This is a genomic window from Streptomyces sp. G-G2 (assembly GCF_030063135.1).
GTDB lineage: Bacteria > Actinomycetota > Actinomycetes > Streptomycetales > Streptomycetaceae > Streptomyces.
In genome coordinates, this window is sequence record NZ_JASISO010000025.1 from 1 (window position 1) to 55,589 (window position 55,589).

62 protein-coding genes and 1 pseudogene are annotated in these 55,589 nt (G+C 68.8%); 14 read left to right on the forward strand and 49 right to left on the reverse strand.

Annotation, left to right across the window (positions count from 1 at the left end):
- Positions 1–183 precede the first annotated feature (183 nt).
- Complete coding sequence (locus QMF80_RS20365; RefSeq protein WP_283455338.1) at positions 184–525, reverse strand: hypothetical protein; 342 nt, start codon at positions 523–525, stop codon at positions 184–186.
- Positions 526–757: 232 nt separating this feature from the next.
- On the opposite strand from QMF80_RS20365, the gene QMF80_RS20370 reads away from it, so the two are divergent.
- Complete coding sequence (locus tag QMF80_RS20370) at positions 758–952, forward strand: antitoxin (protein ID WP_283455339.1); 195 nt, start codon at positions 758–760, stop codon at positions 950–952.
- 73 nt (positions 953–1,025) lie between these two features.
- On the opposite strand, the gene QMF80_RS20375 is transcribed toward QMF80_RS20370, so the two are convergent.
- The 18 genes from QMF80_RS20375 to QMF80_RS20460 all read right to left on the reverse strand — a co-directional run bounded on the left by QMF80_RS20375 (position 1,026) and on the right by QMF80_RS20460 (position 14,157).
- A complete protein-coding gene (locus tag QMF80_RS20375; protein WP_283455340.1) occupies positions 1,026–1,619 on the reverse strand; it encodes a hypothetical protein in 594 nt (197 codons plus the stop codon).
- 256 nt (positions 1,620–1,875) lie between these two features.
- Positions 1,876–2,370 carry an NUDIX domain-containing protein gene (locus QMF80_RS20380; protein WP_283455341.1) on the reverse strand — a complete coding sequence of 165 codons (495 nt, stop codon included), beginning with the start codon at positions 2,368–2,370 and terminating at the stop codon, positions 1,876–1,878.
- The gene (locus tag QMF80_RS20385) at positions 2,367–3,086 is read right to left on the reverse strand and encodes an NUDIX domain-containing protein (protein ID WP_283455342.1); all 720 of its coding nucleotides are present in this window, start codon (positions 3,084–3,086) and stop codon (positions 2,367–2,369) included. The genes QMF80_RS20380 and QMF80_RS20385 overlap by 4 nt, the downstream gene beginning before the upstream one ends.
- Positions 3,087–3,233: 147 nt before the next feature.
- The gene (locus QMF80_RS20390) at positions 3,234–3,596 is read right to left on the reverse strand and encodes a MazG-like family protein (RefSeq protein WP_283455343.1); all 363 of its coding nucleotides are present in this window, start codon (positions 3,594–3,596) and stop codon (positions 3,234–3,236) included.
- A gap of 31 nt (positions 3,597–3,627) precedes the next feature.
- A complete protein-coding gene (locus QMF80_RS20395; RefSeq protein WP_283455344.1) occupies positions 3,628–3,948 on the reverse strand; it encodes a DUF6087 family protein in 321 nt (106 codons plus the stop codon).
- An 11-nt stretch (positions 3,949–3,959) separates the two neighbouring features.
- Positions 3,960–5,441, reverse strand: a complete 1,482-nt coding sequence (locus QMF80_RS20400) for an ABC transporter ATP-binding protein (protein WP_283455345.1) — start codon at positions 5,439–5,441, stop codon at positions 3,960–3,962.
- Between the two features lie 519 nt (positions 5,442–5,960).
- Positions 5,961–7,139, reverse strand: coding sequence for a methyltransferase domain-containing protein (locus QMF80_RS20405; protein ID WP_283455346.1), 1,179 nt, complete (start codon positions 7,137–7,139; stop codon positions 5,961–5,963).
- 8 nt (positions 7,140–7,147) lie between these two features.
- Complete coding sequence (locus tag QMF80_RS20410; protein WP_267797844.1) at positions 7,148–7,279, reverse strand: hypothetical protein; 132 nt, start codon at positions 7,277–7,279, stop codon at positions 7,148–7,150.
- Positions 7,280–7,338: 59 nt separating this feature from the next.
- Positions 7,339–7,551, reverse strand: coding sequence for a hypothetical protein (locus tag QMF80_RS20415; protein WP_283455350.1), 213 nt, complete (start codon positions 7,549–7,551; stop codon positions 7,339–7,341).
- 99 nt (positions 7,552–7,650) lie between these two features.
- Positions 7,651–8,505: a helix-turn-helix domain-containing protein gene (locus QMF80_RS20420; RefSeq protein WP_283455352.1), complete on the reverse strand. Its 855-nt coding sequence runs from the start codon at positions 8,503–8,505 to the stop codon at positions 7,651–7,653.
- A gap of 11 nt (positions 8,506–8,516) precedes the next feature.
- Entirely contained in the window at positions 8,517–9,038 is a 522-nt protein-coding gene (locus QMF80_RS20425) for a DUF6879 family protein (protein ID WP_283455354.1), read from the reverse strand.
- Entirely contained in the window at positions 9,016–9,243 is a 228-nt protein-coding gene (locus QMF80_RS20430) for a hypothetical protein (RefSeq protein ID WP_283455356.1), read from the reverse strand. Before QMF80_RS20430 ends, QMF80_RS20425 begins: the two co-directional genes overlap by 23 nt.
- 181 nt (positions 9,244–9,424) lie before the next feature.
- Positions 9,425–10,813, reverse strand: coding sequence for a UDP-N-acetylmuramoyl-tripeptide--D-alanyl-D-alanine ligase (locus QMF80_RS20435; protein WP_283455358.1), 1,389 nt, complete (start codon positions 10,811–10,813; stop codon positions 9,425–9,427).
- A 7-nt stretch (positions 10,814–10,820) separates the two neighbouring features.
- Complete coding sequence (locus tag QMF80_RS20440; protein WP_283455360.1) at positions 10,821–11,444, reverse strand: cysteine peptidase family C39 domain-containing protein; 624 nt, start codon at positions 11,442–11,444, stop codon at positions 10,821–10,823.
- 18 nt (positions 11,445–11,462) lie between these two features.
- Positions 11,463–12,428, reverse strand: coding sequence for a D-alanine--D-alanine ligase family protein (locus QMF80_RS20445; RefSeq protein WP_283455362.1), 966 nt, complete (start codon positions 12,426–12,428; stop codon positions 11,463–11,465).
- 138 nt (positions 12,429–12,566) lie between these two features.
- Positions 12,567–13,025, reverse strand: a complete 459-nt coding sequence (locus tag QMF80_RS20450; RefSeq protein ID WP_283455364.1) for a helix-turn-helix transcriptional regulator — start codon at positions 13,023–13,025, stop codon at positions 12,567–12,569.
- Positions 13,022–13,243 carry a DUF5999 family protein gene (locus QMF80_RS20455; RefSeq protein ID WP_283455366.1) on the reverse strand — a complete coding sequence of 74 codons (222 nt, stop codon included), beginning with the start codon at positions 13,241–13,243 and terminating at the stop codon, positions 13,022–13,024. The genes QMF80_RS20450 and QMF80_RS20455 overlap by 4 nt, the downstream gene beginning before the upstream one ends.
- Positions 13,244–13,776: 533 nt before the next feature.
- Complete coding sequence (locus QMF80_RS20460; protein WP_283455368.1) at positions 13,777–14,157, reverse strand: ATP-binding protein; 381 nt, start codon at positions 14,155–14,157, stop codon at positions 13,777–13,779.
- Positions 14,158–14,584: 427 nt separating this feature from the next.
- Here QMF80_RS20460 and QMF80_RS20465 point away from each other — a divergent pair, with 427 nt between their 5' ends.
- From QMF80_RS20465 to QMF80_RS20475, 3 genes are all read left to right on the forward strand, one after another.
- Positions 14,585–15,502, forward strand: a complete 918-nt coding sequence (locus QMF80_RS20465; protein WP_283455370.1) for a helix-turn-helix domain-containing protein — start codon at positions 14,585–14,587, stop codon at positions 15,500–15,502.
- Positions 15,502–15,705 (forward strand): DUF397 domain-containing protein, encoded by a 204-nt coding sequence (locus QMF80_RS20470; RefSeq protein ID WP_283455372.1) that lies wholly within the window; start codon positions 15,502–15,504, stop codon positions 15,703–15,705. Before QMF80_RS20465 ends, QMF80_RS20470 begins: the two co-directional genes overlap by 1 nt.
- 147 nt (positions 15,706–15,852) lie before the next feature.
- Positions 15,853–16,623: a glutamate racemase gene (locus QMF80_RS20475; protein WP_283455374.1), complete on the forward strand. Its 771-nt coding sequence runs from the start codon at positions 15,853–15,855 to the stop codon at positions 16,621–16,623.
- A gap of 39 nt (positions 16,624–16,662) precedes the next feature.
- Here QMF80_RS20475 and QMF80_RS20480 read toward each other — a convergent pair whose 3' ends face one another.
- From QMF80_RS20480 to QMF80_RS20495, 4 genes are all read right to left on the reverse strand, one after another.
- The gene (locus tag QMF80_RS20480; protein WP_502962889.1) at positions 16,663–16,893 is read right to left on the reverse strand and encodes a hypothetical protein; all 231 of its coding nucleotides are present in this window, start codon (positions 16,891–16,893) and stop codon (positions 16,663–16,665) included.
- A gap of 47 nt (positions 16,894–16,940) precedes the next feature.
- Positions 16,941–17,693, reverse strand: a complete 753-nt coding sequence (locus QMF80_RS20485; protein WP_283455378.1) for an N-acetylmuramoyl-L-alanine amidase — start codon at positions 17,691–17,693, stop codon at positions 16,941–16,943.
- Positions 17,694–17,746: 53 nt separating this feature from the next.
- Entirely contained in the window at positions 17,747–18,103 is a 357-nt protein-coding gene (locus QMF80_RS20490) for a hypothetical protein (RefSeq protein WP_283455380.1), read from the reverse strand.
- 609 nt (positions 18,104–18,712) lie between these two features.
- Entirely contained in the window at positions 18,713–19,114 is a 402-nt protein-coding gene (locus QMF80_RS20495; RefSeq protein WP_283455382.1) for a DUF302 domain-containing protein, read from the reverse strand.
- A gap of 186 nt (positions 19,115–19,300) precedes the next feature.
- Between QMF80_RS20495 and QMF80_RS20500 the strand changes: the two genes are divergently transcribed.
- Genes QMF80_RS20500 through QMF80_RS20510 form a run of 3 tightly spaced genes read left to right on the forward strand, consistent with a single transcriptional unit; the run spans position 19,301 to position 21,788 of the window.
- On the forward strand, positions 19,301–20,668 hold the full coding sequence (locus tag QMF80_RS20500; protein WP_283455384.1) for an MBL fold metallo-hydrolase: 1,368 nt from the start codon (positions 19,301–19,303) through the stop codon (positions 20,666–20,668).
- Positions 20,669–20,697: 29 nt separating this feature from the next.
- On the forward strand, positions 20,698–21,048 hold the full coding sequence (locus QMF80_RS20505) for a rhodanese-like domain-containing protein (protein ID WP_283455385.1): 351 nt from the start codon (positions 20,698–20,700) through the stop codon (positions 21,046–21,048).
- Positions 21,045–21,788: a sulfite exporter TauE/SafE family protein gene (locus QMF80_RS20510; protein ID WP_283455388.1), complete on the forward strand. Its 744-nt coding sequence runs from the start codon at positions 21,045–21,047 to the stop codon at positions 21,786–21,788. The genes QMF80_RS20505 and QMF80_RS20510 overlap by 4 nt, the downstream gene beginning before the upstream one ends.
- A gap of 13 nt (positions 21,789–21,801) precedes the next feature.
- On the opposite strand, the gene QMF80_RS20515 is transcribed toward QMF80_RS20510, so the two are convergent.
- Positions 21,802–22,080: a metal-sensitive transcriptional regulator gene (locus QMF80_RS20515; protein ID WP_283455389.1), complete on the reverse strand. Its 279-nt coding sequence runs from the start codon at positions 22,078–22,080 to the stop codon at positions 21,802–21,804.
- Between the two features lie 82 nt (positions 22,081–22,162).
- Here QMF80_RS20515 and QMF80_RS20520 point away from each other — a divergent pair, with 82 nt between their 5' ends.
- Positions 22,163–22,729, forward strand: coding sequence for a rhodanese-like domain-containing protein (locus QMF80_RS20520; RefSeq protein ID WP_283455391.1), 567 nt, complete (start codon positions 22,163–22,165; stop codon positions 22,727–22,729).
- Positions 22,730–23,027: 298 nt separating this feature from the next.
- Positions 23,028–23,690: a class I SAM-dependent methyltransferase gene (locus QMF80_RS20525; protein ID WP_283455393.1), complete on the forward strand. Its 663-nt coding sequence runs from the start codon at positions 23,028–23,030 to the stop codon at positions 23,688–23,690.
- A 166-nt stretch (positions 23,691–23,856) separates the two neighbouring features.
- On the opposite strand, the gene QMF80_RS20530 is transcribed toward QMF80_RS20525, so the two are convergent.
- On the reverse strand, positions 23,857–24,216 hold the full coding sequence (locus QMF80_RS20530; RefSeq protein WP_283455395.1) for an ArsR/SmtB family transcription factor: 360 nt from the start codon (positions 24,214–24,216) through the stop codon (positions 23,857–23,859).
- Positions 24,217–24,344: 128 nt separating this feature from the next.
- On the opposite strand from QMF80_RS20530, the gene QMF80_RS20535 reads away from it, so the two are divergent.
- Positions 24,345–25,697, forward strand: coding sequence for an MFS transporter (locus tag QMF80_RS20535; RefSeq protein ID WP_283455397.1), 1,353 nt, complete (start codon positions 24,345–24,347; stop codon positions 25,695–25,697).
- A gap of 26 nt (positions 25,698–25,723) precedes the next feature.
- Here the strand turns inward: QMF80_RS20535 and QMF80_RS20540 are convergent, their stop codons facing one another.
- The 6 genes from QMF80_RS20540 to QMF80_RS20565 form a co-directional block, all read right to left on the reverse strand.
- A complete protein-coding gene (locus QMF80_RS20540; protein ID WP_283455399.1) occupies positions 25,724–26,983 on the reverse strand; it encodes an MDR family MFS transporter in 1,260 nt (419 codons plus the stop codon).
- Complete coding sequence (locus tag QMF80_RS20545) at positions 26,980–28,128, reverse strand: PLP-dependent cysteine synthase family protein (protein ID WP_283455401.1); 1,149 nt, start codon at positions 28,126–28,128, stop codon at positions 26,980–26,982. The genes QMF80_RS20540 and QMF80_RS20545 overlap by 4 nt, the downstream gene beginning before the upstream one ends.
- A 132-nt stretch (positions 28,129–28,260) precedes the next feature.
- Positions 28,261–28,689, reverse strand: coding sequence for a hypothetical protein (locus tag QMF80_RS20550; RefSeq protein ID WP_283455403.1), 429 nt, complete (start codon positions 28,687–28,689; stop codon positions 28,261–28,263).
- A gap of 213 nt (positions 28,690–28,902) precedes the next feature.
- Entirely contained in the window at positions 28,903–29,631 is a 729-nt protein-coding gene (locus QMF80_RS20555; protein ID WP_283455405.1) for a hypothetical protein, read from the reverse strand.
- A gap of 106 nt (positions 29,632–29,737) precedes the next feature.
- On the reverse strand, positions 29,738–30,175 hold the full coding sequence (locus QMF80_RS20560) for a hypothetical protein (protein ID WP_283455407.1): 438 nt from the start codon (positions 30,173–30,175) through the stop codon (positions 29,738–29,740).
- A gap of 80 nt (positions 30,176–30,255) precedes the next feature.
- The gene (locus QMF80_RS20565) at positions 30,256–30,825 is read right to left on the reverse strand and encodes a TetR/AcrR family transcriptional regulator (RefSeq protein ID WP_283455408.1); all 570 of its coding nucleotides are present in this window, start codon (positions 30,823–30,825) and stop codon (positions 30,256–30,258) included.
- Positions 30,826–30,905: 80 nt separating this feature from the next.
- On the opposite strand from QMF80_RS20565, the gene QMF80_RS20570 reads away from it, so the two are divergent.
- Both QMF80_RS20570 and QMF80_RS20575 read left to right on the forward strand, forming a co-directional pair.
- Positions 30,906–31,052: a hypothetical protein gene (locus QMF80_RS20570; RefSeq protein ID WP_283455410.1), complete on the forward strand. Its 147-nt coding sequence runs from the start codon at positions 30,906–30,908 to the stop codon at positions 31,050–31,052.
- Positions 31,049–31,576 (forward strand): hypothetical protein, encoded by a 528-nt coding sequence (locus tag QMF80_RS20575; RefSeq protein ID WP_283455412.1) that lies wholly within the window; start codon positions 31,049–31,051, stop codon positions 31,574–31,576. The genes QMF80_RS20570 and QMF80_RS20575 overlap by 4 nt, the downstream gene beginning before the upstream one ends.
- A gap of 15 nt (positions 31,577–31,591) precedes the next feature.
- On the opposite strand, the gene QMF80_RS20580 is transcribed toward QMF80_RS20575, so the two are convergent.
- The 5 genes from QMF80_RS20580 to QMF80_RS20600 all read right to left on the reverse strand — a co-directional run bounded on the left by QMF80_RS20580 (position 31,592) and on the right by QMF80_RS20600 (position 34,458).
- Positions 31,592–32,002: a four-helix bundle copper-binding protein gene (locus QMF80_RS20580; protein ID WP_283455413.1), complete on the reverse strand. Its 411-nt coding sequence runs from the start codon at positions 32,000–32,002 to the stop codon at positions 31,592–31,594.
- A 142-nt stretch (positions 32,003–32,144) separates the two neighbouring features.
- Positions 32,145–32,666, reverse strand: a complete 522-nt coding sequence (locus tag QMF80_RS20585; RefSeq protein WP_283455552.1) for a DUF4396 domain-containing protein — start codon at positions 32,664–32,666, stop codon at positions 32,145–32,147.
- Between the two features lie 159 nt (positions 32,667–32,825).
- Positions 32,826–33,452 carry a DUF305 domain-containing protein gene (locus QMF80_RS20590; protein WP_283455415.1) on the reverse strand — a complete coding sequence of 209 codons (627 nt, stop codon included), beginning with the start codon at positions 33,450–33,452 and terminating at the stop codon, positions 32,826–32,828.
- A 123-nt stretch (positions 33,453–33,575) separates the two neighbouring features.
- The gene (locus tag QMF80_RS20595) at positions 33,576–33,986 is read right to left on the reverse strand and encodes a DUF6153 family protein (protein WP_283455417.1); all 411 of its coding nucleotides are present in this window, start codon (positions 33,984–33,986) and stop codon (positions 33,576–33,578) included.
- A gap of 82 nt (positions 33,987–34,068) precedes the next feature.
- The gene (locus QMF80_RS20600) at positions 34,069–34,458 is read right to left on the reverse strand and encodes an ArsR/SmtB family transcription factor (protein WP_283455420.1); all 390 of its coding nucleotides are present in this window, start codon (positions 34,456–34,458) and stop codon (positions 34,069–34,071) included.
- A gap of 95 nt (positions 34,459–34,553) precedes the next feature.
- Here QMF80_RS20600 and QMF80_RS20605 point away from each other — a divergent pair, with 95 nt between their 5' ends.
- Positions 34,554–36,548: a heavy metal translocating P-type ATPase gene (locus QMF80_RS20605; protein WP_283455422.1), complete on the forward strand. Its 1,995-nt coding sequence runs from the start codon at positions 34,554–34,556 to the stop codon at positions 36,546–36,548.
- Positions 36,545–36,952, forward strand: a complete 408-nt coding sequence (locus QMF80_RS20610) for a (2Fe-2S) ferredoxin domain-containing protein (protein WP_283455425.1) — start codon at positions 36,545–36,547, stop codon at positions 36,950–36,952. The genes QMF80_RS20605 and QMF80_RS20610 overlap by 4 nt, the downstream gene beginning before the upstream one ends.
- A gap of 409 nt (positions 36,953–37,361) precedes the next feature.
- On the opposite strand, the gene QMF80_RS20615 is transcribed toward QMF80_RS20610, so the two are convergent.
- The 13 genes and pseudogenes from QMF80_RS20615 to QMF80_RS20670 all read right to left on the reverse strand — a co-directional run bounded on the left by QMF80_RS20615 (position 37,362) and on the right by QMF80_RS20670 (position 55,070).
- Complete coding sequence (locus QMF80_RS20615) at positions 37,362–41,264, reverse strand: hypothetical protein (RefSeq protein WP_283455427.1); 3,903 nt, start codon at positions 41,262–41,264, stop codon at positions 37,362–37,364.
- Position 41,265: 1 nt separating this feature from the next.
- Entirely contained in the window at positions 41,266–42,363 is a 1,098-nt protein-coding gene (locus QMF80_RS20620; protein WP_283455429.1) for a hypothetical protein, read from the reverse strand.
- 2 nt (positions 42,364–42,365) lie between these two features.
- Complete coding sequence (locus QMF80_RS20625; RefSeq protein ID WP_283455431.1) at positions 42,366–43,298, reverse strand: hypothetical protein; 933 nt, start codon at positions 43,296–43,298, stop codon at positions 42,366–42,368.
- Positions 43,299–43,323: 25 nt separating this feature from the next.
- Positions 43,324–44,217 carry a phage tail family protein gene (locus tag QMF80_RS20630; RefSeq protein WP_283455433.1) on the reverse strand — a complete coding sequence of 298 codons (894 nt, stop codon included), beginning with the start codon at positions 44,215–44,217 and terminating at the stop codon, positions 43,324–43,326.
- Positions 44,214–49,163, reverse strand: coding sequence for a phage tail tape measure protein (locus QMF80_RS20635; RefSeq protein WP_283455435.1), 4,950 nt, complete (start codon positions 49,161–49,163; stop codon positions 44,214–44,216). Before QMF80_RS20635 ends, QMF80_RS20630 begins: the two co-directional genes overlap by 4 nt.
- A gap of 93 nt (positions 49,164–49,256) precedes the next feature.
- A complete protein-coding gene (locus tag QMF80_RS20640) occupies positions 49,257–49,601 on the reverse strand; it encodes a hypothetical protein (protein WP_283455437.1) in 345 nt (114 codons plus the stop codon).
- Between the two features lie 32 nt (positions 49,602–49,633).
- Positions 49,634–50,215, reverse strand: coding sequence for a hypothetical protein (locus QMF80_RS20645; RefSeq protein ID WP_283455439.1), 582 nt, complete (start codon positions 50,213–50,215; stop codon positions 49,634–49,636).
- 113 nt (positions 50,216–50,328) lie between these two features.
- Positions 50,329–50,820 (reverse strand): phage tail tube protein, encoded by a 492-nt coding sequence (locus tag QMF80_RS20650; protein ID WP_283455441.1) that lies wholly within the window; start codon positions 50,818–50,820, stop codon positions 50,329–50,331.
- A gap of 288 nt (positions 50,821–51,108) precedes the next feature.
- Positions 51,109–51,414 (reverse strand): annotated as a pseudogene (locus tag QMF80_RS20655) (ISAzo13-like element transposase-related protein); the annotation flags it as partial.
- Positions 51,415–51,956: 542 nt separating this feature from the next.
- Positions 51,957–52,166: a hypothetical protein gene (locus tag QMF80_RS38360; protein WP_502962890.1), complete on the reverse strand. Its 210-nt coding sequence runs from the start codon at positions 52,164–52,166 to the stop codon at positions 51,957–51,959.
- A 44-nt stretch (positions 52,167–52,210) separates the two neighbouring features.
- Complete coding sequence (locus QMF80_RS20660; protein ID WP_283455443.1) at positions 52,211–52,459, reverse strand: transposase; 249 nt, start codon at positions 52,457–52,459, stop codon at positions 52,211–52,213.
- A 586-nt stretch (positions 52,460–53,045) separates the two neighbouring features.
- Positions 53,046–53,411: a hypothetical protein gene (locus tag QMF80_RS20665; RefSeq protein ID WP_283455445.1), complete on the reverse strand. Its 366-nt coding sequence runs from the start codon at positions 53,409–53,411 to the stop codon at positions 53,046–53,048.
- A 15-nt stretch (positions 53,412–53,426) separates the two neighbouring features.
- Positions 53,427–55,070, reverse strand: coding sequence for a restriction endonuclease fold toxin-2 domain-containing protein (locus QMF80_RS20670; protein WP_283455447.1), 1,644 nt, complete (start codon positions 55,068–55,070; stop codon positions 53,427–53,429).
- Positions 55,071–55,589: the final 519 nt, after the last annotated feature.

A 55,589-nucleotide genomic window follows, 5' to 3' on the forward strand; every position in this document is an offset into this window, starting at 1 on the left:
CACCACCTCCGACCTGGACGATCTGCTGGCCAGACTCGACCGACACTCTCTCGACCGACAGGAAGAATCCTCCACCGCACCGACTGCTTGATCAACCCCCGAAGGACTTCGCGCGTCGACCACTTAGGGAGGGTCGCGGGGGACATGAGCTACTCCAAGAGGTGTGATGTGTAATGGCCTATTTCAGGCGCTGCGCAGACCTCGGGTCTCGAACACGGAAGACCATTCAGGGTGCTGCTCAAGCAGGAGTCGGACGTAGCGTGACCGGAAGTTGTTGTTCAGCTTCCATGCGTCGCCCCGGGTGGCCCTGCCGTACTCGTAGCGCAGGACCTCGAAAAGCATTCCGATGCCCACGCGCCGCAGGCCTCGGTCGACGCAGTCGGCAGTCATGGCTTCCAGCTTTCCGAGGATCCAGGGGTTGAGCTGATGGAACGCCTCGAAGCGGTCCTGGATGCTCAGCGGTTCGCCGGCCCGGTCCGGGTGGCGCAGCGGCGCCATCGGCAATTCGAGCTGCATGGAAGCCATGAGATTCCCCCTTTGATAAGTAGTGGCCTATTTCTACGTCACTCCGGTGCGGTGGATCAACCGCCCCGCCCTGCCTGTATCGCAATTCTACTACCCATGGAGGGGGTGTCAATGAGCGCCGCCGAAGCGCGACACCCGACCGCCGGTCAGGGTTGAGCGGCAGCCTGCGGATGCGCGACCGGACAAATGCCGCAATGCTGGGTCCGCCAACATCCGTAAGGAGAGTGCCGCCATGTCGATGCTCGACAAGCTCAAGGGCCTGCTCAAGGGCCACGAGGACACGGCCCGACAGGGCGTAGAGAAGGCCGGAGACGCGTTCGACGCGAAGACCGGCAACAAGTACCGGAGCCAGACCGACATGGTCCAGGAGAAGCTCAACGAGCAGCTCGGCACCAACAAGCCCGAAGGCCGCCCGCTGCAGGCATAAGAGTGCGGCAACCGCCCTCGGCGGCCCCCGAAGGGCCCGACGAGGGCGGCCGGTCGCAGTGAAGGAGCGGAGCCTAGCCCTCGGAGTCCTCCGCGACGGCCTTCATCCCGCGCGCCTTGAACGACGACCCAGGCCCCTCGTACGTACCGGCCCGCAGTCGCTCGGCGACGGACTCGTTCAGCTTCCACTCCCCGGGGCTGCGACGGGCCTCCGCCGAAACCGTCATCGTGTGCTCCGCGCCCGCGAGCACCGTATCCAGCAGCCACAGCGACGACCCCGACAGCGAGTAGTCCGGCGCCGGCAGCTGACCGCGCGTACTCGTCCGCGCCGCCTGGCTCACCTTCACCTGGCTCACGCCGAACAGCTCCGCGTACTCCTGCGCCCCCACCAGAGGCGGCAGCTCCGCGGCCTTCATCGGCTTCGACGTCGCGCCCTGCTCCTCGATCACCTTCTCCAGCAGGCCCTCATCCAGCTGCCGGCCGCGGCTCCCCGGCGGCAACGCCAAGTCGATCACGAACCCGCCCGGCCAGTACGGCTTGCCCGAGACGATCACCGCATCCCCGTACGAGAGCACCCCGCCGGGAACCCACCGGTCGCTCACGGCGGTGGGCGCGATGCCATACACCTTGGCGATCTCCTTGCGGCCCATTACCAGCGGCTTCGCCACGACAACCCCATCTCTCTCCCGAATCTGCCATAGCAGAATACGGGTAAAGGGGTGGGGTTGCACGCGGGCACCGGAAGCGTCCCCGCAGCGCCATTAGACTGGGACCACACTTTCCAAGAGGTGTACGGAACACCCCCGCCCATCGGCCGATGCTCGGGGGTGTCTCTGTGTCCGCGCACTTTCAACTGCGCCACCGCGGCGCCGGAGTACTGGACGTATCCTCCTCTGCCCGTTTCCGCGGTCCGGCTGGGACCGGCTACGAGGCTTCGTGCTCCAGGTAGCAGGCGGTCCCTGTGCGCCGCGCGTTGGCCGCAGCAGACAGCCGCCGATAGCTGACCGCACTCATCACCGGCTCCCATTCCGTCAGGGAGAGGACCTTCAACTCGCTGTGCTCCCAGGGGTCGAGCCGGATACTGCCGATCTGCTCGTCCGTGAGCTGCCCGCCATCGAACACGAACCCGATCTTATTGAGGGTCCAGGTGCCCAACGGGGGAAGGAAGTGCATCGCCAAGAGCTTCGGCTCGCCACCGATCGTGAGACCGGTCTCCTCGAGAGCCTCACGGCGCGCGCACTGCCAGGGAGTCTCGCCGGCGTCCACGTTGCCGCCAGGCCACTGCCAGACTTCAGGGCTCCGGGCCGCACGTAGCTGCATCGGCCGGTCCTCCTCGTCGGTGACGAAGAAGCACACGTACGTGGTCGCCTTCGGGAGCGTGGCGATGTACTGGGCGGGCGGCAGCCAGGGTCCGCTCATGCCCGCCCCTGCTTCAGGTCCCACTTCGCCACGTGGTCGGACAGGATCGTCGCGGCCTGCGGGGACGTCGCCCGCAGCGCGATCATCCCCGCCGTGATGAGGTCACACAGCTCGTGCTGGAACTCCTCCATGCTGCTGTAGGCGCCCTTCCGCGGGTTCGCCCCGAGGACCCCCATCAGGGCCTGGGCCGCCTCGCCGGCCTCCTCCTGGACCTTCAGCATCAGCAGCGGCAGCAGCGGCTGACCGATCTTCTCGCCGTGCGTGCGCATCCGGTCGTGGACAGCTTGGATCTGCGCCCATACGCGGGGCTTGCCTACGCGGAGGTGTCCTTCGAGCTGGCGGACGTAGTCGGCGATGTGCGGGGCGACCTTCATGGACGGGACGTCGGCGAACGGGACGAACTTCAAGTCCTGCCCTTCGCCGCACACCAGCTCGTCAGGGTCGCCTTCCCAGATCGCGTGGAAGTAGGCGACGGTGCCGCTGTCGGCGGGGTGGGGGACCTGATCGAAGGGGAGGAGCCCTTCGATGTCGAGGGCAGTCTCCTCGCGGAGTTCCCTCCGGGCGTTGTCGTACGGGCTCTCGCCGGCCTCGCGGTGGCCGCCGGGGGCGACCCAGTGGCCCGGCCAGCGGCTGCCGTCGTTCTCCTCGCGGTGCTGGAGGAGGATCTCGCCGCGCAGGCTGGTGATGAAGACGGCGGCGCTGGTGAAGTCGGTCATGCGGTGATCTCCTTCGGTGGGGTCAGGGTGCCTGTAGACAGCCCGCAGGTGCAGCGGGTGGCCGTCCTCGTTAGTGAAGAAGACGGCCCCGAACGCGCTGGCCTGCGAGCGTGGCGATGTACTCCTCCGGAGGGAGCCAGACGTTCGTCACGATGCCTCCGAGGAGACTGCGTCGTCGAAGGTCGCCTGCTGAGGCAGGAAGCGGCTCGACTTCGTAGCGATCTGCTGGGCGAAGTAGTCGGCGGCGTCCGGGCGCATCCGCGCGAGCGCGACCAGAGCCGTGATCGCGGTGTCCGCCACTTCACCGTGCACGTCCTCCCACGAATGTGATTGACCCTTCCTGGGGTTGGTGCCGCGGACGCCGACCACGGCCTGGGCCGCCTCCCCAAACTCCTCGCCGATCTTGAGGACCTGCAAGGTCCACTGCTCCTCGATGGACAAAGCCCGCGCGGTGTCGCTGGCTTCAAACGTGACGGCAAGCTCGGTGATCGTCTTCCACAGGTTGTCCATGCGTTCCTCGTCTCGTACGGGGGCGGGGTGTTCAGGGACGGCGGTGCCGGCCGTGGCCAGCGCGCAACGGCGCCGGGGAGAACCCCGGCAACTCAACAGCCTCGGCGGGAGCGGTGGGATCGAGAAGCCTTCGGGCGGCGGCGTAGCCCTCAGCGAGCATGACGGGCACCCACTGATATCCGTCCCACTCGACGATCAAGCGCGGAACACCGGGGTCGACGTGCCCGGCCCGCTGGGGGCCCGCGCTCAGAGTGAGTGCTTTGCGCGTCCCCGGCGGCCGCAGCCGGTGCTCCCGGCGTGCAGCCCATCGATGCAGCGGCTCGTCCGTCGGCTCGTTGATGTGGGTGGCCATCGTGATCGTCCTTACTTGTGCTCGGTGCGGGGCGCGGGCAAGCCGCGGTCGTGCTGGAGATCCCACAACTCCCGGAACAGCCCGTCCTGCTGGCTCAGCTCCGAGAACGTGCCCTGCTGGATGATGCGGCCGTGATCAAGAACGACGATCCGGTCCGCGATGGCCACGTTCTCCAGGCGGTGGGTGACGAGAACGACGGCCCGGTCCCGGGCAAGCTCACGAAGACCGGTGAAAATCCGGTGCTCGGCGCGCGGATCGAGGGCGCTCGTCGGCTCATCCATCACCAGGAGCCCGGCGGGGCGGTGGAAAGCCCGCGCGATCGCCAGGCGCTGCCACTGCCCGCCGGACAGTTCGACGCCGCCGAAGTACTCGCGGGCCAGGAGGGTGTCCAGGCCGCTACGCAGCTCGGCGAGGACATCGTGGGCGCCGGACTGCTCGGCAGCGCGCAGGACGGCCTCGTCGCCGCCCCGGGGCTGGCCCAGCGTGATGTTCTCGCGGCAGGTCAGCGGCCAATGCGCGAAGTTCTGCGGGACGACCGCGGTGTGCTGCCAGACGCTGTACGCGTCGAAGTTCCGGATGTCGGTTCCATCCCAGGTCAGCGATCCGCTGTCCGCCAGGTTGAGGCCCGAGAGGATCTTGCCCAGGGTGGTCTTCCCGGATCCGTTCTCTCCGACCAGTGCCAGGACCTCGCCGCGCCGTACCTCCAGGGTCACCTTCTCCAAAGCCGGAGTGTCGGAAGCCGGATAGGTGAAGGTGACCTCGTCGGCACGGACAACGGCCGGGCTGGTCGCGGACTTCGTTCCCCGGCTGATGCGGTAGCCGCCAGCCGTCTCCGTGAACTCGACCCAGTCGTCGAAGTACAGGCCCGTGCGGAACAGCTGAGTGCCGTAGCCGACCATGCCGCGCAGCGAACTGCCGACGGACCGCAACGCGAAAACGGCGGTCCCCGCGGAGGCGATCGTCATGTGCCCGGAGGCCAGGAGACCGGCCAGGGCACCCCACATCAAGGCGGAGGCCAAGCCGGCGGCGAGTGAACCCATGAAGGCGTACCGGGCGCCCAGGTGAATCGCTGTGTCGGTGGTGGCATCCACACGGGCGCCGATCGCCCGGTAGCGGGCGAGCAGGAACTCAGCCATCGTCCCGGAGCGCAGCTGATCGGCGGTCTCCTTGTCCGCGATGTACCAGCGCAGATGGCCCAGGGTCCGGCGCTCAGCTGCCATGGAGCGGCCGGCCTCGTAGTGGACGCGGGCCGCCTTCATGCCCGCGACGCCCTGGGGAAGGACTGCCAGCACAAGGAGGGGGAGAAGTAGGGGGTGGAGGATCGCTACGACACCGGCGGCCGCGATCAGGGAGGCCACGCAGGACATGAGCTGCTGGGACTCGGTGATGAGGTCGCGGGCGACGTCCGCCCCGCGGTCGGCGTTCTCCCAGGAATCGTTGAAGCCGGGGTTGTCGTAGGCGGCGAGCTCCGCGTTGACGGCCGCGTGCAGCATCTCCAACTCCGCTTCGCGGGAGATGCGTGGCGAGAGCCGGTTGGAGACGTTGACGATGGCGATCCCAGCAGCGTCCGCACCGCTGCGGCGCCGGCGAGGAAGCAGATGGAAGGCAACGCCTGGTGGAGACGGCCGGTGATATCCCCGGAGGAGACGAGCGCGGTGATGGTGCTGGTCGTCGCGAACAGACCAACGGCCTCGAGAACGGCGGAGAGGGCCTGGCAGGCCAGGAGGGCGGTCACGGCACGGCGATCGACGCGCCACCCGAGACGGAGCCCGCGGCGCACCAGTTGGGGCAGGCGGCGCGTCATCGCCCACGTGGTCATAGGGCGGCCTTCGAGGGCCGCCAAGGTCCCGGACCGGAAGCGGTACTCCTCCACGGGTGGTAGGGCGGGTTTCTCGGTCTCCTGGTCTGTCACATCGGCTCCCGTCGTCTGCTGCTGCCTGTCAAAGTGCCGAAGCCGCCCCCACGTGGGAGCGGCTTCGGGAACGATCCACTCGATCGGGGACGGCCCGGAGTCAGCTGGTCTGTGGGACGAACCGGTCAGGAGTGTCGAGCCACGCCGTGTGCGTGCCGTCCGGGCTGATGGTCATCCCGAACCGCTCCGGACCGGGCCAGCCGGCCGCGTCCCACCAGCGGTAGGCGGCCGTCACCTCGCTCCACAGGCGCCGAGGCCCGTACTCCCACACGGTGTACCGCTCGTCCCTCGTGCCGTCACAGTCGACGGCCGCCCAGGAAGTGGCGTCCGTGGTGGCCAGCCACAGCCGGGTGACGACCCCTTCCACGTCCGGGTTGTGGTGCCAGGTGTGCCACACGTTGCCCAGCTGCAGGCCGACCGCGAACTGGGCGGCCATGTCGTCACCGGCCACGGCCTGCGGCGGCAGACGGGTGGACGACTCGTCCGGGACGTGGTCCTCGCGCACCACATCCCGGTAGATCCGCAGATCCGTACGCTGCCCGCGCATCAGCATGAACGCCGAGTACGGGAAGAAGGACCCGCAGGCCGTCCCGTGGCCGTCGACGGTCAGACGCAAGAGGCCGTAGCAGAGCCACGGCGACTCCCACGCGGTCAGGACCAGCCCGCCCGGCTTCGTCTGGGCGATCCAGGCCGGCGGGATGGTGCGAACCGAGCACGTCGACTGCACCCGGTCGAACGGGCCTCCGTCCTCGTGGCCGAGGGCACCGTCACCGCAGACCACCCGCGGCGCCACTCCCGCCTCCTTCAGCCGGTTGGCGGCCAGTGCGGCCAAGACTGGGTCGACCTCGATGCTGGTCACCGACCCCGAGCGGACGCGGTGGGCCAGCAGGCCGGCGTTCCAGCCTGTGCCGGTACCGATCTCCAGCACGTTGTGCTCGGCGGACACGTCCAGCATGTCGAGCATGCGGAACACGATGGACGGCGCGGACGCCGAGCAGGACGCCCACCGCTCACCGTCCCCAGGGTCCTGGCCGTCGTTGATCTGGGTGACGATCGCGTCGTCCTCGTAGGCGTGCCCAAGCCAGTCCTTCGCGGAGTCCTGCCGGGAGCACTCTTCCAGGTCATCACCCACCCACACCGTGTCGGGCAGGAACGCGTGCCGGGGCAGCGCCCAGAACGCTTCCTCCCAAACTGGCGCGATCGGGGCCCCGAGGTCCTCGTTCACCGCCGCGAGCAGGCCGCGCATCGCGGACCGTCCGTCCACCTGGTTCGTCGGCATGCCGGTGCCTACTTCCCCTTGTGCTTCGGCTCGGGCTTCGGCTGCTTGGTGTCCGAAGACGGCTTCGCGGTCCCCGGGTCCTTGTTCCCCGAGTGCTTTCCGTCGCCGCCACTGCCGCCCTTGCCAGTGCCCCAAGCCATGGAGACCTCCTGTGGTCGATGCCGCGTAGATGAGAAATGTGCTGCCCCCGGGGGAGGTGTCAGGCGTGGTCGCGGATCCAGTGCGCCAGCGTGTAGGCCGCATCCGCCGGGCAGCCGCCCAGGTTCACGAATCCGACGCCGTTCACGTTCGCTTCCGCGCGCAACGACGGCAGCGCGATGCCGATGGCCTCCAGAGCCTCACCGAGTTCTCGCGCCGCGTTCAGCGCGATGATGTCGGCGGCCGAGGCGGTTTCGGTGTTCGCGAAGGACATGAGCATCACCACGTTCTCGTTGCTGTGCGTGCGGGGGTGGTGACAGCGTCAGGAGGGAGAGGGGTGTGGGGCAAGAAACTTGCACCTGCTTGCAACCGGTCATTCCAGTGCGTTGATCGCATCGGTGAGCAACGTGCGAGCCGCCTTCCCGTACACGGCCATCCGGGCGAGTTCGGCGAAGATCCTTGTGTACGTGCCCACTTCGCTCGGCTGCGTCAGCGTCACCTCGGCCGAGGCCAGTTCGATCAGGACGCGATCCTCATCGAAGATCCAGAAGCCTTCGTTGGGCCACATGATCCGCTCGGCACCCATCGGGATCACCCCGAGGCTGACCTGCTGCCACAGGGAGACGGTCATCAGGTGCCCGAGCTGGGCGGCCATGGTCTCGGTGTCCCCGAAGACGGCCCGCAACGCGCTCTCCTCAACGACGATGCCGAACTGGCGGCCGGCGTCCCGCAGGACGGCCGCCTTGCGGACCGCGCGCACCTGGGCGGCCTGCTCGGCGTCATCGGGGATGCCCCAGAAGTCGATGATCCGCCCCATCAGCGCCGCAGCGTAGGCGGGGGTCTGGAGCAGACCCGGAATGACGCCCGGCTCGTAGATCCGAAAGTGCCGGGTGCGCTCATACAACGGCAGGGCGGCCTCCTGCACCGGCGCGATGCCGTTGCCGAACAACCGCTTCCACTCCACGTACATCTCTTCGATGCTGCTCGCGGCCGCCAACAGATCCTGGTAGTCCTGCGGGGCCCCGCTGTGCTCGGCGTAGACGCGCAGATCATCCTCGCTCGGCGAGGTGACGCCGTGCTCGATCCGCGACACCTTCGACTCGCTCCAGCCGGCACGGGCCGCGAAAGCCCGTGCCGTCCTGAAGCCTCCCGCTCGCCGTAGATCACGCAGACGCACCCCGAGGCTGCGACGGGCCTCCTCCACGGCGGGGAACGACGACGCGGCCACAGCAGATCGCGCTAGGTCGGCTTGTAATCAGCGTGCGGGACGGCCCGCTCCCACACCGCCTCGAACGCATTGGAACAGAGATCCAGCACCTTCGGGTCCCGGGTCAGCTCCATGTAGTCGGGGGCCGGTTCGCCATCCCCGGTGTGGTGCAGAACGAGCACGGTCTCGTTGTCGAAGACCCAGAAGTCGTTGCCCGGGAACGCGATGTCCGTCGCCCTGCGCCGGGGAAGCCAGCGAATCTGCTCACCGGCCGCCACGTTCGCGTCAGAGATGAAGTGCTCCCAGCGGATGTAGTCCGACTCGGGTACGGAGAAGACCCGGGCCCGCCGTACGGCCACCCCGCGAGCGGTGGCCTCGCGCACCCACGTCAGCCACAGCTGGAACTCCGGATCGTCAGCGAGCAGGTCCTCGCGTGATCCGGCCTTCCAGGCGTCGATTGTGGGTTCGGCCATGTAGCCGTCGCGCATCTCCAGGTGAACGGCCGACGTGCGGGCCTCGCCGAGGAGCTGCTCAAACGTCGGTGCCGCGGTCACGATCCTCCTTCTCGAAGAACTGGACCATCCGCCGCGGGATCTCCACCACGCTCTCGTGGTCGGGCAGGTCGAGCTGCTTCAGCCGGACATCGTCGCTAACGATCCACCCCTGGACGAGATAGGTGTCCTTCTCCTCGTCGAGGTAGACCGTCGGACTGCCTCCGGTCTTGCTTTCCGGGTCCTTGCCAAGCTTGCGCAGAGCCATGATGCCCTCCCGCTCGGGTGCTGACGGAATCCTTGAATGAAATCCTTGCACCGAACTCCCATGCCATGCACGGAACTTGCACAGACTTGCAGGGCGCGGCGTCTCGACCGAAAACGGACATGGGTAGGCCCCGCCGCCCGGCGAGAGCGAGCGCGGCCTACCGATCCGCTTCGCCTGGGACCTACGAGGTCGGAACGGCGGCCAGCTCGCGGGCGACCGCTTCGAGCCCGAGGGAGTTGGCGCCCTTGATCAGGACCACGTCACCCGGCCGCAGTACACGCCGGATCTCCTCGATCAGTGGCACCTCCGGGTCGACATTCGACCTCGACGCCTTCAGACCGGCGTCCGTCATGACCATCAGCATCCGCTCCATGTGCGTACTGCCGATACCGAGCACCTCGGCCGGACGCAGACGAACCACATGCTCGGCCACCTGGTCGTGCCAGGCGGCCGCTTCATCGCCCAGCTCGGCCATCTCCCCGAGCACCGCGACCTTCCGGCGGGTCGGGCCCGCGATGTCACCGAGAGCGGCCAGCGCGGCGAGCACGGATTCGGGGCTGGCGTTGAAGGCGTCGTTGATGACCGTGACCCCATCTTCGCGAGTGGTGACTTCCATCCGGCCGCCGCTGGAGATCTCAGCCTGCCGTAGCCCCTGCGCGATGCGGTCCGCGGGGATGCCCGCGGCAACGGCCGTGGCCGCCGCCGCGAGCGCGTTGAGGACGTTGTGACGGCCGTGGACCCGCAACTCGATGCGCCTGCGGTCCTTGCCGTGGACGAGGACGAAGTGGGGGCGCCCGTCGTGCTGCACTCCCACCTGCTCGGCGCGGATGTCGCAGTGCTCGCCGAAGCCGAAGGTGATCACGGCGGCGTCGGTGGCCCCGGCCATCGCAGACACGAGGGGGTCGTCACCGTTGAGGACGGCGGTGCCGTGGGCGGGCAAGGCCCGGACGATCTCGGCCTTCGCCTGGGCGGTGACCTCCCGGGACCCGAACTCCCCGATGTGCGCGGAGCCCACCCCCAGCACGGTGGAGATCGTGGGACGGGCGATGTCGCACAGGCTGTCGATGTGGCCCAGGCCCCGCGCCCCCATCTCCAGCAGCAGGTAGCGGCTGCCTGTCTCGACCCTGGAGACGGTGACGGGGAAGCCGAGCTCGTTGTTGAACGACCGGGGTGTGGCCACGGTCGGGCCGTCCAGTTCCAGGATGGACGTCAGAAGGTCCTTGGTGCTGGTCTTGCCCGCCGACCCGGTCAGCCCGATCACCGTGCCTGTGAACTCGGAGGCGACGCGGGCCGCGATCTGGCCCATCGCTCCCAGGACGTCGGGGACCACGATCGCGGGAGCATCGACAGGGTTGGCCGCGAGTACGGCGACCGCTCCGGCTGCCACCGCCTGGGCGGTGAAGTCATGTCCGTCGACGGACTTGCCGGCCAGGCAACAGAACAGGCTGCCGGGGGTGATGTCGCGCGAGTCGAAGACCAGCGGCCCGGTGATCAACCTGTCGGGATCGGCGCCACCGGAGAGCCGGCCTTCGGTGGCGAGTGCGGCGGAGGCCAGAGAGAGGGGGATCACGTTGCTCCTACTGTGCGTGGCCCAGTACGACCCCCCGGCCGGCGAAGAACCGGGCGAGGTCGGCCCTGGGAACCTGATGGAACTGCTGCGATTGCTCCGGGAACCCGGAGGGGTTGTGAATGGTGACGTAATCGGGGCCAGAGCCCACGGCGAGGACCAGGTGGCCGCCGCGCCGCTCCGGGCGGGGATCGAGGGTGCGGATTGTCTTGTGCACCGACAGCAGCACCAGGCGCCCCCGCGAGATCTCGGCATCGACCTCCTCGACGGAGAGCTGCGGACGGGCTTCTGCGAACAGGCCCCATTGGGACGCCACCCAGGTGGCGAACGGTGCGTAGATCAGCCCTTGGACCTGGTCGCCGTCGCGCACATACGCTCCGGCGGCCAGAGCCTCGTGGACCAGCGGCACCGACGGGGGCACAGGCTGCCCGAAGAACCCCAGCGTCATCCGCAGGCACGCCATGCCGCACAGGCGCGGCGCCCAGAAGGCGTACTCCTCCGCGCTGTCGGCACCGGAGGACTCCCACAGCGGATCAGCGGACGCGGCCGTGGTGCCCGCGACGAACTCGGGCACCAGGCTGGCGGACTCCCACTGCGAGAAGTAGGGAACATGATGGGTCGTGGCAGCAGTCATGCCCCCACTCTGCCGCCGTCAGGGAACGTACGAGACCTTCGTGAATGCCGTGTCCAGCACCGCCTTGATCAGCTCGACGTACGAGACGCCCGCTGCAGCGGCCATCGTCGCCAGGTTCCCGGCCTCGCTGAGCCCAGGCACCGTGTTCACCTCCAGCACCGGGCATCGCCCGTCCGGGGCGATCAGGAAGTCCACCCGGCTCACACCGTGCGCCTGGACCAGCCGGTGCACCCGCAGCGCGGTCTCCTCCACCCGCTGCTGCACGTCCTCCGGCAGCTCGGCCGGGCAGGTTTCGCGGCGAAGCCCCCGGTCGTGCTTGGCCTCGTAGTCGTAGAAGTCGCGGTCTGTCTCGAAGGTCAGCAGCGGAAGTACGACCAGGCCGCCCTGGTCGAGGATGCCCACCGTGCAGGGGATACCGTCGATGTACTCCTCGACCATGTACTCGGCGTACGGCTGATCGCGTCGTGCCCGCAGCAGCCCCGACAGTTCGTCCGCGTCGTGGGCGATGCCGGCGCCGAGGCTCCCCCCGCCACCCGCGGGCTTCACGAACACGGGGTAGCCGAGGTTCAGTTCCACTGTCGTCAGGGTGCTCTCCACCGAGTGCTCCGCCAGCACCGTGATGGACTTGGGGGTGTCGATGTTCAGGGCCGCCAACAGGGTCTTGAACGTCGGCTTGTGCATGCCGAGCGCGCTGGCCAGGACTCCGGACCCGGTGTACGGGATCCCGAGGTGCTCCAGGAGGCCCTGAATCTTGCCGTCCTCGCCGCCCAGCCCGTGGCAGGCGAGCAAGGCGACGTCGATGCGCTCCCGCAGGCTGGCGCCGAGTTCGCGGATGTCGCCGAGGTCGATCATCACCGCCTTCATGCCGGCGCCCGAAAGGGCCTTGAAAGCGGCCTCCGCGCTCGCGATGGATCCGGGGCGTTCGGGCGAGTCGCCGCCGTAGAGAACGCCGATCCGGCCCCGGTAGTTGGAGTTGTCAGACATGTACGCTCCTCGTGATTGGGGTGCTGCTCCGATCGGAGGCGTCCCGGCCCGGTGCCGTGCCCGCGTACGCGGTGGAAGGCTGAGCGGGCCGCATACCCGCGCCGGGACGCCGTAGATGCCCCACGAAGGGGCTGACCTTTAGTTGTTCTGTTGGCCTGCGCTGAGGTACCCCATCGCCCATGCGCGCTTGATCGCGTACGCGGGCCGGTCCGCAGCATCGAGGGCGGCCAGTAGGTCGCCGTATGTCTCGCGCAGGCGCCATTGCGTCCAGGACACCTCGCTCTCCATGTCCACGAGCGTCATCCCGGTGGACAGGAAGCCGAGCACCCGCACCTGGTCGTCGGTCAGGGGCACCGGCGGTTCCGTGTTGGGCATGGGTAGTTGCCCGGAGGCGTACGCCTGATGGACCAGAGCAGTGGTCCGCACAGAGCCGGTCTTCAGCCGCGCGAACTTCAGCCTGGACTGGACTGCCCCGGCGCTCACGGACAGGCGACGAGCTATCGCCTCGATTTTCAGCCCTTCGGCGGCCAGACCCACCGTCTGGACTTCGCGGTCCGTCAGCCCGATCTGCCCAGAGGGACGCACCATGCCCGTCATGCCGCTGCCCTACCGAGGCTGAGAGGCCGACGGGACGGGATGACCTTGCCATCGGGCAGCAGCTGCCCGTTGTCTTCGAACGTGAGTACGCCATTACATAGAAGGTTCCACCCCTGTTCGGGGTGCGCGGAAACGATCCGCGCCTCCCCTCGGCTACTGTCCTCGACCCCCGGACACGGAGGGGAATGGCGACAGAGCGGGGGCGGGAGCTGATCCACAAGAACGCCTTTCTGGCTGGGGCGGCCCGGGGGCCGCGGGGGAACGAGAGATCGGCGCGGGCGCGTCGTACCCGCGTCGCGGGGCGGTGTCACGCGGCGAGGGGCAGCAGGCGCACGGCAACCCAGACGACGACATACCCCGAGTAGAGGGCCATCGCGCACGAGGTGCCTGGTCCGAACCCTGAGCGGTCCAGGATCCGGAAGGGGTGTCGGGCCGCGACCCGGAGCCGGGGAAACCTCGGCTCCGTTGCGTGCCAGCCCATTTGGGGCCGAGAAGCGCCGTCGGGAGGCGGACCGGTGACGCGACATGTCACGCCTCCGGGGTCAGGCCGTCTTTCGACCGCGGATGCCTTCGATAGGTGGACCACGTGCCGGGCCCGTTGATCGGCCGATCCCCTCCGGCCTGGGGTTCATCCGGCTGGGTGAAGTGGGGCATCGGCTGGAGGTCCTGCGCTCTGGACCATGCGCTCAGGGGGCTGCGGACCTCAAGCCGTTCTGAGGGTGCGACGGCCGGTAAGCCGTCGTTGGACATCTCAAACACGCTGTCTCTCCTTGGAGATGGGGAAGGTGCACCACGTGCTGGTGCCGTCCTGGCTGAACCCCAAGTTCCCGCCGGCACTGCGGACCGCCTGGATGATGATCCGCATCCCTCGCCCCCTTTCGGAGGAGGAGTCCGCCGTGCGGACCTGCGGCTGCTGCGGGTTGCCGTCGCCAACGGACAGTCGGAGGCGACCGTCGTCCACACCGAGCTGGAACGTGATGGTGGAGCCCCGCCCGTAGCGCAGAGCGTTCGTCACGAGCTCGGAAACCACCAGCTCCATCCACTCGACCAGGTCTTCTTGGTCGGCCAGTCGGAGCCACGCCTTGCACAGGCGGCGGGCGCGTCGCGGGAACATGGCGTCCACGTCGTCCACGTCAGTCGAACCCGTGCGTCTGCCGGACACCTTGAATTCAAGGGTCAGGGGGCTCGGGAACAGTCGGCCCGCTGATGTCGGGCCTTCGTCGGGGGTCTCGTGAAACGGCATGCCGCACCTCGTCTCGGTCGGTCGCGGTTCCGGGCGGCATGCGGTCCTGGGGTTCTTGGGGCACGCCACACGCCGAGGTCACGTTGAGTCCAATTACTCGAACCCAACGTGCTCAACGGGGATCAGCATGGCAGCGCAACGACTACCGTGGAAGTGTTCTCGCAGAATTCTGCGGACCGAGTTTTGTCATCGAACTACCGTGCGCAGCAACGGAGTTGCGTCATTTGCTCGAACGTTCCGCGAAAAGCGGCAATGTGCATTGCGCAGCTCGAATCTTCGCCGTCAGACTGTGGGGGACATGTAGGGGAGGGTGATCGTGAACGACCTCAGCCACTCGACGGCTGGTTCAGGGGGCTCGGAGGGGCCCGTCATCGAGTCCGCGTCCCCCGCGCTATGCCGTCTCCAACTCGGCGTGGAACTCCGCGCGGCCCGCATCGCAGCCAACATGACCGGCGCCGAAGTCGCGCGGCACTTCTCGTGGGCCCCATCGAAGCTCACGCGGCTCGAGACCGCGGACAACGGGATTGTCGAACCCGCGGACGTCGCGGCCCTGTGCGCGCTCTACGGTGTCGGCAAGGACCAGGCTGCTGAGCTCGGCGGCTATGCGACGGTCACCAAGACCAAGAAGGACTGGTGGCAGCGGCAGGATGTGCGAGACGTCAGCCAGCCCGGTTTCAAGGCCTACCTGGGACTCGAAGGCCTCGCGCGTCAAGTCGTCAATCTGGAGCTCGAATTCGTGCCTGGGCTGCTTCAGACGGAAGAGTACGTCCGCGTCATCATGTCCCGAGGCAGCGAGGGCCTACCCGCAGGCCAGCTGGACCTTCGAGTAGCTGTCCGAATGACCCGGCAGGAGGTGCTGCGACGAAGTGCGCCGACGGAGTTCACGGCCTTCCTCAGCGAGGCCGTCCTGCGACGGCAGGTCGGCGGCCGGGAGGTGATGCGCGCCCAACTCGCGCACATCGCCGAGGTCGCCGAGAACCTGCCGAACGTGAAGGTCCAGGTGATCCCGTTCGATCGCGGCGCCCATGCAGGAATGAACGGCAGCTTCACCTACCTGAAGCTGCCCCAGCCGCTGAAGCCGATCGTCTACCTGGAGAGCCTGGGTGGCGCAGGCGTCTCGCGGCGAGATGAGGAGGTCCGGAAGTACGAAGCGGCCATCCGAGACTTGCAAGCCATAGCTCCGGGATACGAGGAATCCCTGGAGATGATCAAGAAAGCCAGTAAGGAGATTTGATGTCCCACCGAGCCGACCAGCTGCACGTCAACTGGTACTCGTCCAGCTACAGCAACGACCAGGGCGGCCAGTGCGTCCAGGGAGGCCGCTGCGACAACGGCGACATGGCCGTCAGGGACTCCAAGGTCCCGGACGGCAACGCCTTCCGCTTCGGACCTCAGGCGTGGCAGTCCTTCATCAACACCATGAAGCCCGCCGGCTGATTCCCACGGCCCGACCCGTGACCGGGGCCGTCCTCCTCAAAACAGGTGAGGAGGACGGCCCCGTTCAACTCTGGACTGCCTTCTGGCTCGCGGCAACTGCCCTACAACCTCCCGGCTGACGACGCCCGGGAAACCCAGAGGTGACATATGAAGATCGCGCTCATCGACTCCGGAATCGGGCTCCTCGCGGCAGCAGCCGCCATCCGACGCTTACGACCGGACGCCGACCTGATCCTCTCCTCCGACCCTGACGGAATGCCCTGGGGACCACGAAGCACCCCCGATCTCCGGCAACGAGTCCTAGCAGCCGTCCGAGCTGCGGCCGCGCACAACCCCGATGCCCTGGTCATCGCCTGCAACACCGCCACGGTGCATGCACTGGCCGCAGTCAAGGCCATGCTCGAACCGGGGATCCCCGTCATCGGCACCGTCCCTGCCGTCAAGACCGCCGCCGCATCCGGGGGACCCGTCGCGATCTGGGCCACCCCGGCGACCACCGGCAGCAGCTACCAGAAGGCCCTCATCCGCGAGCACGCAGCCGGACTCCCGGTCACCGAGATCGCCTGCCCTGGACTCGCAGACGCAGTCCAGCACGCTGACCCAACCGCCATCGACGAAGCGGTGGCCGACGCCTCCCGGCGAACCCCGCCCGGCGTCACCGACGTAGTCCTCGGCTGCACCCACTACGAACTCGTCGCCGCCCAGATCCAGAGTGCTCTGCACCGCCCATCCCTCATCACCCCCGTGCTGCGCGGATCGGCCGACGCGGTTGCCGCACAAGCCCTTCGCCGCCTCACGGAAGCCGCGAAGGGAAGCGGCCTCTTGACCGTGCTGCTCAGCGGCCGAGAGGCGCAGCTCCCCGCCGCCGCCCTCGCCTACCCTGCCGGCCGCTACGTGTCAGCACCGGCCGTCGCCTGAACGGCGGCGAGCCCCCGGATTCCCGGGGGCTCGCCGTGATCAGTCGTCCACGATGGTCAGCTGTCCGCTGCCCTGTTCCGTCTTCGGGGGCGGACCGCTGCGGTACAGCCAGTCCGGCAGCAGATTGTGCACGACGGGCAGCGCCATGACTCGGGTCACGGCTGCGGCCACCACCAGGGCGACGGCGACGCCCGCAGCGGTCTGCGGAATGCCCGCCGCGTCCACGATCAGAGGGAAGCCAGCCGCTAGACCCAGCAGCGTCTGGAACACCGTACGGATCGTTCTCTGGTTCGCATCGGAAGCGGTGCGCGACTGGGTCACTTCGGTACCTTCAGCTTCTGGCCGGGGCGGATCACGTAGGGGGACAGGATGTTGTTCTCGCGCGCCAGGGCGAGCCAGTTCACGCCGAGCTGCTGTCCGATGCCGGACAGGGTGTCGCCGCCGCGGACGGTGTAGACACTGCCGCCACCGCTGGGGCTGCCGGAGAGGCGACCGGAGATGCGCTGGCGCAGCCCGGACATGGTGAAGCCCTTCGGATCGACCTTGCCGGGCTGCCACTCCAGATGGCCGATGACGCTGGCCGCACCCCACTTGTGGGCTCGGCATAGAGCTGCCGACACGCGCTCAATCGCATCGAGCTGGACCGCCGGCCACGGGTCTTTGCCGTCGCCCAGGTTCTCGCACTCGAAACCGTAGAAGCGCGAATTACCATCCTGGTCAGCTTCGTTCGCATCCGGGAGCGCCCGCTCCGCGACCACAGCGTCCAGGACGTCGGAGTCACCCGCCCCGGCATGATTCGCCCGCCCATAGCCGACGAGGTGAACGGTGCCATCCTTGGCGATCACGCCATGGCACAACGGGCCCGGCAGGCCGCTGTATCCGTCCTCGCAGATCCGGACAGTGTTCCCGGTCCCTTCAGTCACCGTGTGATGGATCATCACCCCGTTTAGCGGCCCCCACGAACCCTTGTGGTTGCGGTTATGGGTTCGCCAGCCTGGGCGTTCAATGACGTTCACGCCTTCGGCGCGAAGCGCCGCCACGAATGCGTCAGCACTCAGTGGTGTTGCCATGCTTGACTCTCGGATTCTCCCCGCGCCCAAGATCAAATATGGTGGAGCAGCTACTACGACGTACCGCGCGAGACCAGCCACAGTTGCACGGCAATCAGCAGCAGCGGAGCGACGAAGGAACTCACCACCAGTCGCCGGGTGGCCGCAGCCTGCGCCTGGTCCTCCCGGCGCTGCTGATCGCCCCGCTCGGTGATCTGGTCGTGCTCACCGCGCAGGCCGGCGAGCGCAGCCTCCACCTGGCCGATCCGCTGCTCCGTCGCACGCTGATCAGCCCGGTACACATCCTGGGTGACCACCTGATCGAGACGAGCGGCGAGATGAGCAAGGTCTCCGCGAAGGTCCTCACGGAGCTGCGACACCGCACGGTGCAACTCCCACAACGTGGGCTCGGCGCTCGGCGGCACGGACACCTCTGATCACTCCCAACAGCCCCACGCCTGATCCGATCGTACGTGCGCGTGATGGACACTACGGGCACTATTGGGCCCTCCGCCTATCGCCTGCGCGGGCCGCTCCGAGGGGACAATCCTGCCCAACGTCATTGCTGTGATAGGCGTCGGCCTGTATAGCCTGTCTGCCGCCCACCTGTGCGCGCTCGGTCTGCCCGTTCGAGTCTTCGGCTCGCCCATCAAGACGTGGTCCGCGCCCATCTCCACGGGCACGATCTTGAGGTTGGCGCCCGCAGCCTCCTCCCCGTCCACACCTATGCCTGGCTACGGATTGGCCGACTTCCGCCGCAAGACCGGTGTGAGGGAGCTCAGCGGAAACTTCAGGTCTCCACCGACGGCGGCGGGCGCGTTAGGGCGCGGGAAGGATGCCGGTTGCGTCGGTGGACGGACCACAGGTGTCGGCGTAGGCGGTGCAGGCCATCGCGATGAAGGGAGTTGCGAGGGCAAGCGGCAGCCGTCGGCGGGCAGAGTGGTCTACTGACGGGTCCTTGCAGGTACGGGTAGGTGGCGTGCGGCGAGGCGGGCTATACCGCCTACGCAACCGCCTGCCTCGCCGTACGGTGACGCCCGCTATGCGGCCGGCGTGGGGGTGAGGGCGGCCAGAGCAGAGTCTAGGCGTTTGGTGGCGTCTGCCGCGACGGGCCGAAGGGCGTCCAAGCCGGTAAGGGTGACCATGGTGCCCGGGTCCAGGGCCTGGACGAGTGTGGTCTCGCCGTCGCGGCGGACGACGACGTTGCAGGGCAGGAACAGGCCGATGTTCCGGTCCGCCTCCAGGGCTTGGTGGGCCAGCGACGGGTTGCAGGCGCCCAAGATCAGGTAGTCCTCCATCTCGTGGCCGAGCTTGGCCTTCATGGTGGCGGTGACGTCGATCTCGGTGAGGACGCCGAAGCCCTGCTCGATGAGGGCTTCACGGACAGCGGTGACGGTGTCGTCGAAGCCTGAGCTCAGGCGGACGGTGCGGTCGTAGGACACGGCGGATGGCTCCTTCTTCGCGTGATGGCGCTGTGGTTTCTTGATACCCCACCGGGTACCCGTTGGGATGGAGGCGATGCCGCCTAGGGACGCAAAGACGCCCAGAAATACCCCGGGGGGTATCACTGTTACAGTGGAAACAAGATACCCCCCGGGGTAAACCGTTTCATGGGAAGGAGTCGATCCGTGTTCTTCGTGGACACTCTGGAGACCGAGGGACTGGGCAACCGCAGCTATCTGGCCGGAGGCCCGGAGACTGCGGTGGTCATCGACCCGCCGCGGGATGTGGAGCGGGTGGTGGCCGCTGCGGCCGGGCGGGGCGTTCGGATCGTGTACGTGGCCGAGACCCATGTGCACAACGACTATGTGAGCGGCGGGTTGGAGCTGGCCCGGCTGACCGGCGCGCAGTACCTCGTGCCGGCGGCGGCCCGCGTGTCCTTCGACCGCACCCCCATCTGCGACGGCGACACGGTCGGCGTCGACTCGGGCCTGGTCCTGCGGGCCCTGGCCACTCCCGGCCACACCCCGCACCACACGTCCTTCGTGGTCGTCGAGGACGGCCGGGAGGTGGCAGCGTTCACTGGCGGTTCCCTGTTGATCGGCAGCGTGGGGCGGCCTGACCTGGTCGAGCCGCGACTGACCGAGGGGCTGGCCCGAGCCCAGCACGCCTCTGCCCACCGGCTCGCGGCCGAATTGGACGATGCGGTGCAGGTGCTGCCGACCCACGGGTTCGGCAGCTTCTGCTCGTCCTCCCAGGCCGAGGGCGATGCCACCACCATCGGCAGGGAGCGCAAGACCAACGACGCGCTCACGATGGACGTGGACGCGTTCGTGGCGCGGATGCTGGCCGGACTGGAGGACGTGCCTGCCTACTACGCCCACATGGGCCCCCTGAACGCTGCCGGTCCCGCGACCGTGGACCTGACCCCGCCGAAGGCCGCCGAAGGCCGGGAGATCGCCGAGCGGCTTGCCGCCGGGGAGTGGGTGGTCGACCTCCGCAGTCGCACCGCCTTCTCTCAGGGGCATGTGGCGGGCACGTTCAACTTCGAGGCCGAGGGGAAACTCGCCACCTACCTCGCGTGGCTGATCCCGTGGGGCAAGCCTGTCACCCTGCTCGCCGAATCCGCCGCCCAGCTCGCCGACGCACAGCGGGAGCTGGTGCGGGTCGGTATCGACCGACCTGCGGCCGGGGCCACCGGCGACCCCGCCTCCTGGCTGAGCGAAGGTGATGTGCTGTGTTCCTTCCCGCGCGCCGACTTCGCCGCCCTAAGGAAGGCCCGGGACGCGGGCGAGGAGGTCGTGGTGCTGGATGTGCGCCGCGACTCCGAGCGCGCCGACGGATACGTGAAGGATTCGGTGCACATCCCTGTCCATGAACTGCGCGAGCGCACCGGCGAGGTGCCGGCGGGGATGGTGTGGGTGCACTGTGCCGGAGGCATGCGCGCGGCGATCGCCGCGTCGCTGCTCGACGCAGCGGGCCGTGATGTGGTCGCCGTCGACGACGGCTTCGACGCAGCCTTGAGCGCCGGCCTGACCGTCACCAGCGGCAGCTGAACCCGTACGCGCAGAAGGAGATGATGACGATGTTCCGCTTCCGACGCGGCCAACGCCGCCTCACCCCCGGCCAGGCCCGTGAGCGCACCGGCGACAGCAGCGCGGTACTGCTGGACGTCAGGGAGAGTCCGGAGTGGAAGTGCGGGCACGCGCCCGGGGCAATTCACCTGCCACTCTCCCGTCTGATCGCCGGCACCGCGCTGCCGCCCGAGGTGACCGGCAGACCGGTGGTGGCGATCTGTCGCTCCGGGCACCGTTCGCAGCAGGCCGCGAAACTGCTGGCCGAACGAGGCGTAGCCGCGCAGGACGTCAAGGGCGGCATGACCGCCTGGGCGGAGGAGGGGCTGCCGGTCGTCGACGAGCGCGGCTCGATAGCGTGAGCGCACTGATCCTGGCCCTCGTGGCGGGGGCCGTGGTCGGTCTTGCGCTCGGCGCGCTCGGGGGAGGCGGCAGCGTCCTCGCGGTCCCCGCCCTGATCTACCTGCTCGGCTTCACCCCGGTCGCGGCCGCCACCGCGAGCCTGCTCATCGTCACCGCCACTTCCTCCACTGCCCTTTACGCCCACGCCCGCGCCGGGAACGTGCGCTGGAAAGCCGGCTCGGCGTTCGCCCTGTCAGGGCTGATCCCCGCCGCACTGGCCGGGGCAGGGGCCACCCGGCTGCCGCAGGCGGTGCTGACCGCCGCGTTCGCCGGTATCGCGGCCCTTGCCGCGTTCAAGATGCTGCGTCCCGCACTTCAGAATGCTGGGCAGCAGGTGCGGCCGGTCAAGGCCGCTGCTACAGGGGCGGGGCTGGGGGCTTTGACTGGCCTGTTGGGCGTTGGCGGGGGCTTCCTCGCCGTGCCCGCCCTGGTCAGCGTGCTGGCTTTCGAGATGCAGGCAGCGGTCGGCACCAGCCTGCTGGTGATCACCGCCAACTCGATCGCCTCGCTCGCCACCCGCTCCGGCGGCGCGGCCGGCCTGGACTGGGCGGTGATCGCGCCGTTCACGGGTGCGGCGATCTTGGGCGCCTGGGATGGTAAACGCTTGGCGTCCACAGTGTCCGGTCCGCTGCTTCAGCGTCTGTTCGCCGCTGTGCTGCTGGCCGTTGCCGCTCTGATGCTGATTGACGTCTTCGTGTGACCGTTTCCGGCTGTCAGGCCAGGGAGAGGAACAGTTTCTCCAGCCGGGCCCGCATCTGGTCCCGGTCACCGGCCGCCTGGCCGCCGTCGGCCATGCAGTGTTGCAGCCCGGTCGCGATGATCGCGAAACCGGCCCTGTCCAGGGCACGGGAGACCGCCGCGAGCTGCGTGATCACGTCCTCGCAGTCCCGGCCTTCCTCGATCATCTTGATGATCCCGGCGATCTGGCCCTGAGCCCGCCGGAGCCGGTTCAGTACCGACTTCAGCTCATCGGCCGCCATGTCAAGCTCCACGCTTCCACCTCCGTAAATACCCCTAGGGGTATCATACCGGGTTCGGACAGCCGTTCCCGGAACTGCGAAAGGACGACCCAGCATGACCACCCCCACCGCCGTGCTCCCCTCCCAGGCCGCCCACCGCCCGGACCACTACACCGTCATCGACGTCCGCACCCCCGGCGAATACGCCGCAGGTCACGTCCCCGGCGCTCACAACATCCCCCTAGACCACCTACGCACTGCCCTGCCCGCTCTCAAGGCCGCAGGCTCCCGGGGCGACCTCCTGGTGGTTTGCACCTCCGGAAACCGCTCCACCACCGCCTGCGCCGAACTCGCCGCCGCAGACATCCCCGCCGCCTCCCTCACCGGCGGCACCAGCGCCTGGGCCCAGCAGGGCCACACCCTCCACCACCCCGAAGGCACCTCAAGCGCATGGTCGATGGAGCGCCAGGTGCGGCTCGCCGCCGGATCCCTGGTCGTCCTCGGCTTCGCCGCCGGCGCCCGCTACCGCCCCGCCCGCTGGCTTGCCGCCGCCATCGGCGCCGGCCTCGTCTTCTCCGCCACGACCAACACCTGCGGCATGGCCGCCGTCCTCGGCAAGCTCCCCCACAATCAGCCGCGCCCCGCCGACCTGGACGCCACCCTGGCGGCCCTTCAGGGCTAACAGTGCAGGCCGCCCTCCACGCCGACCGCCACCGGACCGGGGGCGGAGGTGGACGTTCCCGGCTTCTTGCCTCGACTTCGCGGGGTAGATGTGGGAGCCGCACGTGTGGAGGTCTCAGGCCCGCAGGTCCGCCGGAGGGGGTGTGGTCGTCCAGTACGGCGCGGGCATGGCCGTGCGACAGGCGGGCGAAGGTCGCGGGACGCCTGCGGATTGCGTAGGCGACGAAGCCGAACCCACAGGAGTCCGGCCCCCGCGTCTAGGCTGACCAGCGGATCATCCGGAGGTGGAGGGGACAGTCGTGGTGGAAGAGGACAAGCTGGCGGACGCGCAGCGGACTCACTGGCAGAGCACTTACAGCGCCCACCCGGGCATGTACGGCGAGCAGCCGTCCGCCCCGGCGGTCCACGCCGCGGCGGCGTTCCGGACGGCCGGCGTGAAGGACGTGCTGGAGCTCGGCGCCGGGCACGGCCGCGATGCCCTGTACTTCGCCCGCGAGGGGTTCGCCGTCCATGCCACCGACTTCAGCCCGGTCGGCCTAGCGCAGTTGCAAGCCGCTGCCCGCGTCCAGGGGGTCGATCAGCGGGTGAGCACCGCGGTGCATGACGTCCGCGAGCCGCTGCCGATGCCCGACGGATCCGTGGATGCGGTGTTCGCGCACATGCTGCTGTGCATGGCCCTGTCCACGAACGAAATGCACGCGCTGGTGGGTGAGATCCGCCGCGCGCTGCGTCCGGGCGGGGTCTTCGTCTACACCGTCCGGCACGTCGGCGACGCCCACTGCGGGGCCGGCACCGCGCACGGCGATGGCATCTACGAGCACGGCGGCTTCGCCGTGCACTTCTTCCCTCGCGATCTGGTCGATGCCCTCGCCGACGGCTGGACCCTGAGCGAGGTTCACACCTTCGAGGAGGGCGACTTGCCCCGCCGCCTGTGGCGCGTCACTCAGACTTTGCCCCGCTGACCGATACGGCGGCTTGGGCTGGCCTCAGCCCTTTCAGGTGCTCTCCTCCATCGGACAGCACGCACCATCCACTCCGGCCCTCACGCCACCGCACGCGGACCACCCGGCCACGCCGTCCTGGGTCGCCACACCGCGCCAGCGCCACCGAACCGCAGACCGGTAGCGGTCAGTCGTGTGGAGCCTCTCCGCTGACCCGGTGGTCGGCGTGACTCAACGCCTCCTGGACCAGGCGGCGCAGGTGCCCGTCCCGCAGCCGGTAGTGCACGTACCGGCCTTCCCGGCGGGTCTCGACCAGGCCGGCCAGGCGGAGTTTGGCCAGGTGTTGGCTGACAGCGGTCCGGGAGGCAGTGCACTGCTCGGCGAGGGAGCCGACGTCGGACTCCTCCTGGGCGAGCAGCCACAACAGGTGCAGCCGGGTCGCGTCCGAGAGCATGGCGAAGACCTCAGCAGCCTCGGCCAGGCGGGCACCGTCGGGTGCACGCAGATGCGCGACCTGTGCAGATGGGACTGATTCGCTATCGGACATAGGGACAGAGTAGGTCTGCGACCTCCGGGAACCGCAGCGCCGGACCCCTTCCGCCATCATGTGCACACATGTGCACATGATGTGTAAGCTGGAGCGGTCAGCCTGTCCGCCCGGCGAAGGATGCCCGCATGCTGTCCGTATTGCGCAACCGCACCTACCGGCGCCTTTTCACCGCCCAGGTCATCGCCCTGGTCGGCACTGGCCTGGCCACCGTCGCGCTGGGGCTGCTCGCATACGACATCGCGGGAGCCCAGGCCGGATCGGTGCTCGGCACCGCGCTGGCCATCAAGATGGTGGCGTACGTGGCTATCGCGCCGGCGATCGGCGCGATAGCCGACCGCATCCCGCGCCGGGCCCTGATGGTAGGCGCCGACCTGACGCGGGCGGCCGCCGCCCTGATGCTGCCGTTCGTCAGCCAGGTCTGGCAGGTCTACGTCCTGATCTTCGCCCTCCAGGCCGCCTCTGCTGCGTTCACCCCGACCTTCCAGGCCGTCATCCCCGATGTCTTGCCGAAGGAGCGCGACTACACCCAGGCCTTGTCGATGTCCCGGCTCGCCTACGACCTGGAAAGCCTGTTCAGTCCGGCGCTGGCCGCCGCCCTCCTGGCCTTCATGAGCTACAACTGGCTCTTCCTCGGCACCGTCGGCGGCTTCCTCGCCTCCGCCGCCCTCGTCGTCTCTGCCGTGCTGCCCAAGCGGGTCCCGGCGCCGAAGTGGGAGGGCGGCGCCTACGCGAAGGCCACTGCGGGAAGCCGCCTGTTCCTCGCCACGCCCCGGCTGCGCGCCCTGCTGGTCCTGAACCTCGCGGTCGCCGCCGCGAGCGCGATGGTCACCGTCAACACCGTCGTCTACGTACGCGACCATCTTGCCCGCTCCACCGGCGACGTCGCCCTGGCTCTCGGCTGCTACGGCGCGGGCTCGATGATCGTCGCCCTGATCCTGCCCCGGGTCCTCGACAAGGTCGCCGACCGGACGGTCATGCTCCGAGGCGCCCTGCTCCTTTCCTTGGTCTTCGCCGCTCTGGGCGGGGTCACCGCTGCCGGGGGCGGCGGGTGGCGGTGGCCCGCGCTGCTCGGGACGTGGGCGGCGTTCGGGGCGGCGTGCTCGATGGTTCTGACCCCGACGGGCCGTCTCATCCGGCGCTCGGCGCCGCCCGAGGAGCGGACCTCCGCCTTCGCCGCGCAGTTCTCCCTGTCCCACGCGTGCTGGCTGCTGACCTACCCGCTGGCCGGCTGGCTGGGCGCGGAGGCAGGACTCCAGGCCGCCGTCATCGCGCTCGGCGCCATCGCCTTCACGGCGGCGCTAACCGCCGTACGGCTGTGGCCCTCCAGCGATGCGGACGAGAAGCCGCACGTCCACAGCGATCTGACGGCCGACCACCCGCACCTGGCGGGCGCGGCCGAGGTGTTCGGGGGCTGGAGTCACAGCCACCACACCGCCCCCGATCCTCTGCACCGCGAGCTGGTGCACTCCGCCCCCTGACGGACGACACCCCCGCCCTATCCACCTCAGCTGGTGAGCGCCGGTTTCCCCGCTGGTGCCCGCAGGTGCCCGCCGCGTTCCAGGGCCGCTACGGCCCCCGCGCAACCCGCGCCGGTCGCGGCCAGCACCACCCACGGCAGCCACGGAAGCCCGGTGTCGAACATGGCGCCCACCGCGAGGTTGCCGGCCGCGATGGCGATGCCGGACGCGGTGTTGTAGGCGCCGTAGTAGGTGGCGACCAGCCGGTCCCCGGCGAGCCGTACGACCGTGTCCATCTCGAAGGGGTACAGCAGGGCCCCGCCCCACGCCAGCAGCGCCGCGCACAGGGTCAGCCCCGCCACGCCGGCCGCGAGTCCAAGTGCACCGTTGTACGGTCCGGCGAGCAGTGGCAGGAACGCCGCCCCCATGACCGCCAGCCCCCAGACGATTGCCCGGGGCCCGCTCAGGGTGCGCTTGGCCCAGGCCGTCAGCTTGAGCTGCCCGGACAGCGCGGCGAGGGCCGAAACCGCGAACACGGCTCCCGTGACGAGGCCGGTCTGGGGGCCGAACAGTTCCCGGGCCCGCAGCGGCAGGGCCAGGTACACCTGGAAGGCCAGGACGTACGAGCCGGACATGGCCACCGCGAACAGGAGGAACGGCCGGTTCGCGGCGATGGACCGCCAGTCCGCGAGGACCGCCCGCCATGCCGGCTCCGCACTGCGGTCGGACGGTGGACGGGCGGGCAGCGCCCGTGCCTGGAGCAGGGCCAGGGCGCCGAAGATGACCGCCGAGGCCGCGCACACCGCCCGGAAGTCCCAGGTCAGCAACGCGAGCCCGGCGAGCGGGCCGATGAGGATGCCGGCCTGGTAGAAGACATTGAACGCGGCGAACGCCTCCACCCGGCGCTCCTCGCCCGCCTCGGCCGCCAGGTAGGCACGTACCGCCGGGTTGAACAGGGCACCGGCCAGCCCCGTGAGCGCCGAGGCGACGATCAGCGCGGGCAGCGACTGGACCACCCCCAGCAGTGCGAAGGCGATCGTGCGCAGGCCGCACCCGGCGAGGATCATCGGCTTGCAGCCGTAGCGGTCGGCGAGGGTTCCGCCGATCAGGAACATGCCCTGCTGGGACAGGTTGCGTACGCCCAGGACCAGGCCGACCGCCCAGGCCGCAAAACCGAGTCCGTGGGCGAGATGGTCTGCGAGGTAGGGCATCAGCATGTAGAAGCCCAGGTTGATGGCGAACTGGTTGGCCATCAACAGCCGCACGCTCGGGTCGAATGAGGCGACCTGCGCCCTCAGCGCCTTCACCGGACGCCCGCGGTACGGATCGCGCGGGGGCCGGGCTCCCGGCCGAGCGGGTCGCGGACCTGAGTGCACCGGGTCCAGCCCGTCACTGCGCACGCATCCGGGGCCGCGATCTCATCGGGCTCCGGCGCGGGCTCCGCGCCGAGAATGCCCTGCTCCGCGCACCAGGCGTCGTTGTAGACGGTTTCCAGGTAGCGGTGCGGTCCGTCGGGGAACACGGCGGCGATCCGGGTCCCTGGCGGCGTGGTCCTTGCTGCCCATCCCGCGACGAGCGCGACCGCGCCCACGCTCCAGCCGCCCGAGGCGTAGTGCCTGCGGGCCAGGCGGCGGCAGGCCCAGACCGCTTCGCCCGGGGCCACCCAGTGGACCTCCGAGAAGGCGTTGTAGTCGACGTTGGCGGGGTGGATGCTGGAGCCGAGCCCGCGCATCAGCCGCGGACCTGCGGGCTGGCCGAAGATCGCCGAGTTGACGGAGTCCACCCCGATCAGCCGAAGTCCCGGCGAGTGCTCCCGCAGCCCGGCCGCGATCCCGGCCGAGTGGCCGCCGGTGCCGACCGCTGTGACCAGGATGTCGATCCGGCCGAGTTGCGCGATCAGCTCGGCGGCCAGAGGCCGGTAGGCGCCGACGTTGTCCGGGTTGCTGTACTGATCCGGGCAGTACGCGCCCGGAGCTGCGGCCAACAGTTCGGCGACCCGTTCCCGGCGGGCCTCTTGCCAGCCGCCCGTCGGATGCGGAGTCTCGACCTGGTCGACGTACGCGCCGAGCGCGGTGAGCAGGCGGACGACGGCCGGCTCCATGCCCGGATCGGAGACGACGGTGACCGGGTGACCGTAGGTCAGTCCGGCTAGCGTCAGCCCGAGTCCGAGGGTTCCGCTGGAGGACTCGATGATGGGCGCCCCTGGCAGCAGGTCACCGCGCTGGCGTGCGCGGTGGATCATGTGGAGGCCCGGGCGGTCCTTGATGCCGCCGGGATTCGCGCCTTCGAGCTTGGCGAAGAAGCCGTGCCCGGGCGGGGCGAAGGGCTCATCGATCCACAGGACCGGGGTGTTGCCGACCAGCTGTGCGGGCCGGCTGGCGATGGCGGGAACCGGAGCATGAGCTGCCGGGGAGAGCGGACCGAAGTCGTCGAGCAGGGGAAGGCGGTGCATGTGCGTACAGCTCCTACGCGCTCCACTGGGACGGGGAGCACTGGATAGGCAGGTCAGAGGGCGCGCGTGCACACCCCAGCCCTCCACACCCGGGATGATCACCGGAGGGGGCCAAGGGGGTGCGGCGTGCTTCTACTGCCGCCAGACGCAGTTCAGCGCGAGATCGGCCCCGCTGCCGGGCGGGCCGGCCTCACGTGAGGCCGGCCATCCGACCGCCAGGCCTGGACAGGGTTCATCGGGATTCGGGACGAGTGTGCCTGCGGCCACCGCAGGCACCGCAACGGCCGTGGCTCCGGCAGAGCGCGGCCTGTCCACGGCGTGATCGATATGTTTTTCCGAGCCGTGGTGATGCGCGGGGCCCGGGGAGAACGCCGACAGGCCCAGGCCGTCGAGAACATCATGCTGCGGATTGGCGGCCACCACAGTGGTGTGCGGCCCCGTGAAAGCCGGGGTGTGTGCACCCGCGGCCACATGCGCCGCGATCAGCAGAACGAGCGCGGGCAGGAGGACGCTGCGGGCCCGCCGCACTGCCTCCAAGGGAACCCGCCACAGCCCGATCACATCCCCCAACGTAAGCGATCAGCTACAAGGCGTCACGTTTCTGCGCGGTCGGATACCCCCGTACGTGCGTAGATCCGGCACTGACAGGGCCTGTCCCGTATGGTCTGCGGCCGCGCCGGGGTTTTCGTGGACCGGCGGGCGCGGCCGTACGGATACAAGGAAGGAGGCTGCGGCGGGGCGGGCCCGCCGCAGTCCTCTCGTCTTGGTGTCGGGTCAGTGAGCGTGGCCGTCGCTGTGGTCCGGCTGCGGTGTCTTCGCGGCCGGCTTGTTGACGGGCGTGGCTCCCGGGGCGGGACTGCTACCGGCGGTGGGGGCATTGGTGGGTGCGTGGTCGTCTGCGGCCGGTTGCTCCGCGGTGCCGTGGCTGTGCCCGCCCGCCGGAGCGACTGGCATCGAGGACGCGACCTGTCGCAGGCCGAGGAAGGCGAGGGCGGCGGCCATCAGGACGGTCAGGCCGACGAGGCTGAAGATGCGCTGCCATGGGATGTCGGCGTCTTTGACGACGTAGGCGATGAAGGAGAGGAGAAGTCCGGCGGGGACCAGGACGGTTGCCCGGGCGGGGAAGTCCTCGAAGTGCTGGAGGCCGCCACTGAGCATTCCGATGCCGAACGAGAGCATCAGGGATGCGCCGATGACCACCAGCATCCGCGAAAGTCCGGGGCGCTCCCGGGCGAGGAGGAACTCGTTGACGACGGTGGCGGCGAGGAAGACCAGGGCGCCGTACAGGGCGATGCGGGTGTAGCGGGCGGGGTCGAGCGGGTGGTGGACGACGGCGCCACTGATCAGGCCGGCGCCGACGAAGTAGCCGACGTAGCCGAGGTAGCGGGCGGCCAGTGACTGCTTTCGGGAGGGCTGGGCTTTGCGCCGGGCGGCCCGCCCGGCAGCGGGGGCCTTGGGCGGGGTCTGCGGGGTGTGGGCGTCGAGGAGCTGAGCGGAGGCCATGTGCGGTTCCTTGGGTGCGTGCGCGGCTCATCACCCGGCCGGCCGCTGTGGCAGCGGGACGGGTCGGTGATGAGAATCAGGGCAGATCGGGGCAAAGGGCCCGGATCTACACTTGCTGCACCACTGAACCGAGGGAACTGTGCGACGGAGGAAGGCCACAGGGCCGGATCTGGGTCCATTGTTGCGGCGTCATCGCGGCGAAGGCAGGCGTCCGCTCGGCGACGGCGGCCAGATGCGGGCCGGGCAGGTCACTGCCCTGCTGTGGATGGCTGGAGGCGCACGCCTCCGCGGGATGTGAGTAACCGCCGTTGTCGTCATGGCGCTCGGGCCGCTGGCCGTCCCGGTGAGGGGCGTCGCTGGTGTCCGCGGGCGCCAGGTAGGGGACCGCGACGGCGCCGCCGGTGACGTGTGCGGAGGCACTGTCAGCTCCGGCGGCGTGGGTGTAGAGGAACGCGAACAGCAGCGCGGTCAGCCACAGCAGCCGCAGCGGGCCCGCCTGGCGGCGGGTCCGCGTCGTGCTGAAAGCAGAGCGGGCCGTGATCACACCGTGACCCTATCCGGCGACTGGAAGGCGTTGTCGGCTGCCCCCGTTGTTGATCACACGAAGCGGTGGTCTGGGTGGGTTCAGGGAACCGGGCGCAGGCCATCCAGTGTGACGGCGACCAGACGGGTCACGGCCGGTTGGGAGGTGAGGGCGGCCGCGGCGGTCAGGGCGTGGAGGCAGTACTGGGCGAGCTCGGCCGGCGGGACATCGCAGCGCAGGTCACCGGCTTCCGCTGCTTCGGCGAGGAGGTGCTGGAGCATGCCGTGCAGGTGTCGCTCGGCGTGGGTGACGTGCTCGCCCTGGTGCAGGAGGGCGGCGAGTTCGCCACCGTGCCGCTTCCGGGCGATCCCCGCGTACGCCTCCAGTACCGCTTTCAGGCGCTCGACGGCCGTGCCGTCCTGGTCGTGGATGCCCGCGAGCTGCTGGAGGTGGGCGGTGACCTGGCGCTCATGCCAGGCCAGCAGCACCGCTTCGACGTCGGAGAAGTACTTGTAGAGCGTCGCGCGGCCGATGCCGGCCTGCTCGGCGATCTGGGACATGCTCACCGACCGCAGACCGCCCTGGGCCACCAGTTTCGTGGTGGTGTCCAGGATCGCCTCGCGTACGGCGGCGCGGTGCGCGTCGATCGTCTCGGTCCACAGCTTCGGCACCCACCCAGGATACGGACATCCACAGGGCATACACTCAGTTTCAGATAGAGACACTGTGTCTCGAAAAATGTGGAGGCGTCATGGCAGGGACAGCGGACCGTCACGATGACGACGGCGAGGGTGCGCCGCGCTGGGTGAAGATCTCCGCCGCGATCGCCGTCGTGCTGGTCGTAGTGTTCGTGATCGTGCACCTGGCCGGCGGCGGCATGGCCGGGCATACGCCGTGACCCCGTTCCCGCCCCGGCTGCGCAAGCTGACCCTCACCCTCCACGTCACCTCCTCGGTCGGCTGGCTGGGCGCGGTCGCGGCGTTCCTCGCCCTCGCCGCCGCCGGCCTGACCAGCAGCTCACCCCAGACGGTGCGGGGCGCCTACCTGGCCATGGACGTGGTGGGCTGGTACGTGATCGTCCCGTTCAGCGTGGCCTGCCTGCTGACCGGCCTGGTGCAGTCACTCGGCACGGTGTGGGGGCTACTGCGGCACTACTGGGTCATCGCGAAACTTCTGATCACCGTGATCGCGACCCTTCTGCTGCTGGTCCACATGCAGCCGGTCGGCCACCTCGCCGACGCGGCCGCCCGGGCCGCCCTCGCCGGCGGCGAGCTTCAGGGCATGCGCATCCAGCTGGTCGCGGACGCGGCCGCCGCTCTGCTAGTGCTCCTCGCGGCGGCCGCTCTGTCGGTGTTCAAGCCGCGCGGGGTAACCCGCTACGGGCGCCGTCGCCAGCGCGGGCAGGACCCGCAGCCGCGCTGACCCGCTCCGGCCTCATCAGCCGAGGGCGCCGAGGAGTTCGTCGCATGCCTGCTCGCAGGAGCGGCAGGCTTCCGCGCAGATGCGGCAGTGCTCGTGCATGTCCGCGTGCCGCCCGCATTCATCGGCGCACGCCTTGCAGACCATGGCGCACGCCTTCAGGATCGCGGCGGTGATATTGGCGTCGTAGCCGGTGTGACGGGAGAGCACCGCCGCGGTCGCGGTGCAGATGTCGGCGCAGTCCATGTCGGTTCGGATGCACTTCGCCAGGTCACCCACCATGCCCTCGGACAGACAGGCGTCCGCACACGCCGTACACGCCTGGGCGCAGGTGATGCACTCCTCGATGCAGGAGGTGAGCTTGGCCTGGTCGATGTCGCCGAGGTCGGCCGGGTAGGTGGCGAGCATGTCCTTGACGGTGCTGGACATCAGGGTGCCTCCGTTCCCCGCGAGGCCGGCGGATCCGGGGCGGCCGCCTTCGAAGCCCCCGGTACCTCCAGCTAACGCCCCGAGGCGCGAACGCGCCCGGCGCACGGTGAGGTGCGACCGGGCGCGGTGCCGAGCGGCGGGGTCAGTGGTAGGCGTGGACGACGGCGTGGCCCTTACCGCGGCCGATCATCCACTTGTTGACCGGCGTCGTGATCACGAAGGCCACGGCGAAGCCGCCCAGCAGCGACGTCCAGAACAGCGCGTCCGACAGGTGTGCGTCCATCGCCCCGGGCGTGATGGCGATGATGCCGTTGTCGACGAGCTCCATCACCGCGATCGAGACGGTGTCCGCGGCCAGTGCCACCTTGATCGCGATCTTCCAGTCCAGGCCTGCCTTGCGGACCGCGAACAGCGTGAACGAGTAGCCGAAGACGAACGCCAGCGTGATCGCCAGGATCATCGTCTGGAGGTTGCCCCACATCAGGGCGGTACCGATGGCCATGCCGAGGATTTCGCCGATGGCGCACCCGGTCAGGCAGTGCAGCGTCGCCTTCGCGGCGGCGCCCCAGGTCACGCTGCCCGGACCGTGCCCGCCATGGCTCCCGTGTCCCTGGTGTGCGGCGTGGTCGTGCGCGGTGCTGGTGTGGTGGGCGCTGTGGTCCATGACGTTCATCCCCGTTCCCGTCCGGTGCGGTCCGCTCCCGCGGCCACATCGCTACATATACCCCCTAGGGGTATATCGCGAGGGGGTTTACCACAGAAAAGGGAACAGGGGGCGCTGCGGGCCGGGTAAGGCCCGCGGCACCCCCTGCCGGGTGTGGGGTCAGTTTTTGCCGAGGAGGCTGTTCATCCGGGCGATCTCGGCGGTCTGGGAGGTGATGATGGCGTCGGCCATCGTCTTGGCGCCGGGGAAGGTGCCGTCGGCCTTCTCCGTCTTCGCCATGGCGACCGCGCCCTCGTGGTGCTTGATCATGAGCTCCATGAAGGCGGTGTCGAACGCCTTACCCGAGGACTTCTCCAGCTGGCCCATTTCCTCGGCGGTCATCATGCCGCCGCCCATGCCGTGCCCGGAGTGGTCCATGGCCCCCTCGGCGGGCACCTGCTCACCCCAGGAGGTCAGCCACCCGGACATCGTCTTGATCTCCGGGTCCTGGGCCTTCCGGATCTCCTCGGCGAGCGTCTTCACCTCGGCCGAGGCGGCCCGGGTGGGAGCGAGGTCGGCCATCTCTACGGCCTGACGGTGGTGGGGGATCATCCCCTTGGCGAAGGCGATGTCGGCGGCGTTGTGCCGGCCTTGCACGGCCGGAGCCGGCGCCGAGGCACTCGGCTGGCCGCTGGAGTTCCCGGCGGAGCTGTTGTCACTCGACCCGCAGGCGGCGAGGACGAGCGAGGCCGCGCCGGCCACCACGACAGCGGCGGTACGGCGAATGAGGGAGCGGTTCTTGTTCATGGTGGTGCAACTCCTTGATGCGCAGCCCTGAAGCGGGCTTGTGCCGATGCGGAACGAGGATGTGGCGGGGCGCGGCACCGTCACCGGCAGGGATCGGGGCAAGAAGGTGCCGTGCGGGCCGCTCTATATCCTCAGGAGTTGTAGCTCGGACAGGTCAGGCGGCGCCCGCCCGGCCTCGGTCACCGTCGCGACGCCGCCAGGGACTGCCGCGACAGAGGGTGCGACGTCGAGGGCGGCGGCCAGCGCGGGCGGCACGTACGGGGCGCCGACTCCGGCCGCTACACAAGTCCCGTCCGCGTGATTCAGGTGATCCGATCCACCCGCGGTGTGCGAGCAGTCCCCGCCCGCCGGATGTACGGATGCTTCCTGGGTCATCACCATGGCGCGCCCACCGCCATCCGCCGGCATCGCCGCAGCAGCCGGCCGGGGACCCAGGCCGTGCATCGCCAGCACACCGGCCAGCACCGCGAGCACCAGCAGCACAAGGCCACGCCCGGCTGGGCGGCGGCCCGACGGCTGCGCGGCGGTGGTCATGGGTTCATCGTACGAGCAAGCTCGGGGAGCGGCTGCACGGCTGCCGCAGGCGGGACTGCGGGCAGGGGTGCGGCGAGAGCTGCTACAGAGGCGCCGCCGCAGACGCAGATTCGGCGATGGGTTCGTCGCGCAGGCCCAGCCGGAGGTGCTCGACGTGGAAGAGGGCCTGGTCGAGGAGTTCGGCGACGTGGTGGTCGTAGAGGGCGTAGACGATGGAGCGGCCACGCCGTTCGCCGGTGACCAGGCCGAGGTTGCGCAGCAGGCGCAACTGGTGAGAGCAGGCGGAGGCCTCCATGTCGACGGCCTCGGCGAGGTCACCGACCGCGCAGGGACCTTCCTGGAGACGGGCAAGGATGCGCAGCCGGGAAGGGGTGGCCAGGGCCTGGAGGGTGGCTGCGACGTCCGCGGTCCCCACGGCGTCCAGCCGTTCGCGGGTGGTGGCTGCGTGCTTGTCATCCATTCCATGGCCCATGAGGGCCATCCTACCGGTCGTATATGAAGACCTGTTCAGGTATTCCTGTACGGTGGAGGTGTAGCCGTCTTCCACCCGTGAAGGGTTGTTTTGTCATGCCTCCTGCTCTACTCCAGCGTCCCGAGAGGGCTGCGTCGACCGTCTCGGCGGCGGCTCCACGGCGCCGCACGCGGGTGTTCGCTCTCGCCGAGGCCCGCTGGGCAGCCGCGGCGCTGGCGCTGTTCCTGACAGCTCTGCCGCTGCAGCTGACCGGCGCCCCGGCCTGGACGTGGGGGCCGCTGTACGCCCTCGCCTACGTGACGGGCGGATGGGAGCCGGCCTGGGCCGGCCTCCAGGCGCTGCGGGACAAGACTCTCGATGTCGATCTGCTGATGATCGTGGCCGCCGTCGGAGCCGCCTCCATCGGGCAGGTGATGGATGGCGCGCTGCTGATCGTCATCTTCGCCACCTCCGGCGCCTTGGAGGCGCTGGCCACCGCGCGGACTCAAGACGCGGTCCGCGGCCTGCTCGACCTTGCACCCGCTACCGCCACACGCGTTGCCGACGACGGGAGTGAGGAGACCGTCGTCACCGAGAACCTCGCGGTCGGTGACACCATCCTCATCCGCCCCGGCGAGCGCGTCGGCGCGGACGGCCGGGTCCTGGAGGGGGCCAGCGAGGTCGACCAGGCCACCATCACCGGCGAGCCCCTCCCTGTGGCGAAGGAGACCGGCGACGAGGTCTTCGCCGGTACCGTGAACGGCACTGGGGCCCTGCGGGTCAAGGTCGAGCGGGACGCCTCGGACTCTGTGATCGCCCGGATCGTGGCCATGGTCGAGGAAGCCTCCGCAACCAAGGCGCCGACCCAGCTGTTCATCGAGAAGGTCGAACAGCGGTACAGCCTCGGCATGGTCTTCGCCACCCTGGCCGTCTTTGCGATTCCGCTCGCCTTCGGCGCGGACCTCACGGGTTCGCTGCTGCGGGCCATGACCTTCATGATCGTCGCCTCCCCGTGTGCGGTGGTGCTGGCCACCATGCCGCCGCTGCTGTCCGCCATCGCCAACGCCGGCCGCCATGGCGTCCTGGTGAAGTCCGCCGTCGTCATGGAACGCCTCGGACAGGTCGACGCAGTTGCCCTCGACAAGACCGGTACCCTGACCGAAGGCACCCCACGCGTCACCGACATCCGCCCCCTTGCCGGATCCGAACTCAACGAGAACGGCCTGCTGACCCTGGCGGCCAGCACCGAGCACCCCAGTGAGCACCCCCTCGCACGTGCCATTGTCGACGCCGCACGCGAGCGACGACTCCACCTGCCCGCCGCAGGAAGCTTCGCCTCTACCCCCGGAGTCGGGGTGACGGCCACCGTCGACGGCCACGCCATCGCGGTCGGTGCGCCGGACCGGCTGCTCGACGACACTGTGGACTCGGCTTCGGCCCGCGCCGCCATCGTGGCGGGCGAACTGGAGGAATGCGGTCGCACCGCAGTCCTCATCCAGCGCGACGGGACCCCCATCGGCGTGCTGGGCATCGCCGACCGGCTCCGCCCCGACGCCGCCGCCACCGTCACGGCCCTGCACGCGCTGACCGGCTCCGCCCCCATGCTGCTGACCGGCGACAACCCGCGCGCAGCCACCCGCCTCGCCGCCGAGGTAGGCATCACCGACGTCCGCGCCGCACTCCTGCCCCAGGACAAAGTCACCGCCGTCCGCGGGCAGGAAGCAGCCGGACGCAAGGTGCTGGTCGTCGGTGACGGCGTCAACGACGCCCCCGCCCTAGCCGCCGCCCACACCGGCATCGCCATGGGCCGCGCCGGCTCCGACCTCGCCCTGGAGACCGCCGACGCGGTCATCGTCCGCGACGAACTCGCCACCGTCCCCACCGTGATCGCCCTGTCCCGCGCCGCCCGTCGGCTGGTAGTGCAGAACCTGGTCATCGCCGCGGTGTTCATCTCCGGCCTGGTCATCTGGGACCTGGTCGGGCACCTGCCGCTGCCACTCGGCGTGCTCGGTCACGAGGGATCCACCGTCATCGTCGGCCTCAACGGCCTGCGCCTGCTGCGCGACGCCGCCTGGAACCGAGCCGCCGCACGCTCCCGGGACGACCAGTGAGCCGCCGCGGCAAGAAGGCCGCCCCCGCGCCGGGGGCGGCCCGGCCGACAGTCACCGTCTGCCGCGGCTGCTGCTGCGGCACTCCCGCCAAAGTCCCGCGGCTGGACCACGCAGCCCAACTCACCGACCTGCGTACCTCGCTGGCGGACGTGGCAATCGTCCGGCGGACCGACTGCCTCGACGCCTGTGAACGCGCCAACGTCATAGTCATCCAACCCTCGGCCGAAGGCCGCAAAGCCGGCGGCCGCCCCGTCTGGCTCGGCCAGGTCAATGACTCCGACGCCGCCAACGACATCACCGCCTGGGTGAAGAACGGAGGCCCCGGCCTCGCCAACCCACCCGGCATCCTCGACCTCTACACCTTCAACCCGTCCCGACGCGTCCGGCACGAACTCGACGAGTAGACGACGAACCTCTCCGCTACTGAACCCGGGCGCCATTGGCCCTCAAGGCCACTCAACGCGCGGGCTTGTACCTTTGTCCGTCCGAGAAACTGCGAAGCTGCACGCTTCCGACCAGCTCGTCACCGGAGGGCAGACCGAGGTCGACGCCCAGTTCAGGGCGCAGTACGAGCCGAAGGAGGCCGAGCGGATCATCGACGCCTGCAACTTGCTTTTCAACCGGATGGGAAAGCCTCCTCTGACCAGCGTGCCGCGATCCGCAAGGAGATAGAGCTGCTGGGCAAGAGGAACTCCTTCAGGCCGCCCGGCTATCCGACGGCGACTTGAGGTGTTCGGCACCGACATCCGGCAGGTTCACCTGCGGCACGGCTGAAGCTGGCCCGGAACCGCCCTGGATGATGGCTCAGCACGTCTACTTCACATAGGTCACCTTCAGTTGTGGCGGATACTGCTGGCCAACGCCGTGGGCCCGGCCGTAGTAGGTGCTGCTTGTGGAGTTGGGGTCGAGGGCGATGCCCCTCTTCGACGCGTCGAAAAGGGACGTGATGTCGACCCACTTGCCCTCGTTCCGGCGCCAGCTCACCGTCATCGACGCGCCGTCGCTGCCGAAGCTTCCCGGCCTCGAGGTGTGGCCGTGAGGCTTGATCACCGCCGAACCGCCGGCCGCGAAGTACCAGTGCTCGAAGTACAGGTACAACATGACCTTCTCGATCTTTGCCCCGCTGAGATCCGTGGTGAGGGCCGTCGGGAAGCCCACCAGCGAAGCGGTCGTCCCGTTGGTCGAGGAGTAGTAGCCCTGGAGCATTTGGTTCCCGTGGTAGCTGCTGTATCCGCTCCGGTTGGTGTAGGTGCCCGACCAGGATGCCCCGTACGTCTTCTCGTACCGCTGAGTCGCAGGCTTCGTCGGGTCCGTGCCACCGCCGCTCGTGCCCCGGTTCAGTTCTCCCGTCGACGCGATCGCCTTCCCGACGTCCTCGACGTACATGACGGCCGGGTACTCCCCGCCGCCGAACATCGACACCGTTCCGCCGGCCGCGCCCCACCTCCACAGGAAGGTGCTCAGCAGCCGGTGGGTGCCCGCGCCGAGGGAGGCACCTGAGCACGTGTGCTCCAACCGGACGCGCTGCCAGCCTCCGCCGGCGGGCACGATGATGCTCTGGATCTGCCGGGACGTCACGGTCGGCTCGCCGGTGCCCCCATCGCGCAGGAAGAGGATGTGCTCGCCGTTTCCGGCGGACGGATCCAGGTAGGCGTCCACGACGATCCGGTACTGCCGGTCGGATTCGATCCTGACGGGCAGCTCGATGTAGCCGGTCTCCGCGCCCATCGCTGCCTCCACGCCCTGGGTGGTGGAGTGGATGGCCACCACCCCGCGGGCCAGGTCGATGAGCTGCGTTTCCAGACGCTCACCCTTGATCGTCAACTGCCCTGCGACCGAGAGGTCGTTGAAGGAGCCGTGCCCGTTCTCGTTGATCGTTGCGACGGGAACACCGTCGTTGGTGATGGTCAAATACTGGGGCTTGCCGGTGACGAGAGAGATCGACTCCTCACCATCCGCGTCGAACAGGCGCACGCCTTCCGGAGAGATCTCGGCCCGACCCCCCGGAGCCCCAGATGTCACGACTGGCCGGACTACCACGTTGTCGAACGTCACGGTGCCTGCGGTCCCCGCATCCACGGCGAGGCGCATCCGGCCCGTTGCCGTCTGCGCGGGCGCCGGCTCCGGGGCGGTCCCCGACATGAACAACCAGCCCTTGCCCGCCGAACCGGTGGCGCTGACGACTCGGCTGTAGCCGAGCGTTCCGCCCTGCGCGTCCTCCCACCGGATGTACACCTGTGCCCGCTTGCCCACCCAGTCGGCGCTGACCTGGTAGTCCGCCGCCATCCACACTCGAGTCCCCGGCGTCGCCGCGAAGATCCCCAGGGTGTGGACGCGGTCCGTAGCCGTCGAGGCAGTGCAATCGGCCCGCAACGCCTTCGCCGTATTCCGGCCCGGGCTGACGATGCTCCAGCCGCCCGTCGCGGCGACGCGCTTCAACGCCACCTCGCCCTCAAAGCTGCTGTCGGCCACCATGTTGCCGTCGAGGCCGAGGGCGATCTTGTCGGCGGAGATCGAGCCCGCTTTGATGTGGATGGCCTCAATGGCGCCCGCCTCGATGGCCGACGCCGTCACCGAGTTCGCCGCCAGCTTCTCGGCCGTGATCGCGAGCGCGGCCACCTTGTCCGCCGTGATGGATGCGGCAGCGATCTTCTCCGCCGTCACCGCCAACGCCGCAAGCTTGTCGGTGGTGATCGCACCCGCGTACACCTTCGGTGCGGTGATCGCCCCGTCCGCGATCTGCACGCCGGCCACGATCGGCCGGACACAGGCGTTGTCCCACCACAGCGTGCCCGCCGTCGAGTTGCCGGACTCGGCCCGAACGCGTCCGCGGACTGCCCCGTCCGGTGCCGTGGCCGTCGCGGACAGCCGGGCCCACTGCGCCCGTACAGGGCTCACCGTACGGGCCTTGCCGTAGCCGAGGATCTTTCCGTCCCCGGCCTCCCACCGGACGTGAAAGCTGATCTCCGCGCCCACCCAGTCCTCGGAGACGTAGTAGTCCGCGGCCAGGTACAGCTGATCGCCGGGAGTCGCAGGCAGCAGGGTGAGATCCACCGCCCGGTAGACCGCAGTCGCAGACACGGCGTCGATCCGCAGAGAGGAAGGAGACCCGTTCCCGATGGTCTTGTCCTGGGTCGCCCAGGTAACGGCTGCCACCAGGGCGACCGTTGGCGGACCCTCGAAGCTGGGGTCGGCCAGGACGTTCGCGGTGCCGACGACGGTCATCTTGTCCGTCGTGATCGCGCCCGCAACCACATGCCCGGCGGAGATCGAAGCCGCCTGGAGCTCCCGGCCGCTGATCGTGTCCGCTGCGACCTTGCCCGCGGTCACCGAATCGGTCGCCAGGGCGCCCGTGGTCACCGACCCGGACACGATGTTGCTGCTGTCCACGATGCCGGTCTTGAGGATCTCTACGGTGACGGCGTCCACCTGCATGACCCCGGTGGCGCTGGCCGCACCCGTCGAAGCGGACTCGTAGTTGAGGTAGAGGTACGGCACCAGGAACCGCACCTGATCGTGAAGCTTGCCCGGGGCCCGGGGATCGGAACAAACCCCCGCTGAGCCCGACGCGCCCGCCAGCGCCCGGCCCCGCAGGTAGCCGGTGAATACCTGCCATCCGGAGCCGGCCGGGAGTGGCGTGCGTGACGCGGCGCAGTAATAGTGCGAGCTGATCGTGTTCACGCCCGCCCGGTTCACCATGGTCTTGCCGTCCGCACCGAACCCCAAGACGCCCACGTAGATGCTGTCCGTGCCGGAATCGGACGGAGCAAGGGTCCGCACGCGGGCCGAGACCCGGTAAAGGGTGTCGGGGTCGTACGGGATCGGCGTGGAGCCGCGCAGCACGGTGTACCCGGTGGCCTGGCCTACGGTCCGCCCGGTCGGGGCGTCCGCGATACCCGTCAGGTGAACCCACTTCGCCCCGGCGCCGACGACGGCCGTCGTCCAAGCAGCAGGGTCGGCGAGCGCATCCACGTAGTGCTGAGTGATCCCGTCCGCCAACACGCCACCGAGTGCGTTCAAGGTGACGGCGCCGGACCCGATCTTGTCGCCGGTCACGGACGCCTTCGCGAGCTTGTCCGCGAGCACCGCTCCATCTGCCAGCGCGGCCGTCCCCACGGCGCCGACGGCGATCTTCGCTTCCGTGACGGCCTTCTCGGCAAGCTTGATCTCCGACACGATTCCGTCGAGGAGGTCCTGCCCGACAGCCTGGCGTGCGGCGGCGATCACCGCGGCGGACCCCGGGCCGGGGATGCCGGCGGTGCTGAGCGCCACCAGGCGGACATGCCGGGGTACGTAGTCGCTGACCGCGATCGTCACCGTCGCCCCGGACGCGCCCTCGATCGTCGCCGCCGGGTTCCGGATATCCAACGGCTCGTCCGCGGCCAACAGGAGGTGCACCTGCACCCGGCCGAGGTTCAGTGGCGGGGACGTCGCGTCGTTGAAAGCACCGTCCCAGCCGACACGCAGGCCGCCCAACACGGGCACGACCTGCGGGGCGGCGGGCGTCGGCGGCGGAGGACCATTGAACGTGGCCACGCCGGTCGTCCCGTCGAACTGCACTCCGACGGTGCCGGTCAGGACACCGTCCTCGTCGTAGACCTCGATTGCGCCCGCCTCGACCGAGGAGTACGCCAAGCTCGCCGTGCGCGCCTGCCCCGTCAGCCTGCGCTCGACATCCGCAAGCCGGGAGGCGATCTGCGTCAGGTTGCTCGCCACATCAGCCCCCGTAGACGAATCGGTCGGCACGGGCCAGCGACAGCGTGACCCGCTCCCCGTCATCACCCTGAGGAGGCCGGATCCGCCAGCCGGTGATCCGGCACCAGCCCACCCAGTTCGTCCACTGGTCGTGGATACGTATCCGCACGTCGTCACCGACCTGCCACGACCCGATCGGCGCCGCCGGATGGTCGATGACCTGGATCTCGCTCACCTCGCCGAGAGCTTGCCGGGCGATACGCTCACGGCGGGCCCGCGCCGCCAGACGGTCGTTGCCCTTCTCGCCCGACACTTCGAGGACTCGCTCCATGCGCAGGCGCCCATTGCGGACGGCATCGATGGCACGCCGACGCCCCCGCCCCTCGCCAGCGCCGAGCGCGATGATCACCTGCGCGTACGCGTCCCCGTCGTACGTCACCGGGGCGACGTCGACGATGTTGACGCCGGACGCGAACATGAGGTCGCTGCGGCGGGTCCCCAGACGCGGCCACCCGAGACGAATCTGCCCAGACGGCCGACCGGCCGAGTAGTCCGAATAGACGGTTTCCTCCGTCCACTCCGGGCCGCCCTCGACCTTCGTCATGTCGTCCACGATGTCGCCGAGGACGGGGGCCTCCCACCACTCGACCTTGTACGGCTCAGCAGGCGTGCCCACCTTGGTCCGGCTCGCCGCCCCGTCGACCATCACGTTGAGGTTGCCGTCGGGCTGCCCCTGGGCGTACGCCCACACATCGCGGATGACCTGGCAGGCGTCGGCGTGGACGTACGGGCCGCGCCCGTCAAGCTGGCCGTGAACGTCATGGCGGCGCTGAAGGTAGGAGCCCCAGCCGCCCGCCTCGATCGGGAACTTGTCGCCTTCCGGCTCGGCCCGCCAGATCAGGCCGCCCCACAGCACGGTGTCGTCCCGCTCCACCACCAGCACGGTGTTCGCGGGGCTGATCGTGGAGCCCACCAGATGCCTGAACGGCACGGGTACTTCCCCCGACAGGTCGCCGGGCTCCGAAAGGCCAGGTCCGAACTCGACACCGGACAACGGAAGATCGGGAACGACGACGTCGCCAGTCAGGGCGTCGTGGACGCGGTAGCGGTAGGTGGACATGGTCAGATGCCCTCCTCGAACTCGATGTCCGCGATGACCGTCGTCACGATGTCGGCCTGCAGGGAGCCCGCGTTGTCCTTCGTGAGGAACACCATCCCTTGGAGGCGCTGGGTGGTGCCCCGCATGTCGGCCGGGACGTCGATGCTGTCCGCGGAGATCGCGTTGATACGGACGGACCCGTCGCCGTGGGTGCTGCCGTCATCGATCATGATCGACTGGCCCTGCACGCCGCCGAGCCGGAAGGCCGTGGAACCCCAGATGCTCCCCATGACCTGGAGGCCGGAGACCGTCATGACGACGCGGGCCCGGCGCGCCCAGGTGGGCACGCGGACATCGAAGCGGGAGGCCGGCGGCCAGTCGGCCCAGCTGCCGCTGTTCCCCGCCCAGTTCTGATCCTCGCCCGGCGAGGCGGTGTGCAGCTGTCGCTCCCGCCTCGGGTTCGCGATGGTCCGCACATCCTTGATCATCGAGTCGGTGACGACGCGGGTGTTCGCCGGAAGGTCGATCCGCGCGAGGGCGACGGCCGTCATCCCGGCGGGCGGCTTCACGGTGTTCGCCGTCACGTTGGGGATCACGTGGAAGTAGCCGATGTCGTCCTTCTCGGGGTTGCGGACACCCTCGTACTCGGGGTCCTCGACACGCAGCACGAGCAAGTCCGAGCGGCCGGAGACACCGGTCGGGGCGACCGGCACGCTGTGAAAGCCGACGTTGTACTGCGTGTAGCTGCCCTGCCCCCACGCCATGGCTCCGCGGATGACCGCAGAGCCGTCCCCGACACGAACACCGATACCCGGCGTCGCGAGCTGGGTGACCTTGAGGTCGTCCGACTCCGTGATGCCCTGAGCGCCGTGGCTCAGGTCCCTCACCATCATGCGGAAGGCCCTGGCCGCGTGGGTGCCGCCGTGGACGAGGAGAGGGGGGTTGATCAGCGTCATGAGCAGGTAGTCCTTGGGGAGGGGGTTACAGGGATTTGAAGGCGGCCCGCCAGGTCACCGACAAGCGGGAGGCGGAGGAGTAGCCGCGGGCTGTCCACCACAGCTCGGTGGACCCCACAGGGATCTGGAAGCGGTCCAGCCGGGAGTCCGTTGACATGCCGGCAGCCACGTTCTCGGCGCCGTTGCGCAGCGCCCACCGCGTCCCGGGCCGTGTCTCAATCTCGATGTACTCGCCGGTGGTCAGCGAGACGGACAGCTGGAGGAGCTGGCCCGTCTTCGGCATGTAGATGCGGGGGTCGATACACGGCCCGGTGATCCGCAGCGACGGCCAAGCCGCGAGGGTGCCGCCGTTTCGGACCCAGCCGCGCCGCTCGTCCGGTAGGGAGACCCCCGTGTTCAACGGTGCAACCAGGGGGGCCTTCAACCCGCCGAGGCCCTTCGCGGACAGCGACAGCGTCAGCGCGGACGTGCTGTCTGCGTAGAACCGGGGATCGACGGCGACGAACTCGATATCCAAGGGGATCCAGCCGACGGCGGCGTTCTCCCACGACGGGTCCACCCGCCGCAGCCGTCCGAACAGGACCCGGGTCTCACGGCCGGGCCACTGGATCCGCAGCGGCATGACCGCGCCCGGCGTCGTACGCGCCTCGGGAGCGTCCGCGAGTTCTTGCAGGTCGGAGAGGATGGCAACACCGGCCGCCGGATCTCCGGGCGTCCGGATGCCGCAGTCGATACGGATCGTCCGCGCCTCGTACCAGTCGGTGCCCGCCCACGCCCCGTCCGCACCCGGACGGGGCACGACGTCCCCGCGCACCGGGGCCCGGCCCAGGCCCTCGATTTCCGCCATCGGCACCCGCGTCCCGTGCCCGATGACGACACCGCCCAACTCCACCTGGAAGTCCTTCAGCACGATGGTCACCGCAGACCTCCGCGCTGCGCCCGGCGCAGCTGGTAGGCCATGGACGCGGCGATGTCGTTCGCGGACGCCGGGCTGTTCGCCACGTTGATGGTCTGCGTGCCGATCGCGGGGGACTGCTGCACCACCACGATCTGTGGACGGCCGCTCCCGGCATCCACGAGGGTGCGGGGCACCAGCCCGTAGCCGAACTTTCCTGCCGTCGCTCCGAGTACGGCCGTGGCTCTGCCCCGCTTCGCTGCCGCATGCGGGATGTACGACTCGCCTCCGGTCTCGGGCTCGGCAAACTTGATGAGGCCCTTCGCAGCCCCGGCGCCGCCGTACACGCCCGGCTCCCAGATACCGCCGTTCGCGTAGGCCAGGCCACGGTTCGCCTTCACCAGGTCCGAGAGGAACCGCTCGCCCTGTGCTCCGGTACCCCGCAGCTGGGCCGCCGCGAGGTTGGCGACCTCGATCAGTCGGTCCTCACCCAGCCCTGTCAGGTCGGCGACGTCGTGGATACCGCGGCCGGCGCCGAGTGCGCCGATCAGCTTCACCAGGTCGGTCAGCTGCTCCCCGTCGAGAGACTTGCCCGCCGCCTGCGCGGCAGCGTTCGCCTTCTCCGCCTTGCCGCGGTCGCGTACCGCTTCCTGGGCGAGGGCCTCCGCGCTCGAGTCGTTCTGCTTCGCCAGGCGCTCCGCGAGCGCACCGAACCCGTTCGTCGCCAGCTGCGTCAGCGCGCTCTGGAACGCGGAGTTGTCTTTCACCGCGTTCTGGAGCTGCGCCGTGTAGTCGGCCAAGCTGGCGCGGGCGGATGCGGACAGCTTCTTGAGCTGGTCTGCCATGTCCTGCACGTACCGGGTCGAGCCGGTGGCCATCTTCCGCGTCAGCTCAACGCCGTCGTCGCCCATGTCCTCCAAGGCCTTGGCCACGTCCGTGCCGGCCCGCTGGGCGACGGTGGTCAGGTTGGACCGCCAGGCCTGCGCTGTGGACACCGAGCTGCGCAGGTTCGACTCGAACAGGCCGAGGTCGAAGACTTCCTTGTCGCCCTGCTTCTTCTTCGACTTGGAGACGACATCGCTGACGGAGAACCCGGAACCGCCGAGAGCCTGGTACGACCAGTCGGACAGCCCACCGGACGCGTTGTAGGTGACCTCGCCGCCGAAGCGGCGTGCCACCTGGTCCAGGATCGCCTTGGACCGGGCCCGTTTGCCCGAAGCGAAGGGGATGTACGCCTCACCTTGGGTTTCGTCTTCTGCCCACACCCGCCACTCGCCGCCGCGCGCGATCTGCGCGACATGGTTCTCCCGGACACCGCCCGAGGCGTACGTGAGGATGCCGCCGCTCGCGAACTGGTAGCCGTCCGCGTACGGGCCCGGCTGCCTCGACGTCCTCCAGATGTCGTTGTGGACGGTGGTCACCGTCACAGTGCGCCCATAGATCGAGTTGATGGCGCCCTGGATGGTGGCGGCCCCGCCCGTCGCGGACCCGGTCGGCACGGTCACCGACACGTTTTTGGTGCCCGGCACCGCTTCGATGGAGAACCCGAGGTTCACCAGCTCCTGCCGGGCCGTCTCGGTCGGCGCGCTCACAATGACGGACTTGCCGCCGGGAACGCCCGCGATCGCCGTCTTGACGTTCTCAAGGCTTGCGATCGTCTCCGCCGTCGACGAGGACACGGAGACGTGCTTCGCGCCGGGCGTCTGACTGATCTTGGAGATCAACGCGTCCAGGTCGGTGCGCGCCAGGTCCGTCGGCGCGGTCACCTGCACCCGCCGGTCCTTCAGGTCGGTGATCGTGAAGCCAAGCTTCTTCAGATTCTCGCGGGCCTCGTTCGAGAGCGTCGCGATCGTCACCGTCTTGTGGTCGGGTGTCGCCTTCAGCGCCTGCTGTACGGCGATCAGCTCCGACATCGCCGCATCCATGCCGGCGGTCTGGAGGAGGATCGACACCCGCTCGGGCACCAGACCTGCCGCATCGGCGAGCTTCCCCGCCTGCTCGGCGGTCAGCCCGAAGCCCTCAGCGGTAGAGATTGCGGAGTCGCGGGCGGACTGCATCTGCTTCTGCGCCGCCTGCAACGCCTCCGGGACGGTCTTCCCGTTGGCCTCCGCGAACTGGTAGGCGGCCAAGGCGGCGTCCGCACTGTTCGTGGACAGGCCTTGCAGGACATCGAAAAGCTTCTGCCCGTTGCGGGTGACCGTGGACAGCGACCCGTCCATGTTCAGCAGAACCTTGCCGTACCCCTGGGCTTGGTCCACGCCACCCTTGAACGCCTCGTTCGCGTCAGAGATCTGCCGGTTCAGCCGGGCCTCGGCCGCCGACAGGTTCACCGATCCGCCAGCGAGGATGTTCAGCGCGTCGTGCAGTGCACGGGCCCGGGTGTCCGCATCAGCGGTGGAGTCCGACAAGCGGCGCATCGCGTCGGAGAACCGCCCGAACGGACCGACCGAGTCGGCAGCGGACTTCGCGCCGGACCCGGTGGCGTCGGCAAGGTCCTTTGCGTCATTCACGGCCTGGGACATCTCGCCCTTGACCGAGCCGATCGCGTCGGCTGCCTTCTTGTAGGCGAATCCCTGGGTCGTGTAGTCCCTGACCGCGCCTCCGCTGGTGACGATCATTTCCTTGTTGGCGTCCGCAGTTTCCTTCAGCCGCTTCTGGAGGGCGTTGAGGCCGCCGTCCTGCCCGAGGTAGGCGTCGGTGAGCTGTCGGGCGTTCACCCCGGCCTTCGACATCACGTCGGCCAGGCGGGCTTTCCCGTCGAAGACCTTCGCGTCCATCACGGCCTGAGCTGCTGCGCCGCGCACGCTTTCGTTGATCGCACCGTTGGAGTCGCGCAGGGCCTGGGCGAGGCTGCTGATGCGGGACTGGTGCTCGGCTGCCGCCTGTGCTGCCTTCTGCTGGTGGGCGGCGAGCATCGACAGACCGACACCAGCGGCGGCGATCGTTACTCCCCACGGCCCGCCGAGCGCCCCCATCAGGCCGCGGGCGGCCCCACCGAGTCCGACGCCGATGGAGCGGGCCAGGCCGGAGGCCGGTCCCTCTGCGGACCGGAAGGCGGCCGACATCTGCCCGACGATCGGGATGCGGGTCTGGAGGACGGCGAGTGCCTGCCCGATGCGGCCCACGGACTGCCCCTGCGCGGCGGCCAGGCTGGCCTGCACACGCATCTGGTCGCCCCAGGACCGGTAGGCGCCCACAACTGGGCCCGAGACGGTCTGACCGAGGCTCTGCATCATCGGTGCGACACGGCGGGCCAGCATCATGGCGACGATCGCGGTCTGTACGGGTCCCGGCAGCGCGGAGAAGCCGCGCACCAACCAGCCCACCGCCGCGCCGATCGGCACCAAGGCCCCAGACAGGCCGGAGGCGGCGGTGGTCGCCAGGTTGAACGCGGTAACGATGATGTCCAGGGCCGTCGACCCGGCCCCGCTCTCATCGGTGACTTCGGCCATGGCGTCCGCGACGGGACGGAGCCCGTCCACCAGGTTGTTGAAGATGTCGATGCCGGCCCGGCCGACGTTGACCAGAACGTTCAAGCCTGCGGCGGCAGCATCGAAAGCAAGGTCCTTCGCGGGACCGCCGAGCCTACTGATCGCACCCCACAGCTCGCCCAGCCCCTTGGCTGCGGCAGCCGACGCGGACGGCTTCGCCAAGGTGTACAGGTCGTGGAGGTAGTCCAGGGCTCCGGCGATGGCGGGGGTTCCGGCGCCCAGCATCTTCGTGGTGAGGCGGGTGAGCTTCTCCAGGCCGGGCGCGGCCGCCGTGTACAGGACCTGCCCGGAGTTCTTCGCCTGACTCTTCAGCTGGTTGAGTGCACCGGCGAGGCCCTTCGTCTGGGAGGCGGCGATCTCACCGGCCGCACCGGTACGGCCGATCGCCGTCCGCATCTGGTCGAACGACTCGACACCCTGATGGGCGAGGGCCATCGCTCCGGCGAGCGCAGGCTTCCCGACGACCTTCGACAGAGAGGCCGTGAAGTCCTGCTGACTCAGGCGGTGCTGTGCCTTCTCGAAGCCTTCGACGACGGTACGCAGGCCCTTGAAGTTGCCCTGCGTGTCCCACGCCTCGATGCCGAGCTCGGCCAGGCCTTCCTTCATCCGCTTCGTCGGCGCGGCCAGGTTCGTGAAGATGCCCCGCAGTGACGTTCCTGCTTTGGAGCCGAGGATGCCCGACCGGGCCAGCATCGCCACGGATGCGGCCGTGTCCTCCAGCGAAATGCCCAGCTGGGCGGCGACCGGGCCCGTGTAGGACATCGCGTAATAGATGTCCTGGAGGCCACCAGAGGCCGCGTTCGCGCCGGCCGCGAGGACATCGGCTGCCCGGCCCGCATTGTTCGAGCTCAGCCCGAACTGGTCCATGACGTCGCCGAGATAGCGGGCAGCATCGGCCGCGGAGAGGTTGTCGGCCGCCGCGAGCTGCATGGCCGCCCGCGCGTTCGCGATCGACGAGGTGGATGTCTGGCCCGCCTTCGCGAGTTCGAGCATGGCGTCCGCGGCCTTCGAGGCCGACGTGCCTGGGATCTTCAGGTCGGAGCCAAGCTCACGGGCCTTGGCGGCCGCCATCACCATCTCCTGGCCGGAGGCGCCCGTGACCGCGCCCCATTTCTGGACGGCGCGCTGATACTCGTTGCCCTCTCGGGCGATCTCCGCGAGACCGGCGACGATGCCGCCGCCGGCCAGCAGGTTCCGCAGGTGGTGCGCTTCCTGCCCGGCGCCGATGAGACCGCGCCGCAGCTGGCGCATCGACGCATCGCCATCCGAACCGGCTTGCCGAAGAGAACGCCGGGCGCCGTCGGCGTCGGTGGAGATCCCGCGCAGGCCTGCCGAGCCGGAGCCGACACGGCCCAGCGTGCGGTGTAGCGAGTCGACATCACGGCCGAGGGAGCGGAGCGCGCCGGAGGCGCCCCGGATGCTGGACAGCAGTTGCGCCGCGTCGGCGCGCATCTGCACGCTGAGCGTGTAGCTCGACACCTGGCCGGTGCCCTTACTCCCCGCGCGCCTACCTCGTGCGCCCCACCGCCCCCAAGCGGCGTATGCGGGCCGCTGACGGCCCGCACGTCCAACTCAGTCCACCGTAGTGCCGCCCGCCGCACGGTCCCCGGCCTGCGCTTCCGCAGCAGCGCGGGGAATCAGCCCGATCCGTACGCCGAACCCGTCCGGCCCGTCCGGTACCTGCTGCTGCTCAGTGGCGATCAGCTCGCAGCCCACGCACCGGACCGTCGTGCTTACGTACGCGTGCCGGTCACCGCCCGCATCCTCATCCCACTCCGCCCCGCGTGTGCCGCACTGCTCGCACACGCTGCGCCGGTACGCCTCGTAGGCGAGCGCCTTGACTCGGTCGCTCTCCGACCAGCGGCCATCCCCGGCGCCGAGGAAGAAGGAGTGCGAGATCCGGTACCGGTCGCACACCTCCAGCTCCGCCCGGAGCTGACCGTCAGCGATCAGCCTTTTCCCAGCTCCGTGACCGTCGACCTGTTGATCTGCTGCGCCTGCCACGCCGCGGCGAAGAGTGCGTTCGACTCCGCGATCGGCCAGCTGTCCAGAAGATCCTGCGCGTCCTGCGCCGTCATGCCCTCCACCATCTGGCCGTCCTCGTCACGCTCGATGTGCGCGGCGGACAGCAACGCCGGCGGGAAGCTCTCCGGGTTCCAGGCATCGCCGCTTTCCGCCTGCTCCTCCGTCGGAGGGTTCTGCCGGATCAGCCCGTCGAGGACTGGCCGCGGCAGCGCCCTGAACGTGAGCTGCACGGATACCTCATCGAATGCGGCCTGCGCCGCCTCCAGCTCAGCCTGCGCCGCCTCCAGCTCGGCGGGCTCGCTGCCGGTCTCCGCCTCGGCCATCCGCAGGCGGGCGGCGTTCAGCTTCGCCTGGTCAAGGCGCTTCTGCGCGGCCAGGTCGTCGCACAGTTGGAGAACCTGCTCTGGGAGCTGCCGGGCACGGAGTCGGGCGAGCTTTCTGGCCCAGGGGGAATCGCGGGCAACGGCCTTCGCGGGCGGGTTCGAGGATGTGGTGGTGCCGGGCATGGTGACTCCAACGTGAAAGGGGTGGGAGCCAGCCGGGCCCGCGTCGGGCGCACGCCGACAAGGAAGGGGCGCCTGGACGGAGATAGGCCCGGCCGGGGTTGGGGGAGAGTGGGTTACGGGGTCTTCGGTGCGGCGGGCGGCACCGGGGCGTCCTGGAGCGGCTTCTCCGTGATCGAGAACGCCACCGTGAATTTGGCGGCCTCGTTGTCGACGCTGTACTGCGGCGACCGGGAGCCGATCCGCACGGGGAAGACATCCATCGAGCGGCTGGCGGGCACATCGCCCTTGCGGAGGATCACCACCCAGCCCGTTGCGTCCTTCGTGAGGAGCTGCTCGATCTCGTCGGCCACCTTGTCCTCGTAGAACCCGAGGGAGGAGTCATCCGCCTGGTCCGTGCCCGGGATCTTCGACTCGAAGGTGCTGCCGAGATCGGGGGTTTCGATGGCCTGGTTCGACAGCGACCAGCCGTCGATCGCCGCGATCGCATCGGTGAGGTCAGTGCCGGCGGTCAGCTCCGCCCGCGTAGGAACGTGGCCAGGGTCCTTGACCGCCTTAAGCCACAGAATGCGCGTGACGCCGCGCCGCGAGTATTTCTGGATCTGCAAGATCTGGTGTCCGATTCCGGGACGGCAGCCAGACAACGAGCGAGGCCCCGTCCCTCGACGACTGCCGGGGAACCGGCCCATCCCGATGTCGGGTTGGGCGTCCGCGTTGGACCTCCGCGGTGAGGGAGCAAGGCGTGGCGTCCGGCTAAGGCTGGACGAGCCTAGTACACGTAGATCAACATACTGTCGCCCAGGCGTAGCCTCGGTTGGCACGGTGAGGACGACGTCACGCATCTCAGGCGAGGCCCTGAGGAGGATCCGGAAGGATGCCCGCAGACTGACTCGCTATCCGGCCCCAGTCAGTTCCCTCGCGACTGCGCGGGTCGACTTCAGCGTCCATAGCAGCAGTGACATCGGATCACCCTGTACATCCGGCTCGACCAGCGCGAGCAAAACCAGCCGCAGCCCCCGATCGAGATCCGCGAGCCGCTTGCGGCCTCCGCCCGGACGCCGGACCCGGCCCGAGAGCTCCTCGCCAGCTTCCAGCTCGAACACACCCTTGCGGACCGTCGTCTCACTCAGCCCGGCCGCCCGTGCGGCAGTCCGAACGTCGCCGTGCCCCAGGACGCGAGCCTCGGCAGCCATCAATAATCGCTAAAGCATGGGAGAGAGCGATCAGGCCAGGCGGAATTCGCTCCGAATCACACCGTACTCGGCTGGCTTGACCAAGCAGCTGTAGTTACGACCAAGCAGCCCACTTTCCCCGATTCCCAGCTGCTGAGCCAAAACGTCGGCCCCCGTTTTAAACGTCTGGGAATTATCGTCAAGTTCTTGACATAGGGCAATTGCCCCACGAATCTCCACCACCGTGTAAGTGAGTCGCCTGCCTTCTTCTGCTGGCAGGTGCTTACCTGAATGATGGGTATGTCCTACCAGTAGCGACTTACAGCAAATGCCGCACCACGTAGCGTCTCCTGAGGCTGTCATGTGAGCGATCATACCGTTAGGGGCATCAGTCAGGCCGCCGAGCTGGGCTGGAATTTGGCCGCCGCCGGAGATCGCTCATCAGTTGACAGGTGGGGGATTTCATGAATTAGAGGTCATGACATGAGGAGACCTATGCCTCCCTGGCGTGGCACCAGAGAGGCATAGGTCCATTATCAACGGCGTTCTGTTAGCTGCGGAAGGCGTTAGTCTCAGTTATCCGTTGACCAAATATGCATTCCGCCGTTTCCGTCGGGCCAAAGGTATTCGAATGTCGATGCTGTATCCTCGGCGGAGAGCCTCATCTGGCGTTGGCAGGTACCGCAAGGTGGCCGGGTTCCCGTTATTCTGACTAGCCGTCCCTCGGGAACAAGGCTAGCTCCCCAAAAGGGATCATTAGGAATTGCGATGTCGCCGGCCATCGGAGCGCCGCCAGCTGCTCTGGCGGCGCGGTGCTCAGCGTGAACTACCTGGCCAGCTCGGCCACACCAATGCTGCCCTCCTCCGGAGTTGTTGCCCCACTCCTCAGAGAAGTCAAACCGGCATCCGAGGCGGCTGGCGGTGCGTCCGCATCACGCACCCAGGTCCGCAGCGTTTCGGGGTTGACGTTCAGATCGGCCGCGACTTCCCGATACGTCCGCCTGCCAGCCGAGGCCCGCCACAACGCGACCGCGTCGGACCGGAACTCCGTACTGTATTTCGAGGGCCTTGCCACGTAGATCTACACCTTCCAGGATCACCAAGATCCATTGTCAGGCGTGTCCACACCACAGGGATCACCTCAGGGCGGGCTGGCACCCCCTGCTGCTGCAGATGCGCGAGGAACTCGTCGCCCGTGAACCGAACTACCGGATCGCCGGCCTGAAGGAGAGGCTCGGCGGCGTCCGTATCCACCTCCTGCAACCCGAGGTACGGGCCCTGCTTGCTTGCTCGCCCCTTGAGCGTGCTTGTCCAAAGCCGGATGGTGGTGATGACTGCCACCGAGACCGCGAGTGTCGCCGGGCAGCGGCCGGGACCGTCGGCGGATGCTGGGCCGGGGCACAGGTCGCAGTCCGCAGTCGACGCGGTGGATGCCGAAGGCGTCCGCGCGGCGCTGCGCGGGCCGGGCGCAGGGCAGGCGGCGGACGAAGAGGCGGGACTCCTCGCCGCTGACCGCAGCTACATCAACCTCAAGATCAGTTGCGGGACAAGTCTTACCGTCAGAGATCGCAGCGGCCCCACAGGAGAGAAATCCGATGGGGCCGCTCGATTTTGCCGGGTTCAGTGGATATTACGGCGCGGTTGCGCCCTCTGGAGCAACCTCACTCCTCAAGCGCAATCGCTGCCACGTCCTCCAAACTCATTCCCGAATCAATACTCCCATTGAAGGTGTAGCTGTCATCGCAGAAGAACAACTCAATGTCAGTCGGTACGAGACCTCTGAACCAGAGTACGAACCTAGCAGCCAATCCAAGAGAGGAGTCGAGGTACATGCAGGTTCCATCCCTGTGAGTGTAACCCTCGAGTTCCTGACCGGCCTCCGTGAAAGTCCAGACGATGTCCCTGGACTCCTGGACTCCCTGCCGCTGTTGAATCGCAACAGACGGCCAGTCTCGCTCCAAAGCTGCGAGCAGGTCTGCCCGCTGAATGCCATGGCTCTGATCTTCAAAGATGACTAGGTACGTCACTGACCTGCTCCTTTCCTATGGCACCACAGAGACGGAGCCAGGGATGCCATGCTGCTGCATTCGGTCCGTGAAGTATGGCACGGCTCCTGACTCATTGGTGATGACATGAAGCCCAACTAGGGGATTCCCGGGGTCGTTGATCACTGCCGAATATCGAGAAAACTCGTCATCAACCTTAAGGTCAATTTTTGCCTGAATGAAGTCTGGAACCTTTCCGCCCGGCACGAAGGGGCTGCGCCCAGCGTTGCCTACATGCTTTGCATCCAGGAGTTGGGAGGTGTTGATATCAAGCCCATCCGCCCAGACCTGCGTGCCTCCACCGGTCGCATGGTATTCAGTCGAACCAACTACTCGAATCTGATACGCCTGGTTTGCACCGCTGCCCTTCGGTGCCCCCGTCTTCAGCGACAAAGCGTATGAAGTCGGGCACCCCGTATTGATGTTGTGTACCAAGATCGGGACGCCGCCCGCCACGACGTAGTACGTGTGCAGGCTATTGATGGTGAGGTCGTACGTGGTGGCGTTCGCGTGGTACAGGCGGACCGAGGTGACTTGCGCAGAGCCTGTGGCGGTCTGAAGGACGTCACCGGGGTGGAGGTCCTGGGCATCTACGAAGGAGGACTGTGTCTGGTCGTAGAAGGGGTGGTGGTAAGTGGTGGTGAGGGTGCTGCCATGGGTGGTGACGTCGCCGACATCGGCAACGAGTGCGCTGGCGCTGCTGTCAGGGGAGGTTCCGAGAACGGTGGCGAAGGCCATCACGGATGCGGCCAGCCCCAGTGCGGCCTTGTGCAGGGTCCGGGCCTTCGACGCCTGATGCGATGTTGAAGGGCTGCTGGTGTTCTCGGTGGTGGGGGCGATGGTCAGGTCGACGAAGTCGTGGTCGGTGGTGGTGACGATGACCTTGTCGACCTTGTGGGTCTGGGGCTCGTCCTTGCCGGGCACGGCGTTCTTGATCTCGTCGCCCGCTTTGACCTGATCGATCGGCTTGGCCGTGCCGTCGGCCATCAGTACAGGGGTGGACCCGGTGAAACTGTGCGGCGCCGACCCTCCGATCGGACAGCTCCCGCCGGCGCCCTCCTCCACAGGTCCGCTCTCGTCGGCGCCCTTTGAGGACCGGCCCTTTACCGCGGCTGCACCGGTGAAGAGCATTCCGCCTGCCGCGCCTCCGATGGCGCCGTCCTCCGCGCCGCTGATGGCGGCGTTTGCAGCTCCTGACCATGAGCAGCTGGCGGAGCAGGTGAGGCCGTAGTCGGCGGCGCCCGTTGCGCCTCCGGATATGCCGCCTACTGCGGCTCCTTCGAGGGTGTTGGTGACGAGTTTGGGCAGTATTTTGCCGATGGCGGCTTCGGCGAGTTTGCCTCCGAGTGCTCCGCCGAGTGCTCCTCCGATGGCACCGCCGACGGCTCCGAGGAGGATCGCGCCGCCGAAGGCCTTCGCTGAGCAGGCTCCGCTTTGGCCGTCCATGCACTTGAAGCCCTGGTCGATGGCTCCGCCGACTTCGCCGGCGAGTGCGCCGCATGCTGCGGCTCCTACGACGGCTCCGACGCCGCCGGTGGCTGCGCCGATGGCGACCTCGCATCCGAGGAAGACGGCGGTGCTGGCTGCGAACGAGGCGATGGCCGCGGCGTGGTTCTGGAAGAAGGTGGTGCTGGTGTTCACCGCTACGGCAGCGGCCTGGTAGGTGGTGGTGACGACCTTAACGGAGTCGCGAATGCCGCTGGTGACAGCCGCGGTTGTGGCGTGCCATCTCTGGGTGACTTTTGCTCGGATGGGCCGGTAGGCATCTTGAACCGTTCTGAATCAGCGCGCGAGCGGTGCCGGGCCGACGATGCTGCCCGCCAGGCAGCGGATCCGCTGGCGCACAGCCCGCCAGCAGCTCCGTGCCTTCGCACGTAAGACCGCGGCGCCGAAGCGAAACGACGGCCGCCGTGGCCGCGGGGGCCGGTCCGGCGGCCACGCTTCAGCTGCCCCTGCACCGCAGCGACTTCGTCCGCCGTCCAACTGCGCCACAGGCCCCAGGGCGTTAAACCATCCGGGCCCGGGGAGCTCCGGGTTCGAAACAGGCAGTGAGCTCGACGGCGAGATGCTCCACCAGCAGCAGGAAATCCTCGGACAGCGAATGCAGGTTATCCTGCCGCTGACCGATTCCCCGGCTTGGATCTCGTCGAAGAAGGAGTG

What these genes read in the sequence shown, in the direction of transcription:
- QMF80_RS20365 (WP_283455338.1), bottom strand. Translation starts at nt 525, where the DNA reads ATGGCTTCCATGCAGCTCGAATTGCCGATGGCGCCGCTGCGCCACCCG.
- QMF80_RS20370 (WP_283455339.1), top strand. Translation starts at nt 758, where the DNA reads ATGTCGATGCTCGACAAGCTCAAGGGCCTGCTCAAGGGCCACGAGGAC.
- QMF80_RS20380 (WP_283455341.1), bottom strand. Translation starts at nt 2,370, where the DNA reads ATGAGCGGACCCTGGCTGCCGCCCGCCCAGTACATCGCCACGCTCCCG.
- QMF80_RS20385 (WP_283455342.1), bottom strand. Translation starts at nt 3,086, where the DNA reads ATGACCGACTTCACCAGCGCCGCCGTCTTCATCACCAGCCTGCGCGGC.
- QMF80_RS20390 (WP_283455343.1), bottom strand. Translation starts at nt 3,596, where the DNA reads ATGGACAACCTGTGGAAGACGATCACCGAGCTTGCCGTCACGTTTGAA.
- QMF80_RS20395 (WP_283455344.1), bottom strand. Translation starts at nt 3,948, where the DNA reads ATGGCCACCCACATCAACGAGCCGACGGACGAGCCGCTGCATCGATGG.
- QMF80_RS20400 (WP_283455345.1), bottom strand. Translation starts at nt 5,441, where the DNA reads ATGCTGCACGCGGCCGTCAACGCGGAGCTCGCCGCCTACGACAACCCC.
- QMF80_RS20405 (WP_283455346.1), bottom strand. Translation starts at nt 7,139, where the DNA reads ATGCCGACGAACCAGGTGGACGGACGGTCCGCGATGCGCGGCCTGCTC.
- QMF80_RS20410 (WP_267797844.1), bottom strand. Translation starts at nt 7,279, where the DNA reads ATGGCTTGGGGCACTGGCAAGGGCGGCAGTGGCGGCGACGGAAAGCAC.
- QMF80_RS20415 (WP_283455350.1), bottom strand. Translation starts at nt 7,551, where the DNA reads ATGTCCTTCGCGAACACCGAAACCGCCTCGGCCGCCGACATCATCGCG.
- QMF80_RS20430 (WP_283455356.1), bottom strand. Translation starts at nt 9,243, where the DNA reads ATGGCTCTGCGCAAGCTTGGCAAGGACCCGGAAAGCAAGACCGGAGGC.
- QMF80_RS20440 (WP_283455360.1), bottom strand. Translation starts at nt 11,444, where the DNA reads ATGACTGCTGCCACGACCCATCATGTTCCCTACTTCTCGCAGTGGGAG.
- QMF80_RS20445 (WP_283455362.1), bottom strand. Translation starts at nt 12,428, where the DNA reads ATGTCTGACAACTCCAACTACCGGGGCCGGATCGGCGTTCTCTACGGC.
- QMF80_RS20450 (WP_283455364.1), bottom strand. Translation starts at nt 13,025, where the DNA reads ATGACGGGCATGGTGCGTCCCTCTGGGCAGATCGGGCTGACGGACCGC.
- QMF80_RS20470 (WP_283455372.1), top strand. Translation starts at nt 15,502, where the DNA reads ATGTCCCACCGAGCCGACCAGCTGCACGTCAACTGGTACTCGTCCAGC.
- QMF80_RS20475 (WP_283455374.1), top strand. Translation starts at nt 15,853, where the DNA reads ATGAAGATCGCGCTCATCGACTCCGGAATCGGGCTCCTCGCGGCAGCA.
- QMF80_RS20485 (WP_283455378.1), bottom strand. Translation starts at nt 17,693, where the DNA reads ATGGCAACACCACTGAGTGCTGACGCATTCGTGGCGGCGCTTCGCGCC.
- QMF80_RS20505 (WP_283455385.1), top strand. Translation starts at nt 20,698, where the DNA reads ATGTTCCGCTTCCGACGCGGCCAACGCCGCCTCACCCCCGGCCAGGCC.
- QMF80_RS20520 (WP_283455391.1), top strand. Translation starts at nt 22,163, where the DNA reads ATGACCACCCCCACCGCCGTGCTCCCCTCCCAGGCCGCCCACCGCCCG.
- QMF80_RS20530 (WP_283455395.1), bottom strand. Translation starts at nt 24,216, where the DNA reads ATGTCCGATAGCGAATCAGTCCCATCTGCACAGGTCGCGCATCTGCGT.
- QMF80_RS20535 (WP_283455397.1), top strand. Translation starts at nt 24,345, where the DNA reads ATGCTGTCCGTATTGCGCAACCGCACCTACCGGCGCCTTTTCACCGCC.
- QMF80_RS20545 (WP_283455401.1), bottom strand. Translation starts at nt 28,128, where the DNA reads ATGCACCGCCTTCCCCTGCTCGACGACTTCGGTCCGCTCTCCCCGGCA.
- QMF80_RS20555 (WP_283455405.1), bottom strand. Translation starts at nt 29,631, where the DNA reads ATGGCCTCCGCTCAGCTCCTCGACGCCCACACCCCGCAGACCCCGCCC.
- QMF80_RS20570 (WP_283455410.1), top strand. Translation starts at nt 30,906, where the DNA reads ATGGCAGGGACAGCGGACCGTCACGATGACGACGGCGAGGGTGCGCCG.
- QMF80_RS20580 (WP_283455413.1), bottom strand. Translation starts at nt 32,002, where the DNA reads ATGTCCAGCACCGTCAAGGACATGCTCGCCACCTACCCGGCCGACCTC.
- QMF80_RS20585 (WP_283455552.1), bottom strand. Translation starts at nt 32,666, where the DNA reads ATGGACCACAGCGCCCACCACACCAGCACCGCGCACGACCACGCCGCA.
- QMF80_RS20590 (WP_283455415.1), bottom strand. Translation starts at nt 33,452, where the DNA reads ATGAACAAGAACCGCTCCCTCATTCGCCGTACCGCCGCTGTCGTGGTG.
- QMF80_RS20595 (WP_283455417.1), bottom strand. Translation starts at nt 33,986, where the DNA reads ATGACCACCGCCGCGCAGCCGTCGGGCCGCCGCCCAGCCGGGCGTGGC.
- QMF80_RS20600 (WP_283455420.1), bottom strand. Translation starts at nt 34,458, where the DNA reads ATGGGCCATGGAATGGATGACAAGCACGCAGCCACCACCCGCGAACGG.
- QMF80_RS20605 (WP_283455422.1), top strand. Translation starts at nt 34,554, where the DNA reads ATGCCTCCTGCTCTACTCCAGCGTCCCGAGAGGGCTGCGTCGACCGTC.
- QMF80_RS20620 (WP_283455429.1), bottom strand. Translation starts at nt 42,363, where the DNA reads ATGTCCACCTACCGCTACCGCGTCCACGACGCCCTGACTGGCGACGTC.
- QMF80_RS20625 (WP_283455431.1), bottom strand. Translation starts at nt 43,298, where the DNA reads ATGACGCTGATCAACCCCCCTCTCCTCGTCCACGGCGGCACCCACGCG.
- QMF80_RS20645 (WP_283455439.1), bottom strand. Translation starts at nt 50,215, where the DNA reads ATGCCCGGCACCACCACATCCTCGAACCCGCCCGCGAAGGCCGTTGCC.
- QMF80_RS38360 (WP_502962890.1), bottom strand. Translation starts at nt 52,166, where the DNA reads ATGGCCGGCGACATCGCAATTCCTAATGATCCCTTTTGGGGAGCTAGC.